This is a genomic window from Rhodopirellula sp. UBA1907 (assembly GCF_002337565.1).
Classification (GTDB): domain Bacteria; phylum Planctomycetota; class Planctomycetia; order Pirellulales; family Pirellulaceae; genus Rhodopirellula; species Rhodopirellula europaea.
Genome location: NZ_DDGH01000085.1, coordinates 1 through 40,788, shown reverse-complemented (window position 1 = coordinate 40,788; position 40,788 = coordinate 1). Strand labels below are relative to the sequence as shown.

Sequence of the window (40,788 nt, the reverse complement as noted above, 5' to 3'; positions counted from 1 at the left end):
CATCAAAAAACTGCACGACCTCTTTGCCGGGAGTGGTGAGCCCTCTTTAGCGACCAATCGATCGATCCTTGACTCAACTAAACATGTGCACGTCGTACCTTTTCGGTGATCTAACAATCACAGATGCTTCACGAGGTCTTGGAGAATTCGCCCATACGTTCGGTGGGCCACCGGATCGCGACGACGCCTAGCCCTCATGTGCACTGGCGTACGAACGCCGGCCGGTTTTAACAGTACAAACTTTCGCTTCGAATCAGTGACACACGGCGTTCGCCGCATACGTTCTTGAATGGAGTCAATTCTCTTGGAAGTCGCAATACTGGGTGCTGGCGTCGCGGGTTTGGCATCGGCGATTGCGTTGAAGCAAGTCGGCATCGCGGTCCGTGTGTTTGAACGCAGAGAATCGGTGCACAATCTTGGTGCTGGCGTCGTGTGCTGGCCCAACGCAACCTTTGTGCTCTCGGAGCTCGGAATCCTAGATGAGCTGATGGCTGTCGCTGGACGAATCACCGCGATGAGACGCTTCACGCGAAACGATGTCGAGCTTGGGATTCTGGATGTTGGACAACTTGATGATGAGATGGGATTTCCCAGTCTCGCGGTGCTGCGTGAAGATCTGATGCGAGTGCTGCTGAAACGAGCTGAAGAGTGCGAAATTCCAATTGCCTTCAACGCACACGCTACCTCAATTGAGCGCACTGGCGACTGTTGCCAAGTCATGTTCGATGATGGCAATTCCATTTCGCCAACGCTCATCATTGGTGCGGACGGAAGAATGGACTCCAAGGCACGTCAATTCATCACGAATGACAATCGACCTGTCTATCAAGGATTCGTCAATTGGATTGGTATCCACCGATGGGAACAACCCGAATTCGACCGTTTGGAAGTCCATGACTACTGGGGTGTTGGAGCACGTTTTGGAGTTGTCCCCGTATCTGCGCACACCGCCTACTGGGCGGGCGGCCTGGCTGTGTCGGATGTGTCGCTCGCCCAAGATCACCCTAGCATCGATCAGCTGAAGCAAGCGTTCGACGACTGGCCCGATCCCGTTGGCGAGATCGTACGATCCGCATCGGACAGCAACACAAAATGCGTGCCACTTTTCGATCACAACCCCGTGCCGAACTGGCATCGAGACAATGTGCTGATGATAGGAGACGCGGCGCATGCGGCGCTTCCAACATCGGGCCAGGGAGCTGCTCAAGCGTTGGAGGATGCTTGGTTCCTTGCTCGCGAAATTTCTGCGTCAGCAGGTGATATGGAAACCGCGATGGCTGAGTTCACTCGAAAACGATTCAACAAGACAACTCGAGTCATCATGGGCGGGCGAGCTTTCGCGTCCAGCTTGTTTGAATCCGACGCCAAAGCTTGTGCGTTACGTGATCAGAAAGCCGTCGAAACAGACTACACCGCAATGGCTTCGGGAATGGCCTCTGCTTGGAGCGATGGACTGCCAATCGGCGGACAGCACTAGCTTGGGCTGATAAAGCTTGATGGTTGACGCGAAAGTTGCGGAGTTGGTTTTGTTTCTGTCCCACGCCCCAAAGGGGCAGCTCTAAGATTGCCCCAGGCATCGCCTGGGGTTCGTTTTGAGCCCCAACGGAGCGGCCCTAAGGAAGACTCCCCAAGAACCTGCTAGGACCGCCCCGATGGGGCTTTGCAAACTTGGTCCCGCCACAAACCAGGGCGTTGCCCTGGGCTGGCATAGGGCTGCCCCGTTGGGGCGAAGTCGTGGGACAATACAGACGCGGTCCAAAGCAATGCCAATCCCAAGAATCTGGCAGCCCAGCACTAGCCAGAACGCCAAGCCGCCGGCCTTCAGTTTTCAAGTGAAACATCGATCGCATACATTACGACTGAAGTAGTAATTCACCGGAATTCTGTTGGTCAGGCATCTTGGCAAATGACAAACCGCGATCGCGACACTCTGATCTCTGATCGCAACCATTCGGATTCAAAATCAGATCGGTTCATGCTGTCGACTGCAGACATCAACGCCTTGTCGAAGAAACGCATGTGGATACTTATCCCCGCTGCAACCGTTGGTGTTGCGGTCATGCTTGCATATTTCGCGGTGGTTGCCGCGTGGCGTGACTCCTTGGTGGCCTCTGCGAAGCAAAGCTTTGGTGAATCGACCGCGGATGCACTGCCCATCGTGTTGATTCTTCCTTCGATTGGATTCTTTCTCACTGCGTTGATCTGGGGCGAACACAAATCCAAACACCACGCATTGATCTGCCCCAACTGCAACGTAGACCTATCCCGGTCCACGAAGCGCGTGGCGGCAACAAGGTGCTGCAACTCTTGCGGTAAGCAGATCGTGGAGGGACCGCGAACTCATGGTCCCGAAGCATTTGAGCGACGTTCCCGAATTGAGCAACGAAAGTTTCTTATCTACTGGTTCTGGGCGTGGCCGATCTTGGGTTCGTTGATAATTGGCTACCACTGGCTTTCGCCAACAGGATTCGAGGACTGTCCACACATGCTATTCATGCCAGGACTCATCGGCACGACCGCTTCCGGCTGGGCATTCGCTCGAACGCTGGACAAACGTTATCTTCCACAGCTTGCAGGGTCTGCGATGGTCCTCTGCATTGGTTTCAGCGTTTTCTGGTGACACCAAGGTTCAGACGAATGAGGCGATGATACGAAGTCGCAGGACTGTCGTTTCTGACAATCAAAACCAACTTCCGCAGCTCAGTCGTCGCGGCCACTATTGATCAAAAAATGGACGCTCCACGTTTCTGCATCGAACGCCCCGCAAACAACCTACGTTTCTACGTCGGTTTGGCGGTCTCTGCATGCGTCACAATTGTTTGCTTTCTGTTGGCAGCAACAGAAGCAGACCGCTGGATGGCATACCCTCTCGCAACGTTTCATTTGGTCGGTCTGATCGTCATTGCTTTTCGCCGACCGAGTACAAAAATCGTCATTGAACCTGACACGATCTCTTGGTTCGGGGACGGACTATTTTGGCCCACCTCCAATCTGGTGTCGTTTATCGAAATCGAGTCCGTCGAATTGCAGGTGTCCGGCGATCACCAGTCAATTCTACTTCACAATCGGTTTTCCGATCCTTGGGTGATACGAGACAATTTCTTCACCGATGCGAGGGTTGTTCTGGCGGCCATCCGCGAAATCCGACCGTCTCTGCCAATATCTGACCAGGGAATGTCATGACAGCGAAGGGCGGTGGCTTTCAGTCACAGGACAAACGCCTGAAATGCAAGCAGAGACTCTATTTCTCGCTTGCATGACGAATGTCAGCTTGCGGCGCCCTAGCATATGCACACTGATGCTTGATGCGGCCCGTTCCAGTGGACTTGGCAAGAAGAACTCTCGAGTTGCGTGTCTAGCGGGCTGTTGATTTAATGAGCCGTACCGCGTTAGCGGCGGTTAGTCAGACGCCAACCGGGGCTAACGCCCATCGGCTAATTGTTGTCATTTGGTATACGACTAAATCAACAGACTGCTAGCGGAACCACTGAGCCAGCGCGGTTGCGTGCAGTTGCTCGTAGGCGTTGACGGTCGTCGATTCATTCACGTCAGGCCGCAGAAACTCCGCGATCATTTGATCGGTTTGGTCGACCTTGCTTTCGATGCGGTGCATCCACAACGACTTCAGCGTCCCGATGCTGTCGAACAGATCCGCTCGCATCATCATCATGACGCTATCAGCGACGCCTTGATTCGCCGCCGGCAATGACGCTTGCTTGGCGACGTGCTTCTGAAAACCTTCCGTCATTGCGGCGCGAGTTAGCCAGGCAACTGTTTCGTGCGATGGCGTCGTGCTGCATTCTCTCGCGGCGGTGGCGTGAGATCGAGTCCGGGTGAGATCCATTCCAAACCGGGTCAACTCGGCATCGTAGGCGGAGATGCTGCCAACCAAAACGTCGATCCAACGCTCGGTCACACGTCGCAATCGATTCAGCCGAACCGCGTCACTCACACTGCAACCGCGACGATCCAAGATCGCCCATTGGACTCGGTTGCGTGCTTCCAGATGAGACAAATGGATGGCTTGCGTGATCGGCGAACACTCATCGGTTCCGTTTCGCCGGTCGATGCCATCCCCGATCGCGGCCACGACACGTGTCAGCACTTCGCTGGCCAGAATCTCTTCCAGCACACCCATGTGGTCGGTCCACCAACATCGCATGCGGTAGAAGTCACCCGTTGCTTTGACGCGATTGAACCTGGCCATGACCTGATGCCAAAGGTCCAATCGATTTCGCGATGCGGACCAATATTGCGCAATGGCCTCGGGCGAGATCGGTCGGCGCTGCAACAGCATCGCTGGCCCATGATAGGCCAGGACGGAAGCAAGTTCGGTTAGCTGAACAACGTGCATGCAGAAACACTGGTACAAGTCGGAAGACCTCCGCGGTCGAACCGATACCTATTTGCAGACGCCGCGCCGTCGGCACCTTTCCACCAGCGTTTTCATCGCAAGTCACTGCGAATGGGTGACTTACGGAAAGAGGGCCCTGTCGGCCGCGTCCGCACATGCCGTCAAACGTTGTAAAAACGCCACACGAAGTGGAATCCTTGCAACGCGAAACGTTGTCGATACGAGGACGTTTTCGGGGGGCAAAGTTCCCTGCCTGTGTAAGGTTGCAGACGCTCCCCGCATAAATTCCCGGCAGCATCGCTACTCAGAAACAGCCCGCACGAACGGATCGCTCCATTTTTCGTCCGTCAGAATCGTGCGGTCGGTCAGCGTTTTCAGGAACGCGACCAGAGCCACCTTGGGCACTTCGGGCAGCCCCATCCCGTTGGCAGAGAAGTTCTCCAGCCTTCCGTCCAGGTTCGGATGCGGTTTGATGCTCCAGTTGTAATGCTCGACGACTTGGTCAAGCGTGTGGAATCGTCCGTCATGCATGAACGGTCCGGTCAGTTCGACGTTTCGGAGCGACGGGGACTTGAACCGGCCGCGATCCATTTCAGCATTGCTGACCGCCCCCACACCCAAGTCAACGTCGTCCGTGTCCGCATCGACGCCGTTGACGGCAGGAGTCGTCATGGTGAAAAAGGCTGTTTGACGAGGCGGTCGCTTGGACGAATCGTATGGCTCGTCGGGCCGATGGGGATTGAACGGCAACGCGTTGCTCATGTGGCACGACGCACAATTGGCTCGCCGAAGAAAGACGTCCTTCCCCAGGTTCTCTTGTTCGGTGAAGTTTGGAAACGGCCTGCGATACGAACCGGCTTTTGCCAAACCAATGTCGTACTTCGATTGATAGGAAACGATCGAGCGAACAAATTGAGCCAACGCTTTCGCGACTCGATCGACCGTGACATCCGAAGACCCGAACGCTTTGATGAACAGAGGCGGATAAATCGGGTCCGCCGCCAATTGCGGAATCAACTTGTCCAGCTCATGGCCCATTTCGATTGGGTTTTCGATAGGCATCAAGACTTGTTGTTCCAACGTGCGAGCACGCTCGTCCCAGAAGAAGCGACCTCGTTGATAGAAACGAGCGTTCACAAGACTCATCGAATTGCGAGCGACCTTCTTTCCGTCAAAACCAACGCTCAATGGTTCGTCATCGGTGAACGACAACTCTTGTTTGTGGCACGACGCACACGAAACCGTTCCGTTGGCCGATAGCGATTCGTCGTAGAACAACACGCGTCCAAGCGTCGCACCGTGATCGGTCAGCGGGTTGTCCGGCGGAGTGTTGTCGAAACGTTCGACTGCGGATCGAAAGTGATCCGGCCAATCAATGTCGCTGTAGTTGAAAGGCGTCTCCGGCAGATTCAACACTCGCGTCTCAAACGCCCCGCCCTGCTCCGCCGCGTTCGACGACTTTGGAACGGGTTCCGCCGCCACGCAAATTTCACGTCCGATAGAAAGCCAGCCCATCCAGCACACAGCGACAAGGACGCTCACCGCCCTGCCCCGACCCATTCGTGAAGCAGTCCCTACGAAATGCGGATTCGTCATGATTGGCATCGTGGCGTTTTCTTTGGAAAGCGATATTTGACCCCGCGAGTTTAGCATTTTCACCGGACCTTTTCGCGGGCCGTTCTAAATCGAATGACCGCTGCACCGCCCTGCTCCGCCGCCACACCGCGTGTATCGCTGGCGGGTGGTGTGAATCAGCTCATTTGCGAAAACCGCGACAATCGGCGGCCAAAACGCCGGCAAACAGGGCAGAAATTTGCAAACACCAAACGCGAGTTTCTCTCGGCTGGCTCAGCGGGTACAAACGTTGGCTGACGCGCACCCTCGAAAAGGATTTTGCTGAATGTCGGATACGATCATCGCTCCCGAAATGAACATTGAAGCGGCGACGGAAATTCCCGAAACCAAACCGTTTGTTCACCTCCACTGCCACAGCCACTACAGCCTGCTCGATGGAGCCGGCGACATTGGAAAATTGGTCAAGCGAGCCGTTGATCATGGGATGAATGCGCTGGCACTGACCGACCACGGCAACCTTCACGGCGCGCTCGAGTTCTATCGCAAGGCAAAAGACGCCGGCATCAATCCGATCATCGGATACGAAGCCTACATCGCACCGGGAAGTCGATTCGACAAAGGTGGAGCAAGTAGCAGCAAAGCGGCGAGTTATCACCTGACGCTATTGGCTCAGAACCGAACCGGGTTCAAGAACCTGATCAAGCTGGCGTCGGCCGCGTCGCTCGAAGGTTTCTACTTCAAGCCGCGAATCGATAAGGAGATTCTGGAGAAGTACAACGAAGGGATCGTGTGCTTGTCTGGATGCGTCAGCAGCGAATTCAGCCGCGCGATTCTGAAGGGAATTCAAACCAAAGAACACGAGGAAGAAGCCAAGAAGATTGCGGGTTGGTTCCACAAGGTCTTCGGCGATCGTTACTTCATCGAGATCATGAACAACGACGTCGACATCCAACGCACCCAGCTCGAAGGCGCCGTCGACATTGCCAATAAGATGGGCCTGCCTTTGGTCGCGACCAGTGATTGCCACTACGTCAATCAAGAGGACGCGGAAGCACAAGACATCATGTTGTGCATCAACACCGGTCGATTCCGAACCGACAACACGCGGATGAAGATGGAGAACGATCAGTTCTTTCTTCGCAGCCCTCAGCAGATGTACGAGAAGTTCCCGGGACTGGAAGACGCCGTCGGTCGCAGCCAAGAGATCGCTGACACCGTCGACATTCAGCTGGAGTTCAACAAGTACTTCTTCCCGAGCTTCCCCTGCCCGGACGAGCTGACGCCGCTGGATTACCTGCGAAAGCTTTGCGAGCAGGGATTGATGGAACGCTACGAAGGCGATGACGAGCGGATCATCGATGGAAAGCTATCCGATGAAGTGATGGCTCGTCTGGATCGCGAATTGGACGTGATCGAGAAGCTGGGCTACCCGACCTACTTCCTCATCGTTTGGGACTTCGTCAACCACGCTCGTGACATCGGCATCAGCGCCACGGCCCGGGGTTCCGGGGTGGGTGCGATCGTGTGTTACGCGCTTTACATGTCGCACGTTTGTCCGCTGCGATACGACTTGCTGTTCGAACGATTCCTCGATGAATCGCGAACCGAGCCACCCGATATCGATATCGACTTCGAAAAGGAACGTCGGATCGAGGTCATCGACTATGTGAAAGAACGCTACGGCAGCGAGATGGTCTGCCAGATCGGAACGTTCGGAACGCTGGCAGCAAAGGCCGCGATCAAGGACACCGGTCGCGCGCTGGGCATTCCGCTTTCTCGCGTCAACCAAATCACGGAGTTGGTGCCCGATGAGCTGAAGATCACCATCGCAAAGTCGCTTGAGAAGAGCGCCGACCTGAAGATGATCTACGACGGCGACCCGGAAATTCGCGAGTTGCTCGATCTGGCAATGAAGATCGAAGGTCTGGCTCGCAACGTCGGCACACACGCCGCCGCCGTTGTGATCGCCGACAAACCGTTGACCGAATACGTGCCGCTTGGCCGCGTCCCCGGAAAGCAGGATGTGATCACGCAGTGGGCGATGGTCGACGTGGAAGCATCCGGTTTGCTGAAGATGGACTTCCTCGGTCTTCGCAACCTGACGATCCTTTCGCGAACGGTGAAGTTGGTCGAACAAACGACCGGCACCACCATCGATCCGCTGAAGTTTCCGCTGGATGACAAACCGTCCTACGCCTTGCTGCAACGCGGCGAAACGAAGGGTGTTTTTCAACTCGAGTCCGGCGGGATTCGCGATTTGCTTCAACGGATGAAGCCCGACACGTTCAACGACATCATCGCGACGGCGGCTTTGTATCGTCCCGGTCCGCTCGAGGGCGGGATGGTCGATGATTACGTCAACATCAAGCACGGGCGGCAGCAACCGGAGTACAAGCACCCGGTGTTGAAAGAGATCTTGGAAGAGACCAACTCGATCATGGTCTACCAAGAACAGGTGATGCGGATTCTCAACCGCCTCGGTGACGTGCCGCTGGCCAAAGCGTACACGTGTATTAAGGCGATTAGTAAAAAGAAGCAGGCACTGATCGATGCCAACCACGATGTCTTCATCGCCGGTTCGATCAAGAACGGTTTGGCGGAAAAGGACGCCGAGGACATTTGGAACCTGATCGTCAAGTTCGCCGGTTACGGTTTCAACAAGTCGCACTCCACGGCGTACGCCTTGGTCGCGTATCAAACGGCATACTTGAAAGCCCACTACCCCGTCGAGTTCATGGCAGCGTTGCTGTCCAGCGACATCTCGGGGCGGAACTTCAAACGCAAGGACGCGCTCGTTGAGCACATGGAAGATTGCGATCGGATGGACATCGAGGTTCTGCCTCCCAATGTCAATCAATCCGACGCTGACTTCGGAGTGCTGGACGGCAAAATCCCGTTTGCGTTGTCTGCCATCAAAGCCTGCGGCGGATCCACCGCGATCAGCATTGAAGAAGAACGCAAGAAGAACGGACCGTTCAAAGACATCTTTGACTTCTGCGAACGAGTCGACCCGCACGACTGTAACCGCAGCTCGATCGAAACGTTGATCAAAGCCGGTGCGTTTGATTGTTTTGGTGCGAAACGCAGCCAACTGGCCGCGGTGCTGGAACGGGCGATGCAAGCCGGAGCGAAGGTTCAAGCTGACAAAAAAACCGGCCAAGCAAGCTTCTTCGACGCGTTTGAAGAGGAAGACGATGCCGATTCAAACGGCGAGTCCAGTGCCGCGGTGCCGTTGCCCGAAATCGAAGAATGGCCGGATCGCGAAAAGTTGTTGGCTGAAAAAGAAGTCTTGGGTTTCTACCTCGACAGTCACCCGCTGGCTGAGTTTGAAAACAAGCTGGCGACGTTCCGGACGCACACCACCGAATCCATGGCGGATTGCAAAGACCGCGACGAAGTCATCGTTGGTGGGATGATCAGCAGCATCAAAATCGCTCACACCAAAAACCCCAAACCGGGTGCGCCCAGCAAGTACGCCAACTTTGATCTCGAAGACATGGCTGGCAGCGTTCGCTGCATTTGTTGGCCGAAGGGATTCGCCGTTTGTGGTGAACGAATTCAGCCCGATGCCGTGGTGCTAGCCAAAGCCAAGATCGACCGACGCGGTGGTGGGGATGAAATCAACCTGATCATCGACGAATTGACTCCGCTGGACGAACTGGATTCACGCTACACGCACGGCATTCGGATTCGTTTGGACGAAGCCGAGCACGACGAAAAGACGGTGTCCAACGTGCGTGAAATCGTTCGCGGCTACCCGGGCAACAAGGATTTGTTGTTGGCGATGCAGTTGTGCGAAGGAGAGACGGTGCACTTCAAAGCCGACAAATTCCGAGTCGACATCACGCCACAGCTTCGCGAACGCCTGGACGATCTTCTCGGAACCGGTCACTACAAACTGCTCATGAGCAAACCCAAACGCTGACGCTGCGATGTCTCCGGAATATGGATGGGCACTCGGAAGCCGCACCTATATCCATCGGCAAGGTCGCTGTCCAGAATTCGTTTTTGGAGTCGGTTCGCCACCCAAATACGAGCCCAACCCGGCACAATGAATCAAGTTCTCTCGTCAACCGATTCAATCGTCAAATTGAACGATGAGGGGTCAGGCCTCTTTGTTGCAAATCGCTCAACATAGAGTCTTGCTCCCTTTGTTGTTCGGTTCTTCGGGGATTTTAGTGGCTGATCGCGTGAAACGTGTTGATTCGGTACTCTCCTGGGATGAACGATCTGAACCAGCACTACCGACTACTTCTTGGGCTCAGCGACGAATGGAATGTCGTTGACGTTGACCTCGATCTCAACGCCAGCCGAGTCATCATCGACCTGGAGCACTCCGGTGGCAAGCTCTGCTGCCCTGAGTGCTCTGGCTCTTGTTCACGAAGCGATACCGCTCCGAAGCGAACATGGCGTCATCTTGACACGATGCAATTCGCGACCGAGATTCGAGCAGCGGTTCCGCGAAGCAAGTGTCCCACATGCGGAGTCAAAACCATCTCAGTTCCTTGGGCCGGCAAGCACTCTCGGTTCACACTGATGTTTGAATCTTTTGCCATCCGTGTTCTGCAAGCAGCGGCCAATGTCTCCCGCGCCGCTGAGCTTCTCAGGTTGAGTTGGGATAGTGTTCATTGCCTGATCGAACGTGCGGTGCAAAGAGGGCTGGATCGTCGTTCGCTGGACTCGGTCCACCATGTCGGCATGGACGAAAAGAGTTTGGGAAAAGGCCACGACTATGTCTCCGTGATGACAGACATTGATCATCGTCGGGTTCTGGATGTTTCGAAAGACCGTACCATCGCCGCGGCGGACGAACTTTGGCAAACACTCAGCGAAAACCAACGAGAGGAAGTGGAATCCGTGTCGATGGACATGTGGCAGGCGTTCATGACCAGCGGCGAAAAGAACGCTCCCAACGCAGAGATCGTTCATGACAAATTTCACGTCAGCAAGTATCTCGGCGATGCGGTCGATAAAGTGCGTCGTCAAGAACAGCGAGAACTCAAAGCCGAGGGCGACGAGCGTCTAACAGGGCTTCGCCAGATGCTTCTTTACAATGAAGAGAACCTGAGTGAGGACCAGCAAATCGATCTTCAGATCTTGCAAAAGAGCGACCTTCGCACGGGGCGAGCCTGGGCCCTGAAAGAGAACTTTCGCCACTTCTGGGACTGTGGCGACGCGACTGCTGGGCAGCGATTCTTTGATGGCTGGTACGGCTGGGCAATACGCAGTCGCTTGGAACCGATGAAGAAGGTTGCGAGGATGCTCAAGGGGCACCTTCCGGGCCTGATGAGCTACTTCAATCACGGCGTCACAAATGCTCTTTCAGAAGGATTCAATAGCAAGATCCAATCGATCAAATCGGCCGCCCGGGGGTTTCGTTCATTCAAAAACTACCGCTTGAGAATCCTCTTCTATTGCGGCAAGCTCGATCTGAATCCCTTCATTCCTGGCCACTAAAATCCCCGAAGAACCTTGTTGTTCAGGACGCTTAGGCTGACTACTAAACAACTCGACCTTCATGTTGGTCAGCGCAGCAAAGCATCCGGTTGGCAACGCCGACCGGATGCCCTGCTTGTGAACCTAGCGGATGCTCGTCAAATCACCGCTTCTCAGACTCGCGTTCTTCCGTGCTGGTTTCGCTTTTTGCTGCCGAATCCCTCGACTTCTCATCGTCCGACGTTTTGTCTTTTGACTTCTCCCAAATCACGTCACCTTTGACTGGTTGGCGAGGTGGAAATTTGTCGAAAACGGCCTTCTCGATTTTGGATACGGAGTTGCCGGTCACGCCGGAATCGTTCATTAGGAAAGCAAATGCCGCCGATTCCATCGCGATGTCGATGTTCCAAATCACGCTGGACATTCCATTGGACGCATCGATCGGAAAATCAAGCTCGGGGCTGGCGTAGATTTCCAATATGAATTCAGCCGTGGCCTCAGCGTTGATCAATCGCTCGACGAGCGTATCCCATAATCCGTTGGCGTCGAGCTCCAACGCATCGCCGGCGACATCCAAAGCACCGCTGAGCTGCGACTGCAATATTTCCAGCCACACCAGTTCGGTTTCCAAACGCTGAAGTTCGCCGATCATGACAATCGCTTCGTCGGGCTCGGCGTCGAACAGACCCAGGCTCAACTCATCCACACGATCTGAAATGTAGTTGAGCCGGCTGGTGACCGGTGCGTACGCGGAATATGTGTAGGCGTAGGCGGCGAACTCGTGATAGTTGTCCGCGTGATCGGTCGGCGACGCTTTCGCTGGCGTGGTCGCAAACGACGAAGCGACCACGATGAGGCCAGCAGCCAAGACCATTCGAACCAATTTTGAAATCTTCATCTGGCTTCTCCCGTGAAATGGCGGGAAAGTTCGATGACCGGCCGACGGGGCTGGTCCAAGGCACTCGACTTCCTCCGCTACAGGACTCAGCGGGAAGACACCTGCGATGTAACCGAATGATTCAAAAGTTCTCTATGAATTGCATTTCACCTTCGCTTGAGGCGAATGTGAAAGCATCACGCGAATCGCCGCTTCGGCTTTGTAGATGGCGTGCCCCTCATTTTGGGTTCACGCTTATGAAGGAACGGGTTGGGGTAATTGATTCAGGTCTTGTATTTCGCTTCGACGAAGCGAACGCAGTGACCGAAGTCGAAGCGGAACACCGAAATCCGAAGGCGGTGGGCGAAAGGCCTCAGCGATCGTGACCAGCCCATCGAAGCGTCGAAATTCAACATGCTGCTACGACATCAGACAACTTTCAGGAAAGACGCAGGGGCCAAAGCTGAAGAGAGTTGCGGAGGATCGAACCAAGGGGGCAGGCCTCTCTGTTGCAAATTGCTTCTCAAGGAGAACTGACACCTTGGTTTAGCCCGAGTCGACATCACGCCGCAGCTTCGCGAACGCCTGGATGATCTTTTCGGAACCGGTCACTACAAACTGCTCATGAGCAAACCCAAACGCTGACCTGTGGTCCTGAGTCCCTGTTGCACTTTCCACTTCCCAAACAAAAAACCACGCGGGCCGACAGCAGCCCGCGTGGTCAGAATTGATCGTCTGGTCAGCCGGACTCAGGCGTCTTTCTTCTTGTCTTTGCCCTTTCCGCGTCCCTTGCCTTTGCCCTCGCCGCGTTCTTTCGTGGCGGTCATTTGCTTCTTAGCTTGCTCAGGCAACGATTCGATCTGTTCGGGGGTCAGCATGCCCGCCACCGATCCGCGGAGTGAACGAACCGCTTTTTGTTGCTTGCTGAACAAGGCCTGTTCTTCTTCGCTGAAGCCTTCGTTCACCTTCGCAGCCAACTCCTTGCCCTTCAGCCCAGCTTCACGAGCTTCCTTCTGAGCATCGTTTCGCTTCTTCATCAGTTCGGGGGTCAGGCCTTCCTCCCGCAGATCTTTGACTTGTGCGGTGAAGCTCTTCTTGGCTTCGTTCCATTTCTCTTTCTGCTCGTCGGTCAATTCGACCTTCTCGAGCGTCTTGCCGAGGTTCCCGGCCATCCATGCACCGGCGTTTCGATTACCGCCCCGCTTTTTCTTTCCTTCGGGTTTGTCATCCGCGGACGCAGAAGCAGCCAAACAAGCAATCAATGCCAACGCGATCAAGTGTTTCATCCAAGTTTCTCCAAGAGAGGAAGGGGCGATGGGGAGGAAGGTACCGTCATCAAACCCGAGCGGGGGATTAAGTTCCGCAAAACCGTCATAACGCGGCACGAAGTTGTGATCTCGGGTGCTGGAATCGGCCGCGGATTCGACTCGGGAACTTTCTGGTCTCATTTTGCATCCAACCGCCGGTGAAAGTCATCTGAACCGGATGACCGTCATGACCGTCACGCAGCGACATAAACCCTGTCAGAACAGCGTTTTTCGTTGCTTTGCGAGGCACCCCAAGTACACTCGACCCCCGCGGCCAAGCCCCAATTGCGCAGCCGTTGCAACTTATCCAAACTGCCAAAAACGAGCTTTTTCTCTGACTTTGGCATCCATTTTCGCTACTTCCCCCGCATCCTGCTCCGCCGCGAACCAGCCCCAAATTGGTTTGTTAAGAGCGGCACGACGAGGCCAACACTGATGACGATCGGTACCCCGGGCAACTCTTCCAACATGCACAATGCCAACGAATCTGCCGCTAAGCGGCGTGATGATCGTCGCCGCCGCAGCGGATCCTCCTTGTTAGGAGGTCAATCGCGACGCGGGAAAACGCAACGAGCCAAACTGGAACGACGCCTTCAGTCGCAATCGCTCGAAGCCCGCCAATTGCTGGCTGGCCCTGAGCTGGTTGCTATCCAGCCCAACGCATCGGAGCTGATCGACAACAGCAGCACGATTCGTCCGGTCAACGGTTTGGAACTGCTGAACGTTTCGCCCAACGAGTTGACGTTCCGTTTCGACGACGATTCATCCATCGATCCAAGCACGCTGGGCACGGCGGACAATCCGCTGGCCATCAGCGTGACGCGTGCCGGTGAAGATGGTGGGTTCGAAGCGGCGACGGCCGTGACAGACTTCAACACCAATGGGAATGTGTTGCTGGAATTCCGCGCCTCCGCGGCTGGCGTCAGTGGCAATGGAACGACGGTCACGTTGACGGGCACATCGCGTCCGCTGACGACCGCTCCTGTGATCATCACGCAGGATCCTGAGAACAAAACACTCAGCCTGAATCTGAACTCCAACCCAAGTCGTCCGGCGACGGTCCGCGATTTGACTTTGGCACTTCAGGACTACAACGCAACCCAGCGGAACCTGAACCGCGACACGGTCGCCGATGGTTTCCAAGTCAGCGGTCCTTCCTCGACCCCCATCGGTCAATCGGTTGCCAGCAACCCCATCTCGCTGACATTGTCGGGTGCAAACGCCGCCCAGACGTTCACGGACTTGGGTTTGGGCAACGCGTTCAGCACCAAGATCGTCGCCAACCAATCCGGCGTCGGCGGACAAGGCATCTCGGTCATCGTTCAGTCGCGTGACTTCGGTGGCCCAACGGCTCCATTGGTTTCCGTCAGCGGCAAGACCATCACGGTTCAAGTCAACCGCAACGCAGCCAGCCCAACGACCATCGCTGAGTTCATCAACGCGATCAACACGACTCCGACCGCAGCCGAATTGGTCACCGCGACACAAGAACGCGGAAGCACCAGCCAAACGATCGGCACCTTCGCGGGCACATTGCCACTGACCGGCGCGACGGACACTCCCGTCAACGCGGGCTACATCGGTTTGGGCAGCAACCCCAACGAAGTCGTCTTCCGTTTCGCGGAACCACTTCCCGATGACGCCTACCAAATCGAGATCTTTGGTGCCGGCGATCGCGCTCTGCGAAACCTCGCGGGCGAAGCGTTCAACGATGGCGTCGACTTCGCCGTTCCATTCATCCTGAACAAACCACCGCAAGTCCTGGCAGTGGTTCCTGAACCAATCGATGTCGACAACCAAGGCCAACGGACGCCACGGTTGAACATGATCGATGTGTACTTCACCGAAGACGTCGATGTCGCCAACTTGGCCAACCAAACCGAGTTGTTCCAACTGATCTTCACCCGCGACACGGTCACGGGTGCGGATGACGATGTCTTCACTCCAACGGACATCTCGCCCATCGCTGGCAAACCCAATGCGGTTCGCTTGACGTTCGACGACTTCCTGAATGACGGCAACAGTAACTTCAGCTTCTCCGAAGTTCCTGACCTGACTCAGCAAACCAACCCACCGATGCCAATCGACCAGCTGCCCAAGATCCCGGGCGCTATTCGATTGAAAGTCGGCAACGACAGCGCGTTGCCCATGACTCCGGGCAATGTTTCGGTGGCGGCCGACGCTGGCGACAGCTTTGACACCGCAGCGGTCATCAACAATCTGGCCGGAATTGGCCAAGGTCAAACCGCCAGCGTTCGCTTGACCGGCGGCGAGATCGACAATCCCAATCCAAACGATCCGCTCTACACGCTCGACTTCCCTGGTGGAACGGACTACCAAGGCGTTCGCAACATTCGCGAAGACGATCCGAGTCGATTGGAACGCACCGTTCCGTTGGACGTGTGGCGTCGTGGTGCGGACACGTTCGATGGCGTGACCACCGCTTACTACAACTTCCCGACCAGTTGGTTGGGCGACGATCCAAGCAGCAGCGGTTTGGATCTCGACAAGACTTACATCAACCAGATCACCGCGGAACAAAAACAACGCGTTCGCGAAGTCATGTCGCTGTTCAGCGAATACTTGGGCGTTCAGTTTGTTGAAATCGGTGACACCGCATCGGGTGCCGTCACCAGCATCCCATCGGGCAGCCCTTTGTTGAGCATCACCTTGGGTGAGCTTTACGGCAGCGTCGATGACAACCTGACCGTCAACAGTGCCGTTGGCGGAGTGACGTTGGACACGCGTCCGCTCGACATCAATGGCCAGACCTTCTTGGGCGTCGATCCAAACGCTGCATCGATCGGTGATCGTCAGCTCTTGGTGATGGACGCGCAAGACTTTGACGCCAGCGTCGATGATCAAACCGGCGGCGAGTTCTTCCGCGGTGCGTTCTTGGGCATCGGCCAACTGCTCGGATACGGCTACTCCGATCACCTGCCACAACCTGTCACCCAGTCGACCGGTTCGGTGCTCGAAGGCGTGAACCCCGAGTCACCCGACGTGGTCGACTTGTCGTCACAATTGGGCGATGACAACGAAGCGTTGTTCCCCAGCCCATCGGACATCGTCAACGGACAATACTTGTTCCGTCCGGAAGCCAACGACATTGACTTGTACCGATTCGAATTGACCGAACCGGGCAAGCTCTCGATCTCGACGGTTGCTCAGCGTTTGAGTCTCTCCAGCACGCTGGACACGGCCCTTCGCCTCTACAAACAAGTCGGTGCTGACGAATACATCGAAATCGCCGCCAACGACGATTACTTCAGCGACGATTCGCTGATCGAAATCGACATTTTGGAAGCTGGCGACTACGTCGTCGGTGTCAGTGCGTCTGGCAACAACTCGTACAACCCTGTGATCACCGGAACCGGAATCGGCGGTGTGACCGAGGGGACTTACGAATTGGTCATGTCCTACGAAACGGCAGCTGCCAGCAACCTGTTGGACACACCGGTCAATGGAACCGCGGCTCAACCGCTCGACGGCGATGCGGACGGACAACCCGGTGGCGAATTCAACTTCTGGTTCAACCCAACCAACCCCGACGCGGTCATTTACGTCGACAGTGTCACGGGCACCAACCTTCCCGACCGCAATTTCACCACGTCGGACGTCAACCAGTTTGACTTGTTCGTCACGATGGGAACGCCAACCAAACCCGTCGCCGAAATTGACGATGCGATCCGTTTGGCTGAGTTCCGTTTGAACAACGGCGGAACCCCAGTCACCAAAATTCGCGTGATCGGCGGCGGTAGCTACGAAATTGGACGCTCGGCGTTCGGAAATGCTTTGAAGGATGGTACCAGCCTCGATGTTCCACAAGACATCGCGTTGGTCATCGACGGTGGTTCGGAATTCAAGATGTCACGCAGCCGAATTGGCGTTGGCAGCACCTCCGAATCGGTCGATCGCAGCAACTCTTCGTTGCAAATCTTGGGCACGCCTTTCGATGCGGTTAGCTTTGCCGGCCTGAACGGACAAGTCGGCTCATGGGGCGGTATCGATCTGCGTGGCGACATCGACTACGCCGACGACAGCAAGACCAACATGGAAGACAACGCCGTCTTCCTCAACCACATCCAATACGCCGACATCCAGCACGGTGGTGGTCAGGTTTCGGTCGATGGCCAAACCCTGACGATCTCGCCAATTGAGCTCGCCGATGTCCGCGCAACGATTCTGAACAACCAGATCCGAAACTCGGCCCAAGCCGCGATCGCAGCCACGCCGAACACATTCGCCGAAACAGGATTCGACGAATCGCAGTATCAAAACCAGGTTGCTCCTGGTGCGTCGACTCCTTCGTACTTCACCAGCGATGTCACTCGCGTTGGACCACACATCCGTGGCAACGTCCTGACGAACAACTCGATCAACGGGTTGCAAATTCGTCTGCTGACGCCCACCGGCGGCGACCTCCAATCGCTCGACGTCAACGCTCGCTTCGATGACACCGACATCGTTCACGTCCTGACCGAGAACCTGTTGATCGAGGGCAACCCTGGTGGCGTCAACGCTGCCAACGAAGCCCCGAGCGTTTTGCTAGTTCGCACCGCAGCAACGGCCACTCCGGCGACCGCTGATGGATTGGACGCGGGCAACTATGTCTACCGGATGACATTCGTCGACCAAAACGGTTTTGAATCGACACCGAGCGACAACACCACCGCGGTCACCGTTCCAGCGAATGGTTCGGTTCAGTTGTCTGGCCTGCCAACCGTTCCGGCTTCCAGCGAATTCTCCGGTCGTCGTCTGTATCGAGCCACCGTTGACGCCAACGGAAACCCTGGCGAATTCCGCTTGGTCGCTCGCTTGAACACCAGCGATACTTCGTTCAGCGATTCGACCGCCGAAGGCAGCAACCTGCTGAACCCAAGCATCATCGCGGGCACGTTGTTGGCGGGAGCCAGCAGCACAATTCAAACCAGCTCGATCCCGAATCCTGCCGCTGGCGGAACGGGAATGGTTGAGCCGGGCCGATACGTTTACCGGTTCACATTCGCAACCGCGGATGGCACGGAAGTGGGACCAAGTAGCGAATCGCAAATCATCGAAACGATCGACGAAGGTTCGATCAGCGTTTCCGGAATCCCAGCCGCTCCAGCCGGCAGCGGATTTGCATCGCGAATCGTTTACCGTGCGGAAGTTTCCAGCAACGGAACCGTTGGCGAATACCGCCAAGTCAGCGTTCTCAACGCGACGCAAACGTCCTTCACCGATGCCGCTTCGATCGGTACCGATCGTTTGGATCTGCTCACTGTCACGGCTCCTTTGCAAGCCCGTGCTGGTCGTCTCGATCCGAGCTTGGTGATCGATCCAGGCATGATTGTCAAACTCGACGGTGCACGCATCGACGTGACATTCGGATCGCACCTGTACGCCGAAGGTACAGCGAAAGAGCCGATCATCCTGACCAGCCTGAACGACGCTCGGTATGGAACCGGCGGAGCGTTCAACACCAACAACATCGCTCAGGGCACCAACGACGGCCAGAACGAACTGTCGCCTGGCGATTGGTCTGGCGTCTACCTGGCCTTCGGTGCGGACGCATCGTTTGACCACGCTGTGTTGGCCGGTGGCGGTGGAACCTCGCGAATCGAAGGTGGCTTTGCCAGCTTCAACGTTTTGGAAGTTCACCAAAGCGGTCTGCGAGTCGCCAATTCGCGATTCGAAAGCAACGCCGATGGCCGTGGCTTCTTGAACGACAGCGGCAACAACACCAACAACCCAGAAGACCCACGCGAACAACGTGTCGGTCGAGTCAACAACGCCAGCGGCACGGTCTTCGTCCGCGGTGCTCAACCAGTGGTGGTGGACAACGAATTCGTCGATGGCAGTGGCCCAGCGATGAGCTTCGACGTGAACAGCTTCTCATGGCAAGAAGTCACCGACCTCGGTCGCTCAACCGCGTCGCGTGACTTTGGAATCGGTTCTCCGGTTGAAGACAGCCTCAATCGCTATGAGATTTCCGGCAACAGCGGCCCATTGATCGCTGGCAACGCGATCGATTCCGCAACCGTTTCGGATGACGACGTCGCTGCGGGAATCATCACCGCCGGACTGAACGGCTTGGAAGTTCGCGGCGGCACCGTGGCAACCGAAGTCGTTTGGGACGATACCGATATCGTTCACATCGTTCGCGATATGATCGAAATCCCGAACCAACACATCTACGGTGGGTTGCGTTTGGAAAGCGACGCTCGTGGATCGTTGGTTGTCAAATTCCAAAACCAAGACCTCGATGTCGAAGACGTCTTGCTGCGTCGCCAAGCTGGTATCGTCGCCGGTGGCACGCTGCTGACGGCAGAGAACGAAATGCTGGACATCGCCGATCGCATCGGTGGCAGTCTGCAAATTGTCGGACAGCCTGACTTCCCCGTCGTGTTGACCAGCTTGCTCGATGACACCGTTGGTGCCGGCTTCACTCCAGACGGCCGTGCCAACATTGACACCGACAACAACGGCGTCCGAGTCGATGCCGATGGCAACCCGATCTCGATTCTGACCAGCGACACCGGTGGAGGCCAAGAAACGCCTGCGTTGTTGCCACTGGGACAAGAATACGATCGCACCGATCGAACCGAAGTCGACAATGGCACAACGATCGACAACGACATCGATCCCAACTCGCCTGGTTACCTGAACACAACCGTCTTGGGCGGTGGTGAATTGCAAAACGTCGTCGTCACTGGCATCGACCAGAACAACGGCGGTGCATTGCTGGCTCAGCAAAACTACGCGTTCCTGTACACGACCTTCATCGAAGTCACCAGCGACTTCGGAACACGCACACGCATTCCATTGATCAATGCGTTCGGACCAAACGACAACCCGAACCCAATTCTGGTTGGCCCCGACCGCGTTCGCAGCAGCGGCGTCTTCACCGCATTTGGCCGTGAAATTCGTTTCACCGCGGAAACGTTCATCGTCAACAATCGCGCGGTTGCTTACACCAAGCTCGATTTCGAAACCGTTGACGGTGCGAACTTCACCGCCGGAAACATCGGCGCGATCCGAGTCATCAGTTACCTCGACCAAGGTGTCACCGCCGACGATGCGGATGTTCTGTATCAAATCGGAACGCCCGGCCAAGCCGACTTCCGCTTGATGACGTTGAACGAAACCGCTCGCGTTGGATTCACTCACGGTGGTGTCTACGAGAACGATTCGATCAACCAGTTCAACGCTTCTTACAGCGGCTGGGTCACCGACGACGCAGGCGATCTGCTCAACCGTCTGAACACCGTTCAGAACGGATTGAACTTCGACATCGCAGCCAACATCAACGGCGACATCCCAGGTGCTTTCGGTCCCGTTGCCGGTTCCGCCAACTTCGATGGCGTTTCCAGCGGCACAACGGCGATCAGCCAAAACGGTCAACCTGCCGACATCGAAACCGCTCACGTTTGGCAACTCAGCGGCGGCACCGACGCTGCTCGACTGACCTCGTTTGTCGAATGGATCCCATTCGATCCTGCCAACCCAGCCAGCATCACGTTGCCACAAAGCATCGACGGTGCGGGATCGTGGGACGGAATCACAATTCGCGAAGCAGCGTCTGATGCGAACGTGTCGATCACCAGCGAAAACGAACCTGGCAACGTTGGCAACAGCGACACCAACGCGACTCCATCGACATCGCAATACCTCGGCGAACTCGCCCCATCGATCGCAGCCGGCGACGAATCACGTCGTATTGGTTTGATCGTCGAAGGCGAAATCAGCAGTCGTGGTGACGAAGACGTCTACGCCTTTGTCGCAGAAGCTGGCACGCAAGTTTGGCTGGACATCGACCGAACGAATTCCAATCTCGACACGGTCATCGAACTGATCGATGCCAACGGCAACACGCTGATCCTGTCGGACGATTCGCTCGAAGAAGCCCGCCAGATTGAAGAACTGCTTTCCGTCGACCCGACCGATCCAAACGCCGCCGCACGTCGTGCCGCTCTGCGTGAAGAAATCGCTCGCCGCAGCGGTGGTGGCCTGAACGGCTACGACATCGACCAAGTCTTGGGTCTCGGAACCACGTTGGTGGACGCAACCGCCGACGACTCGATGTTCCAAGACAACTACTCAACCAACGCCCGTGACGCCGGCATGCGGATCATTCTGCCGGGTACGGCGGGACAGCGTTTGCTGTATCACGTTCGTGTTCGCAGCGGACTGACCGACACCGCTGAATCGGTGACTTTGCCCGATGGCGGCGGATTCCTGACCAGTGGCGATTCGCTGGGCAAAGGTCGCACGACCGGTAGCTACCAATTGCAAATTCGCTTGGGTGAAGACGATGTGTTCGCAGGAACACAGGTTCGCTACAGCGACGTCCGTTTCGCGACCAACGGCGTTCAAGTCATCGGCGGTCCGATGCACAGCCCACTCGCCGGCGATGATTTCGAAACCGAATCCCCCAACGGCACGTTTGCCGACGCACAACGTTTGGGGCTGTACGACGGTCAGTACACGTCCGATGGAACCATCACGACCTTGGCCGATGGCAGCATCGTGCTGAACCGTGATTCGGGTGGCATCGACCGAGTCGACATTGACTTGGAAAACGCCGCGGGTCCATTGTCCAGCGACAGCCTGTCGAAGAACATCTCGGGATCGTTGACCGACGGCGGCGACGTCGACTGGTACGAATTCGAAATCGACTACAAGCAACTCACGCGAGATGACGCGGCGTTGTACTTGGCAACCGTGTTCGACCTCGACTACTCCGACGGTTTGGCTCGTGCCGACACGGCACTTTATGTCTTCAACGCCCTCGGTGAGCTGGTTCTCATCGGTGGTGACAGCAATGTTGCCGATGACCAGTCATCCGCTGGTGCTGGCTTCGATCCATCGGATCTGTCACGCGGTTCGTTCGGAACGGCTGACCCATACATCGGTTCGGCTGAACTTCCCGAAGGCACCTACTACGTCGCGATTTCGAACCAATCGCGTCAACCCGCTGTGTTGGATCAGTTCACCAACCGTGACACCGCCAACCCGTTGTTGCGATTGGAACCAGTCGACTCGATCCGACGCATCGCGGAAGAGAACTTCTCGAACTCGAGCTTCTTCTATCCCGGAACGGCAACGACTCCAGTTCAGCCAGTCTTGTTCGATGACAACTCAATCCTCGACTACTCGCTCGACGACGTTGTCCTGTACGTCAACACCGGAACGACGTTGTTCGTGGTCAACCCATTCACGGGCGAGAACTACGGCACGATCGGTAACTTCGGTGACGAAATTCGCGACATCGCGTTCACCGCCAACGGCGAACTGTTCGCTTACACCGGGTACGACGACCGTCCCGCTGGCGACACCACGTGGACCTACAACCGAATCGACACCGCCACCGGTCAGCTCAGTGCTCCGCTCAGCGTTGGTGCAGGCATCGAAACGTTCCACGACCTGGACGTCGAAGCCCCACCGGCTCAACAGATTCTGGATCAAGCCAGTGATGACGGAATCGAAGTCGAAGGCATCACGATCCGAGCACGTTTCGGAACCGAAACTGGCTTCTTCATCGGTAACCGTCCGACCGCACAACAAGGTCTGACCTACACCGAGAACATCCTGTATGCCTTCAACGAGGAAACAGGTGAAGCGACCGGTCCGGTCTTCGATCTCACGCTGTTCAACTCAGGTGCCGGTACAGATCGCCGCGAAATCGGTGCGATCGACACGTCGATTCCAATCGGCAACCAAGACACCCAGTTGGGTATCGCAAATGCAACGGCCAACAACGCCAATGGCTTGCCCGTCGCTCGTTTGTTCGACGGTGACACGTTTAGCTTGACCAACGGTACCGAAACCGAAACGTTCGAACTGAACCAAGGCTTCACGATCTTGGCTGCTTCGCCAGCCGACGCCTTGACCGGAGCCACGTTGCCAAACGCCGCGATTCCAATCGCGACCGACACGACGCTGGATCCTGCCAGCATCCTCAACAACACGTTGTTGACGGTTGAAACGCCCGGCAATGCTCCCGTGACGTTCCAAATCACGGACTCCACCGCCGCGATTCCACCGGGCAACATCCGAGTCCAACTGGATCGCACCTCCGACGCCGTTGTCTTCATCGACAACTTGGCATCGGTGATCCGTCAACAAGGCATTCCGGTTTCCGCCAAGGGAACTCAATTGGCATTGCCGACCGCAACCAACGTTCAGTTGACCGGTCCTGGTGCCACTGCCGCTGACGGTATCGCATTGGTCGGAAACAACAACGTCACCGCCGGCAACATCGCCGTCACCTTGCTGCCAACCGACACCGCCGAAACGATCGCTTTCCGCATCTCGCAAGCGGTTCAAGCGGCCAACACGGGAGGTGCCTTGCCAACCGTCACCGCGACACCACAAGGCAACTCGCTGGCCATCACCGGTGCGATTGCCAATGTCAGCAGTGTGACCGGAGCCATTCGTGCTGGTGGTTCGCCAAACGGCGGAACGATCACCGGTGTCGAACTCGTCGGCAACTCTCTGTACGGCGTCAGCGACAACGGCGGTTTGTACTTCGTCCCGAGTGCACAGCTCAACGGAACGGGCAGCCGCTTCGTCGGAAACTACGTTTCGACCGCGACCGACCTGATCGGGTTGAACTTCACAGGTCTACGTGCCGGACCCAACAGCGTCGAAGATGGTGCCTACAGCGATATCTTGTTCGGAACGACCAGCAACGGCCGCATCTATGCGTTCAACACGCTGGGTGAACTGCAACCGATCTTCGCTGGCGGACGCAGCTTCATCGACACGGGCATCTTCGGTGCCTTGGGTCTGGACTTCAGCACCCTCGATTACAACCTCTGGCACGTCGCCGGTGCTCGTGCCGATGATGCCGGACACGGTTACAACCAAACCTTCAGCGATACTCGCGTCGGTTACACCGGCGGCAACTCGCTGCAGTTCAACTACACCGCGGGTGCCTTCAACGGCAACTACAACTTCGGTGAAGCTCCTGTTCAGAACCTGAACACGGCCAACGAAAACGTTCGCCAAGACGGCCAAAACGTCCAAAGCACCTACAACCTGCCTGGTGGTGCCAAGGGGATCGTTCAGTCCAACACGTTCAGCTTGGAAGGGTACGCGTCGGCTGACTTGCCAACGATGTACTTCAACTACTTCTTGGAAACGGACGGGGTTGACGACGACTCGCAAACCGACAACGACAACGATTTGTTCGCCGAAGACCGAGACACGTTGCGTGTTTACGTCATCGACCAGTTCGGTGTTGAGCACTTGGTCGCGACCAACAACGAATCCCGCGGCGACTTCAGCTTCGATGATGAGTTCGATGATCCGGCCCAAGTCGGCATCTATGACGACGACATCGACGTCGACGTTCAACAGTTGTTCGACAACACCGGCACATGGCGTCAAGCTCGCGTGCCGCTGAACGAGTTCGCCGGTCAAAGTGACCTCGCCTTGCGAATCGAATTCGCAACCGCTGGTACCACCGCGACGAACACCGCAGAAATCCGAACCGTTGCCGCCAGCGGATTGACCGATGGCGAAACGTTCACGATCGGCGGACAACTGTTCTCGATCGACTTGTCGCCAACGATTGCGTTCCCATCGGGAGCACAACTGTCGCAACTGTTCAACAGCGGACCAACCGCCGAAGCAACCTTCACCGTCGACGGCCAAGAGTACATCTTGACCGACGGAACTCGCACCGTTTCGGCCGACCAAATCGAAATCGATGTGACCGACGGTCAACCGACCGCCCTGGCCACGTTGACCGCTGCCGATGTTGCGGCGGCTGTCAGCACGACGTTCGACACCAGCGTCAACGTCCAGCGTTTGGTTCCATCCGGTGCTGAACTGGCCGTCTTCTACCAGAACAACCCTGACGAATTCCGCACCGTCTTCATCAACGGCACTGAATTCCTGTTGGACGATGGTTTCCGCGACACAGCGGATGCTACGGCTCAGATCGCCGGAACGGCTCTGGTACCCGTCGACATCCTGGCGGTTTACCAAACCTTCGATGACGCCGATCCAGATGTCGATCAAGTCGTCGACTTGTCTCAAGAAGATGTGGCTCGTGTCCTGTCCGCTGTCATCGGCGAAACCGACGGAACGGTCGACTACGATCAATTGGTCCCAACCGGAAACCAACTTTCCGCTCTGTACAGCGACGCATCCGAAACCTTCGTCGTCGAAATCGACGGCGTCGAGTACGTGCTCAACGATGGAACGCGATCGATCCAAACCGGTCAAGTTTCCGTCGCGATTGCCGACTTCGCTCGATCGGACATCGGAGCTGAACTGCAAGCCGTCGTCGAACAGAACACCGGCGTTCAATCGCCTCAGTTCACCACCGTCGACAACTTCGACTTCAGTGACGCTTCGGATCCAGTCGATCCTTTTGGGAACCCGAACCCAGCCGGTGCCGTGGGTCGCAACGACCTGCTCTTCCAAGCAACACCGCTTCCATATGTCGACGGCAACACCCAAGTCTCCGGTCGCGGAACGCTTGGTACCGTCACGCCAACCGGTGTCACCAACCTCGGCGACGTGGATTTGTCCAGCGTCGAAGTTTCCACTGGAACGACGATCACTGTCAGCACGCTCGCCGACAACCCAGGCATCGACCTGAACGTTCGCTTCTTCGATTCAACCGGAGTCGAATTGCGAAGCCCAACCGGTGGTTTGCTAGCCGTTGAAAACGCTGCCAACGGAACCGTTTCCGTCACCGCACCTTCGGATGGCGTGATCTACATCGGCATCAGCGGACCTGAAAACGGCGATTACGATCCTCGCGTTTCGGGAACGACCAGTGCGGCTCAAGTGGGCGGCTACGACGTCACCGTTTCGATCAACCCACAACTGGACGTTCGTGCGAACTCCTCCGTGGTTGAATTCAACGGCGTTGGTTCGGTCTCCGTCTCGACCGGCAGCGGACTGCGTGTTGGATCGCAAAACGCATTGCCAGGCATTCCGATTCGAATCAGTCAATCGGCCACTTCGCAAGAAGTCGCTGCGGCACTTCGCCAAGCATTGGCAAACCGATTCACCGATGGCAACGAAACGTTGATCCCGTTGGTTGGATCCGCCGTTCGACTGCCAAACCTCACGATCAACGACTCTGGACCGTTTGCTTCCACCGAGCAGCGATACGGGGATCGCTTCGGAGCCAACGGCAGTGGTGCTGCCGCCGACAACGAATCCAACGGAGCCTTCATCGACGACATCATCATCGGATTCGCCGAACGCGGCGAAATGGTCAGTGCGGCCAACCCGATCGGTGCCAACGAAGACTTCGTCTTGGATCAGTCGATCAACTTGACCAGTCCAGCCCAACCGACTCAGCCGACCGTTTCGGGTTCCTATCAACTAGAAATTCGCGACGCATCGGAATACGTCAGCAGCGGCGAAGTTCCTGCCTTCACACCGCAAGTCCAACGCAACGCCAATGGCACCGCGGTTCAAGTCGCGGTTGCTCCGGATGGAACACAAGTCCAAGCCAATGCGAACGGCCAGTTCTTGGACGGCAACGGTGCGGCACTGGATCTGACCGGATTCACCGGACCGTTCGGTATCAACATCGATGACGGATCGCTGGTTGCCCTGGATACTTCCGGCGAACCAGTCCAACTTCGCGGTGTCGCCTTCGACGCTCGCTTCCGCACCTTCGACACCAACGAACGGCTCAGCAGCGGCATTACGTTGACCGCCCTGCCCGCCTCGGAAATCGAAGACGGAGCAACGTTCACGTTGGCCGACGCCAACACGCGTTTGACATTCGAATTCGATATCCTGAACGACTTCGGTGCCAGCGATGGATTCGTCAACGATGACAACCGAGTCGTTGTGCGATTGCCTCGAACCGCATCGGCTGCCGAAGTTGCCAACGAAATCATTCGCTTGATCAACTCCAATCAAGTCCAAGCGGTGATCGATGGCAGTGCGGCTCGTTCCAACGGAACCGTGCCACCAGCCAGTGCCAGCTCGCCAAACGCTTTGGTCAATGCTGACACACGCATCAACCTGTACGGCGACCTCAGCCTGCGACCTGACACAGCCGGACGCCCAACTTTCGCGAACATTGAGATCGCCGAATTGCGTGGTGACACGAATCGTGTCGACGAATCGCAAGGCGTGATCATGATCGAGAACAACCGGTTCTTGTTCAGCTCCAACGCCGGTGTCGACATCAACCGTGACGCCTCCGCCCGAGTCACCTCGGACGACCTGCGTGACGCGACGCCTTCGATCCTTACCTACGCTCGCAACCTGATCGAACTCAACACTGAGAACTTGATCCCAGGTGTGGTCGTTCAGAACAACGTCATCGCCTTCAACGCGGACGCTGGAATTCGCATCACCGGTTTGGACGGCAACGGAGCTTCGGCACAAGACCCGGTCGGCTTCGATCGCATTGTTAACAACACGTTGGTGGGTGGACCGATCGAAAGCGGTGCGGAACTCGGACCTCAAGTCTTCGAATCGATCTTGTTCGACCAAGGTGGCATCTCGTTCGCCGACGCGGTGGTACAAGACACGTTGTCGCTCGGCCCAGACGTCAGCTCCGAATTCACGGATTCCGAAGCCGCGTTGGGATCGCCTGACTGCCACGGCATCGGCCCAGAACCGACCTCGGGACAATTCACGTTCTCGTTGGGATCGGGCGGACAAGCGACGTTCTTGTTCCAAGACAACCTGTTGGTCGGTGACGGAACCTCCGCCCCTGACTTGGTCATCTTCGAATCGGGAACACCCGAACGCGTTGCGGTTGAAATCAGCCGCGATGGCGTGACGTTCTTCTCGGTTGGCCAAATCTTCGGCTCGGACAACACGATCGACCTCGATTCATTCGGCTTCGGCCCGAACGATCAATTCGGCTTCGTTCGCCTGACCGACTTGTCCACCTCGGGCACGTTCGACTTCGGTGCCGCTGGTGCTGACATCGACGGCATCGGTGCGATCTCCACGATTGCTCGTGAGATCTACACGCCGGGCAGCCAAGGCATCGTTGTTCAGCAGAACTCAGCTCCGACGATCCTGAATAACATCGTTGCCAACTTCCAAACCGGCATCGCCGTTGCATCGCCTCAGAACAACGTTCCTGGCGACGTCGATGTCTCGGGTGACTTGACCGTCATCGGTGGCAACACGTTCTTCCGCAACGCCAACAACGCGACCGCTGGCAGCACTGGATTGTTCGCTCAATTCATCAGCCCGTTCCAACAAATCTTTGTTGACCCGGTCAATCTGGTCTTCACTCCGCAAGCCGGCACGGCAACGATCGATAGCGGCATCAGCTCGCTGGAAGATCGCTCGTCGCTCGAAACCGTTCGCGGTGCGATCGGCTTGCCACCAAGCCCAATCGTTGCTCCGGTCTACGACCTCAACGGTCAGCTTCGTACTGACGATCCAAACGTTGCCTCGCCAAACGGTCTCGGCTTCAACGTGTTCGTCGATCGCGGAGCCGAAGAACGCGGCGACAACGACGGACCTCGCTTCGTCGTCACATCGCCACGCGGAGACGACCTGTTCAACTTGGCCGGTCAAGCCTTCAGCGTTGGAACGATCCACGATGCGTTTGAAATTCAACTCATCGACGGAATCGCTCCCGCCGACGCCGCACCTGGGGTTGGCATCGACGACTCGACCGTTCGTTCCGAACTGGTTCGCGTCACTCGATTCTTCTCCGACAGCAACGAAGTTGAATTGCTGTCAGAAGGCGTTGATTATCGATTCAGCTACGAGCCCGGCGACAACAAAATCCGCCTGACTCCGATCGGTGGTGTGTGGCCAAACAACGCCACCTACACCGTCGAATTGCTCGGCAGCACACAGTCCGGCGATTCGGTCGGTGTCCTGAAAGCCGAACAAGGCCGCGTGTACGCCGATGGTGCCACCACGCAAGTCGGTGACAAGATCTTCGAAGCTGACACCGGCATCGGACTCTCGATCTTGCCGAGCGAGTTGACTCGGGTCAATCCGCTCACCAACCTGATCGAGTCCAACATTGACGGACAACTCGTGACGATCTTCGACGGTGTCAACGAAGTCACGTTCGAATTCGACACCGAAGCGATCGCCAACGTCGCCGAAGGAAACGTTCCCGTTCGTCTGCCTGCCGCCGCAACCGCGGAACAGATCAGCGACATCTTCGCTCGTGCCATCAATGGCACCGAATTGCAACTCGTTGCGATTCACATGCAAGTCGCTGATGACGCCGCGATCGAAACCGGTCGTCTGCAACTGCTCGGCACCACCGCCGCCAGCGAAAACAGTTACGTCTCGTTCGAAGCGGACAGCTTCCTGCGTCACACCAACCATGTGTTGGACGTCACGCTGCTGATCACCACGACGAATGGCGTCAACGACTTCGACGGTCAACAAGTTTCGATCTTCGACGGACAACAAGAACTCACGTTCGAATTTGACTCCAACGGTGTCGCCGCGGCGAACGCTGACGTGGTCGTCGCAATCCGAACGGATTCAACCGCCCGTCAAATCACCGCTGAGTTGCTGGCCGCGATCAGCACCGCGGGACTGAATGTCGAAACCTCCGGAGCCACCGGCAACTTCCGGATCTCGGGAACCAACGGACCGATTTCTGTCACCTCGCTGACCGACTCGATCATTGTCGAAGGCAACAGCGAAATTGGCACCTCGTTCGGCTTTGGTCTCATCGTGCCAACCGAAGAAGGCCAGGTTTCACCTCAGGTTTCCGACGGTCAAACCTTCACGATCTCGCGTGGCACGGCACAGGCTGTCACCTTCGAACTCGACTTCGACGGATTCCTCAACGATTCCAGTGCGGTTGCGGTTTCGATCCCAGGTGGCGGATTCGGTGGATCAACACCGGATCAAGTCGCCAATGCCTTGGTGGCTGCTATCTCGGCCAACTTCGTGGGTCTGTCCCCTGTCAACATCGGCGGCGGACGTGTGACACTCGGTGGCGACGATCAATACAGCTTGAACCTAGCCAACACATCGTTGTCACAATCCGGATTCGCCGGCCAACCCGCGTCGATTCCTGTGATCGTGCCACTGGATGATGTTCGCAGTGCAGTCGTCACCGGACTGGAACAATCCAGTGCGACCAAGTTGGCTGCGATCCAGCCAATCATCGACATCCTGTCGATGTCGCAAACCGGCGTCAAACGTATCGCTGCTCTCTACGGCGAAGCCATCTCGGACGCTTTCGCGAGCGAAATTGCTGCTGAAACAGTCGTGGTTCAACAACCTGACTCGCGCATCCTGATCGAAGGAGCCTCCTTGGTTCGCGGTCAGTCCGTGATCAGCGAACGAATCACCGATGAAGTCGGCAACCAATTGCTCGCCGGTGAAGCGATCATCTTCGTGGGTAACCCGCTCGACTTCGGTGACGCAGCCGATCCTCGCACTCCAGTCAGTGTCGATGACAACGGTCCTCGCCACGTCATCACCGAAGGCTTCCAACTGGGTGATCGAATCACTGCCGATGCCGGTGGCGTCGACAATGGCAGCGGTACAGCGGACTCGAACGCCGATGGCGATGACGGAGTCGCGATTCTGGGTGCGATGCGACCTGGCTTCTCGACTCAGTTCGTCATCGATGTTCAATCGCCAACAGTGGGCGGAGTCACACCTGCCTTCTACTTGGACGCTTGGTTCGATTGGAACGGCGATGGAACGTTTGATGAAACCGAAGTCGAACGATTCGGCAGCATTGGCTCCGGTGTCGCTCGCGTCATCGGAACCGGTGGAACGACCGTCAACATCAACGTGCCATCCACGGCTGTAACGGGTGAGATCCAAACTCGATTCCGTTTGTCCAACGAATCGGGACTCGGGTCCGGCGGCTTGGCTCAATCGGGTGAGGTCGAGGACTACACGTTCACGATCAACAACAACCCGTACCAGAACCCATCGCTGATCCACGACGTCAATGCCAGCGGAGCGATCACACCACTCGATGCTCTGTTGATCATCAACGCGATCAATGCAGCTGACGGCGACATCAACTTGGCAAACATTCCTGCGGGAATCACATTGCCTCAGTACCCCGATGTCAACGGCAACGGCACCGTCTCCGCGTTGGACGCTTTGATCGTCATCAACCGACTGAACGAGATCACCGGACCGGGCCAAGACCCAACCGGTGCGGGCGAACCACTGCTCGCCTCGTCCTCGAGCACCTCGGTCTACTCGGCGGTCTCCGATGGAGTCCTGGCGTCCAGTGCAACGATCGCGTTCGATCCGACTTCTCGCAGCGACGATGACTCCCTGTCGTCCGAACCTGCAGGCGAACCAATCGTTGAATCGGAAACCAAAACCGTTGCGGATGCCTCCAGCGTCTTCGATTCGGCGGCGGTGATCAGCCTCGACGACGTGGTGGAAACCCTGGCAAGTGATCGGGATCAGGCGGATCAATCCGAGGAATCGGAAATTTCCGCATTGGACTCAATCTTCGCGTCGATGAACTAATCGTCGCGAAGAAAACCACCGGCTAGAAATCAATTTTCGCGAGCGTGACGTAAAGTTCGATTGGACGGTTCCACCGTATTCAATTGAACTTTGCGTCACGCTTGTTTCGTTTCTGCAATGAATTTGGGAACCAATTGCACGTTCGTCGGCTCCAAGGACTAGGAAACGGCGGCCAAACACGATTCAAAACGCTTTCCCTGCAATCGGCCGACATGCGAAAACGGGCTTCCAGCAACAAAACCAGCCAACGAATCGCCAAACGTCGCCGCAAAGCGACCCGGCGGCCGCTGACGCTCCAGCCGTTGGAAACACGGCGAGTCATGGCGGCTGGCATCCCCGTCGGTGCAACGACCAGCGACACAGCCGAGTTTTTCTTGGGCCGAGTCGCCGTCACACCGATTTTCTTGGATTCAAACGGTCAAACCGACACCAAGACCCAAAACTGGACCGCCGGTGAGATCGATGCGGTGATGGAAGAGATCACAGTCGGGCTGAACTGGTGGACGGAGGCCCTCGATCGACTGGACACCGTCCACTCGCTGGAATTTGTGATCGACGACACGTTCGCAAACGACCCGTTTGAAATACCCATCGAACCGATCGACCGAACCAGCAACAACTACAGCACCTACGTGGGACAGTTCCTGGACGAAATGGGTGTACCGTCATCGCTGTCGTTGGACGAAGGCATGTTCGCCTTCAACAATTCTCAACGCGAAACCCATGACACCGACTGGGCGTTCTCACTCTTCATCAGTGACTCTTCAGATGATCCCGATGGATTCTTTGCCTCCGGCGGATCCTTCTCCGGCGCATTCGCATTCCCCGGTGGCCTGTACGTGATCGCGCCTTCAACTCGGCCGGCTCGCACGTTTGCCCACGAGATCTCGCACATCTTTTGGGGACTCGATGAATACAGCGGAGGTGGCTCGTACAATCAAAGCCGCGGCTATTACAACACGCCCAACGACAATGCCTTTGACAATCCGACACCCGGATTCACGCAACAACCCAGCATCATGGCTGGCGGAAACAACTTGGTGAATGGTTACCAAAACTTCGTTTCCCCCGAGTCCACTTTCGCGATGATCGGCTGGCAAGATTCCGACGGCGACGGAATCTTTGATGTGCTCGACGTACCATTGAACTTCCAAGGCACCGGCCACTACGACTCCGAAACCAACCAACTGCATTTTCGCGGCGAAGCCTCTTCGGGAACGCTGATCAACGAAAACCCCTCGGGCCCGCAAAGCGACATCACTCTGAATGTTGTGTCCGAACTGCAAGTCTGCATTGATGGTGGTGATTGGACGACGCTGCAGACGCCCGACAGTCCCACGGCGACGTTCGATTTCTCGCTCGACGTCCCACCGACGATGACAAGCGTGTCGTTGCGAGTCATCGATGCCGCAACGGGCATCACCAGCCAGACGCTTACCGCTTCTCGCACAACGCCACTCGTCGCCGAAGCACCGGTCGCTGGGTTTGTCTACCTCGACGAAAACGACGACTCCAACCGCAACGAATTTGAACCCCTGCTGTCGGGAGTCCAGTTCGACGTCTTGGCCGCCAACGGAACCGAACTGGCCAGCGGCTCGTTCCATGTCGACGACGTTTCGTTGGACACGGACATTCCCGCCGCCAACGGAATGACGTTCACTGCCATCGGTGACAACGTTCGCAATGAAGTGCAAGTCAAACAGAATTCGCTCTTCGACAATCAGTCGTTGATCCACGTCATGGATCAGAATCTGAATCGATGGTGGCCGGCACTGACTTCCCGACTCGGATTGGACGTCGCATTCGATGAACCAGTCGGATACGTCGAGGTCGACATTGTCGGACTGCAAGATGACAGCTACGGACGTGTCCAAGCCTTCGACGCTTCGGGCAATTTGCTCACCCGAGTCACGACAGACATTCGCAACACCGCCGGCGGAAGTCTCGCGGACGGGGAAGCCTCGACGTTGACCTTGGTTGATCCCGAAGGCCGAATCGCACGCATCGAAGTCGCTGGCCACGCTGACACACCGATCGGAGTCACCGCGGTGCGTCATGGTGTCGAACCGCAAGTCGTCACCGATGCGTCGGGGGCCTTCACGCAAACCAATTTGCCGGATGGCCAGTACCAATTGCGTTGGCAACCCACACAAGTCATCCACGCGATTGCCGACGCGACCATCACCGTGTCTGGTGGCGAAATCACATCGGGAGTCACCACAACCGCGGGACTGGTTTCAGTAGCCGCCACGCGAGTCGACAGCCCACGATACAACACCGACCTTGGCGAAGACGTCAACGGCGACGGAGTGGTCACGGCCTTGGATGCACTGCAAGTCATCAACGACTTGAATGCCAACGGGGATCGCACGCTGACGTTTGCCGAAACCGCCGGTTTCAAAATCGATGTCACCAACGACGGCAATATTTCTGCGTTGGACGCTCTGCGAGTCATCAACAAACTGAACGAACTCGATGGTGGATCCGAACCCGCCGGAGAATACATCGCGTCTTCGGAATCAAACGGCCCTACCGATTCCAATTCGTCTGACTCCGGGGATTCCACAGCGTCCAACGGAGCAATGCTCTCCTCATTCGCGTCTCCGAACGTGCCGCAACCGAGCTTCTTGAATTCCGGCACCAACGACGCCATCTTCCGCGACGACGAAACGCTCGGCGAAATCCTCGCCGTCGAATCCAAAATCGTCGCCGCCTCGGTGACCTGATAAGCCTCCTCGGGTCCGATCGCTGCTGAGCCCAACAACGCCAAACGAATTGAGCCGTTTGGACGTTAGTCCCGGTTTTCGCGGAAACGCATTCTGGTGAACGCCAACCTGACTCATGCGATTGATAGTCGCGTCAATCGCGGGTGCCCCGTTCCAAAGTGTCACTATCCGGTTGGTAACCAGCATCTCGCTGCTGTCACCCGCTCCGCGCATCAGCGACTCCCCAAACCACGCTTTAGCGTAGGAAATTGCCCCAACGTCCTTCGGCGGTTAATCTATGGGCCTGAATTACCCTCCAGTCCCAACCCCGGAAAACTCCGCCATGTGCGACCGACGCGAATTCCTCAAAACTTCCGCCGCTGCCGCGACCATTTCAGCTGCGACCCTCACCGCAGCAACCACGACCAGCCAACCTGCCTCCGCCGCACCCGCGGGCAGCAACGAACGCATGCGAATCGGTTTCATCGGCCCCGGTGGCCGCGGTTTCGGCGCTCACGTCAAATCGCTCTGCAAACATCACGAAGCGGGTCGCAAGATTGACCTTGTTGCCGTCGCCGAAGTCTTTGAATCTCAACGCGACAAAGTCGCCGACTACATCGAAAAGGCCACCAAGACGAAACCGGCCAAGTACGTCGACTACCGCGACATGATCGAGAAAGAAAATCTCGACGCCGTCTGCATCGGAACTCCCGACCACTGGCACCATCGCCAAACCATCGACGCTCTCGAAGCCGGACTGAACGTCTACTGCGAAAAGCCAATGACGAAGACGGTCCAAGAAGCCTTCGACGTCGAAGACAAATGGCGTGCCAGCGGCAAAGTCATGCAGGTCGGTGTGCAATCCACCAGCCTCCCGGTTTGGAACGAAGTCAACGCGTTGCTGCGCGAAGGCAAGCTCGGCAAAGTCTTGGGTTTTCAAACCGAGTACTTCCGCAACTCCGATGTCGGACAATGGCGTTACTACAAACTCACGCCTGACATGACTCCCAAAACCATCGACTGGAAACGTTGGCTTGGCACCGAACACGACCTCGCCGAAGACGTTCCCTTCGACCGCGAAGTCTACAAGCAATGGCGTCGTTTCTGGCCCTTCGGCAGCGGCATGTTCACGGATTTGTTCGTTCACCGCACCACTTCCATGTTGAAAGCCACCGGCCTTCGCGTGCCTGGTCGTGTCGTCGGTGCCGGCGGAGTCTACCTAGAGTATGACGGCCGCGATGTGCCAGACGTGGCAACCGTGGTCGCCGACTTCAACGAAGGTGTTCAAGGCTTGATCACCGCGACGATGTGCAACCAAGAATCGCGCGTCAATCAGCTGATCCGTGGCCACTACGGCACGTTCGCATTCGGCAACGGCGAATCCTTCGATGGGTTTGACTTCATTCCTGAACGCGGTCCAGTCACCCACGTTCGACAAGAAGCCGAGCGGATCACCACCAACCCGATCGACAACACCACCATGGCTCACTTCGCCAACTGGTTGGATGCTTGCGAAGCCGGTGATCCATCGCTTTGCAACAACCAACCTGACCTTGGTGCTGCAGCCATGTCGGTCGTCAACCTCGGTGCCCAAAGCTACCGTCAAGGCAAAGTGTTCTTCGTGGATGAAGATCACAAGATTTCCGACCAAGACCCCGGTTGGGCAGCCAAGTGGGAAGAGCGTTCCGCCAACGGCGGCCCCGTCGCCCACATCCCAGGCTGGAACGCTGGTGAATATGGCAGCAAGCAACGCGACCCCGACTACATGCAATACGGCGGTCCATGGCTCAACGGCAAAGACCCAGCCGAAGGCTAATCGTCTAGCCTGCAACGGCAGTCAATGAGATCCCCCAACACGTGAGCGAGAAACGCGAACAGTTCTCTCGCTCACGAGCTGGGCAACTCAATCAATCCTGACGGGAAAACCGAAGTGTATGGTCTTGTCGATTTTGTTGTAGGTTGGCCACTCTTGGCCGATTCCGACGGGCAAGAGTCCTCATCCTACATGCGTTGAAACGTCATTGACGACTCAATCGACAAGCCATGACGCGTCGAGATTCCTGATTTCGCCCCGGAGGGGCCGTCGTGAGTAGCTCGGGGCAGAAGCCCCGAGATCAGTGGCGGGAACAAACAAGGTCGCCCCGGATGGGGCCGGCGTAGGGATGCAGTGCGGTGCCACGATGACTCGTTGGCTTCCCGTGGCGGCTCTGCTTGCAATCACCATCGCGGCAGGGTTCAGTGCATACCGCTCGCGTTTTCCCCACCTGCTCCTCTACCTGGCCGCAGCATCCTTCCTTTTCCTTTCCTTCCTCGGCGAGCAATGGATGCTCGGCATCTATGAAGACCGCACTGATTTCCCGGACGGTTCCGTTCGATTCACCATCAACCAAACCAGTGCTGCAATTTCCTTGATGCTACAAACCTTGGGATGGCTGCTCGCGATCGCAGGCGCGTTCATGCAGATCCGGCACACAGCGAAGACAACCAAGAAACCCGACACTGGATCCACCAAACACTGAGCCAACGCCCGGTTATTGCTGATCCTCCCGTCAACGATTCTCGTCTCGCTTTGGCTCGCGATACCCCTTCGCCCCACATGTCCATGCGAGGTTCGCTAATATCAGATGCATCGATTGACGCTCTTTGTTCGACGCATTGTCTTCAGCGGATCCAAGTCAAAAAGACTCCCGTCGCATCATTCGGCCAGAATCGTCAGAGAGAAGATCACTGCCAAATTGCTGGACCGATCGCCCGGACAGATCAAACAAGGGTTGACGGATTGTCCTGTCGAATGAGATGCCTCCTACCCTTCAACATCGGAAGCTCAAATGAAATCCTTTTCGATCTTGCTTGCTTCGCTTTTCATTCTCAATGGAATCCTACACGGCGACGAGGTTGCTGCCATCGCGGAAGCAACTAACGAACCTCAATCGGATTCAACTCAGTATTGCGTCGAGCTTTCCGAGTTTGAGCTCCAAGAACCCATCGCGATCGGTCTGAACGAAGCCGAAGTGATGCAGACCATCCTTCAGTCCGGCGCCAAGCCAATCGAAACGATCCGACTGATCGCGATGCCTAACACGCCGAGTAACGTTCGAAAAGGAAAACAGGTCGCAGTGGTGACCTCCACGATGACGCGTGGTGATGTCACCACTCGCCAAACCAAGGATATCGAAATTGGAACCACCCTTCGGATTCAAATGGGAGAGGACCCTCGAGGCGCATTGGTCAACATCGACTATATAACGGCACGTGTCGAAGACGACACGAGGGGCGACTCGAAACCTGACATTCTGAACAGCACCATCCAAACGACGCTTGTCTGTGTTCCTGGCAAGATGCGACTCGTGTCAACCATTGGATCGAAGCAACTCACCGCAGTGGTCGTCACCATTCACGAATGCAATCGCACGGAAACCAATCCATCCAAATGACCTTGAACTGCCAGCGTGTCAACGTGAATGATTCAAACCAAAAAGAGAGTTCGCCGCATGGAAGAATCGATCAAACTGATCCCTCAGTTCGGTGAATTGGCGTTGTGGGCCATTGTGGTATGCGTCAGCTTCATGCTGGCATTCTCCTTGGTTGACCGTCACCCACCACCGTGAACATTCGCAGCAAAAAGCGATTCCCTCTGTCAACGAGCGTCAGCTTTCTGGCTGGCGGTACACCTACCGTGAGGAGAACGCTTGGACTGTGGAACGTTTGCTTTTGGCGTTCTGAAAACGCATGCAACTTTGCTTCCCGAACAGCACCGGCGACACAACCTGTATCCCCCTCCCAAAACGAGGTTTGGGTGGAAGTCGAGTGACGACGTTCAGGCGTACGCGAGCGTTCGAACATGGGAGACGTCAAGCCCTGCCTTCCTCGGCAAATCTCGTGTTCCGCCCTTCCCGTTTCGGCTTGTTCATTGAGTCGGCAAAGACATATCAACGCATGTAGGATGGGCACCCTTGCCCGTCCGACTGGCAGATGTCGGCCAAGAGTGGCCAACCGACAACAAAATCGAAAAGCCAGTTTGCAACGGACGGTGCTCAGACGGCACTACAAAACTGCACTGACTCCCAACGGGCGAAGGGAGCCAGTACATTTCCGATCAAAACTTGCGTCAACGAATGCACTCCACAACATCAAACCATTCGCATACCAGCGTTAGTCCAGTTGAGTGCGGGAAACGTGGCGAACGCCAAGCGGCTAACATATCCAATGATACCTGCGTACCTGTTCAGACAATCTCAGGCCCTGAAGGATTTCACTTCATGCAATACGAAGCTCGCCGAGTATTCACGTCGATCTTCATTGAAGTCGATCAGGAAACCGTCCATTGGCGTTATCAAAACCGTCTGGAAGAATGGAGATTCAGCATTCCTTTGGCAAGTGTCTACCCATCGCCGGTGAAGTCCATCTCGAAAGCCAAGTTCCTGCGTGCCATCCTGCTCGTTTGCTTGGCGCCTCTTGTCGCCGGCTGCCTGCTACACTTCTTTGGCGTCTATCCCTCGGTGGTCGTTGCCGCGTCAGCGCTCGCATTGTGTTATGCGCTCTACCAGTTCGCACCTCAATATGTCGGACCGATCGAATGGGCCGCATTCGATACTGAAATTCCTGGACGACAGGTCTATCTGTTCTGTGGATCCAACGCCGCTGAATTCGAGCGATTTGTTTCAAAACTTGACGAGTTGGTGACGCAGGCTCGCCAGCAAGCCAAATTGGCCGAGACTGAACCGACGCAGAGCAACACAGGTGAATAACGAACGCCCTCAACCGTTCCTGCCCTGGGTTCGATTCACGTTCCTTGAGACTTCCCGATGACCACCAAGCCAACAGTCTTCGTTCTGATGCTTCTCTTGGCCGGTTGCGGCGTTGAAACAAAGAAGCCTTCCGTCGCGACGCCAATCGATCCGCTCAACGCACTCATCGTCTCTGACATGAGGTTGCATTCCCCCCCGGGGTTTTGATAACGGGAAAGCAATTCACTCCTCATTCATGCAACCAACCGTGGTTTCGATGAATCAACCGATCCGAACGACCACATTTTTGGTGGGCATACTTGTGCTTGTGGGCTGCAAATCAGCTCCCAAGGAAACGTCCGACATGGACGCTATTCTCAAAACGGTGGTCTACGACACGTCGGTTCCGATCATCCCAGCGTCGTTCCCCGTCGCGCAATCGCCCTCGGCTCCAATGACATCGGAACCTGTGGCAACGACACCCAAACCGAAGGTCACCATCGCTGAACGAGCAGGAGCGGCCGGACGATTTGTTGGCGATGGCTTGAAAGCAACCGCAGGACTCGTGTTACTGGGCGGTTTCAAGATTGTTGAAGCATCCCTCGGTTTGGGCGACAATGATTCCACGAGCTATGGAAGTGCGGATAGGAATTTCAACCAATGGCTCGGCGATCGACGTCGTTGGCGGGAAAATGACTGAGGAGCGAACGCAGCACGATCTTTTGACCATTCCTCGGCAAGCTCCTCCAAAGAGTCGATAGCATCTCGGTTTTGCACGGACCGAATTAGCGAAGCCTAGCGAAGATTCAATGAAAGATCCGATGACATCTTCCAGTCAAAACAAGCGTGCACCGAAGAAGCGAAGTCCGCCTTCACCAGATTTGCGACCGTCTCTCAATCCATACGAACCACCATCGTCCGCCCCTTGGACTACGCTCCTTTGGGATCGCTCAGTACTGACGCAGATTGGTTTTGGCATCCATCTTTTAATCCTGCTCGCCTACAGCTTCTTCACAGTGGATAGCGAATTAACGCCTTCCGAGATACTGGGTGGGATTGATCCTCGCATTCATCTGGCGATGGCCGGATGCTCGGCGTTCAGCTTCATGGTCGTGTTCACCGCAACAATCACTCAAAGGAGTTGGCCGTTGCATCAGCGTTCCTGTTTGATTGGCATCGATCTCCTGATGATCGGAATCTCAGCCTATATCTCGCAAGGCTTTGGTGCGCTGTCCCAATAAACGATTAGAAAGAGCGCATCAACACCGGACATCGAGATGCAGTGTGGCCCACCGATTGCTTCCCCTTTGATTGTCGAGGTCGTGCAGTTTATCGATGCCGCGTTTTAGCGGGATTCAGCATTTGAGAACCTCTCCCGAAACGA

17 protein-coding genes are annotated in these 40,788 nt (G+C 56.4%); 13 read left to right on the top strand and 4 right to left on the bottom strand.

From position 1 onward, the window contains the following. The first annotated feature begins 304 nt into the window (after positions 1-304). Positions 305-1,477 (top strand): FAD-dependent oxidoreductase, encoded by a 1,173-nt coding sequence (locus B2R17_RS19055; protein WP_286765214.1) that lies wholly within the window; start codon positions 305-307, stop codon positions 1,475-1,477. Positions 1,478-1,906: 429 nt separating this feature from the next. Further along, positions 1,907-2,620 carry a hypothetical protein gene (locus B2R17_RS19050; RefSeq protein WP_286765213.1) on the top strand — a complete coding sequence of 238 codons (714 nt, stop codon included), beginning with the start codon at positions 1,907-1,909 and terminating at the stop codon, positions 2,618-2,620. Between the two features lie 855 nt (positions 2,621-3,475). Here the strand turns inward: B2R17_RS19050 and B2R17_RS19045 are convergent. Further along, positions 3,476-4,354 (bottom strand): hypothetical protein, encoded by an 879-nt coding sequence (locus B2R17_RS19045; protein WP_008666131.1) that lies wholly within the window; start codon positions 4,352-4,354, stop codon positions 3,476-3,478. A 300-nt stretch (positions 4,355-4,654) separates the two neighbouring features. Next, positions 4,655-5,896 carry a cytochrome-c peroxidase gene (locus tag B2R17_RS19040; RefSeq protein WP_339888754.1) on the bottom strand — a complete coding sequence of 414 codons (1,242 nt, stop codon included), beginning with the start codon at positions 5,894-5,896 and terminating at the stop codon, positions 4,655-4,657. 358 nt (positions 5,897-6,254) lie between these two features. Between B2R17_RS19040 and dnaE the strand changes: the two genes are divergently transcribed. Both dnaE and B2R17_RS19030 read left to right on the top strand, forming a co-directional pair. Then, positions 6,255-9,854, top strand: a complete 3,600-nt coding sequence (gene dnaE / locus B2R17_RS19035) for a DNA polymerase III subunit alpha (RefSeq protein ID WP_286765211.1) — start codon at positions 6,255-6,257, stop codon at positions 9,852-9,854. A 296-nt stretch (positions 9,855-10,150) separates the two neighbouring features. Then, entirely contained in the window at positions 10,151-11,386 is a 1,236-nt protein-coding gene (locus B2R17_RS19030) for an ISL3 family transposase (protein ID WP_286765210.1), read from the top strand. Positions 11,387-11,528: 142 nt separating this feature from the next. Here B2R17_RS19030 and B2R17_RS19025 read toward each other — a convergent pair whose 3' ends face one another. Continuing rightward, positions 11,529-12,263: a hypothetical protein gene (locus B2R17_RS19025; RefSeq protein WP_286765209.1), complete on the bottom strand. Its 735-nt coding sequence runs from the start codon at positions 12,261-12,263 to the stop codon at positions 11,529-11,531. 728 nt (positions 12,264-12,991) lie between these two features. Next, positions 12,992-13,528 carry a Spy/CpxP family protein refolding chaperone gene (locus B2R17_RS19020; RefSeq protein WP_286765208.1) on the bottom strand — a complete coding sequence of 179 codons (537 nt, stop codon included), beginning with the start codon at positions 13,526-13,528 and terminating at the stop codon, positions 12,992-12,994. 456 nt (positions 13,529-13,984) lie between these two features. On the opposite strand from B2R17_RS19020, the gene B2R17_RS19015 reads away from it, so the two are divergent. From B2R17_RS19015 to B2R17_RS18975, 9 genes are all read left to right on the top strand, one after another. Next, positions 13,985-31,972, top strand: coding sequence for a GEVED domain-containing protein (locus tag B2R17_RS19015; protein WP_286765207.1), 17,988 nt, complete (start codon positions 13,985-13,987; stop codon positions 31,970-31,972). Positions 31,973-32,184: 212 nt separating this feature from the next. Continuing rightward, positions 32,185-34,698 (top strand): dockerin type I domain-containing protein, encoded by a 2,514-nt coding sequence (locus tag B2R17_RS19010; protein WP_286765206.1) that lies wholly within the window; start codon positions 32,185-32,187, stop codon positions 34,696-34,698. Between the two features lie 322 nt (positions 34,699-35,020). Continuing rightward, positions 35,021-36,493: a Gfo/Idh/MocA family protein gene (locus B2R17_RS19005; protein WP_286765205.1), complete on the top strand. Its 1,473-nt coding sequence runs from the start codon at positions 35,021-35,023 to the stop codon at positions 36,491-36,493. A 364-nt stretch (positions 36,494-36,857) separates the two neighbouring features. Beyond that, the gene (locus tag B2R17_RS19000; protein ID WP_286765204.1) at positions 36,858-37,196 is read left to right on the top strand and encodes a hypothetical protein; all 339 of its coding nucleotides are present in this window, start codon (positions 36,858-36,860) and stop codon (positions 37,194-37,196) included. A gap of 309 nt (positions 37,197-37,505) precedes the next feature. Continuing rightward, complete coding sequence (locus B2R17_RS18995) at positions 37,506-38,111, top strand: hypothetical protein (protein WP_286765203.1); 606 nt, start codon at positions 37,506-37,508, stop codon at positions 38,109-38,111. A gap of 27 nt (positions 38,112-38,138) precedes the next feature. Then, positions 38,139-38,285 carry a hypothetical protein gene (locus B2R17_RS18990; protein ID WP_286765202.1) on the top strand — a complete coding sequence of 49 codons (147 nt, stop codon included), beginning with the start codon at positions 38,139-38,141 and terminating at the stop codon, positions 38,283-38,285. Positions 38,286-38,936: 651 nt separating this feature from the next. Continuing rightward, a complete protein-coding gene (locus B2R17_RS18985; RefSeq protein WP_286765201.1) occupies positions 38,937-39,425 on the top strand; it encodes a hypothetical protein in 489 nt (162 codons plus the stop codon). Between the two features lie 343 nt (positions 39,426-39,768). Beyond that, entirely contained in the window at positions 39,769-40,104 is a 336-nt protein-coding gene (locus B2R17_RS18980) for a hypothetical protein (protein ID WP_286765200.1), read from the top strand. Between the two features lie 121 nt (positions 40,105-40,225). Beyond that, positions 40,226-40,645 carry a hypothetical protein gene (locus B2R17_RS18975; RefSeq protein WP_236615651.1) on the top strand — a complete coding sequence of 140 codons (420 nt, stop codon included), beginning with the start codon at positions 40,226-40,228 and terminating at the stop codon, positions 40,643-40,645. Positions 40,646-40,788: the final 143 nt, after the last annotated feature.

Excerpts from the sequence above, each read along its gene's own strand:
- B2R17_RS19015 (WP_286765207.1), top strand. The coding sequence starts at position 13,985 with ATGACGATCGGTACCCCGGGCAACTCTTCCAACATGCACAATGCCAAC.
- B2R17_RS19025 (WP_286765209.1), bottom strand. The coding sequence starts at position 12,263 with ATGAAGATTTCAAAATTGGTTCGAATGGTCTTGGCTGCTGGCCTCATC.
- B2R17_RS19030 (WP_286765210.1), top strand. The coding sequence starts at position 10,151 with ATGAACGATCTGAACCAGCACTACCGACTACTTCTTGGGCTCAGCGAC.
- B2R17_RS18980 (WP_286765200.1), top strand. The coding sequence starts at position 39,769 with ATGGACGCTATTCTCAAAACGGTGGTCTACGACACGTCGGTTCCGATC.
- B2R17_RS18985 (WP_286765201.1), top strand. The coding sequence starts at position 38,937 with ATGCAATACGAAGCTCGCCGAGTATTCACGTCGATCTTCATTGAAGTC.
- B2R17_RS18995 (WP_286765203.1), top strand. The coding sequence starts at position 37,506 with ATGAAATCCTTTTCGATCTTGCTTGCTTCGCTTTTCATTCTCAATGGA.
- dnaE (WP_286765211.1), top strand. The coding sequence starts at position 6,255 with ATGTCGGATACGATCATCGCTCCCGAAATGAACATTGAAGCGGCGACG.
- B2R17_RS18975 (WP_236615651.1), top strand. The coding sequence starts at position 40,226 with ATGACATCTTCCAGTCAAAACAAGCGTGCACCGAAGAAGCGAAGTCCG.
- B2R17_RS19020 (WP_286765208.1), bottom strand. The coding sequence starts at position 13,528 with ATGAAACACTTGATCGCGTTGGCATTGATTGCTTGTTTGGCTGCTTCT.
- B2R17_RS18990 (WP_286765202.1), top strand. The coding sequence starts at position 38,139 with ATGATTCAAACCAAAAAGAGAGTTCGCCGCATGGAAGAATCGATCAAA.
- B2R17_RS19005 (WP_286765205.1), top strand. The coding sequence starts at position 35,021 with ATGTGCGACCGACGCGAATTCCTCAAAACTTCCGCCGCTGCCGCGACC.
- B2R17_RS19000 (WP_286765204.1), top strand. The coding sequence starts at position 36,858 with ATGACTCGTTGGCTTCCCGTGGCGGCTCTGCTTGCAATCACCATCGCG.
- B2R17_RS19050 (WP_286765213.1), top strand. The coding sequence starts at position 1,907 with ATGACAAACCGCGATCGCGACACTCTGATCTCTGATCGCAACCATTCG.
- B2R17_RS19045 (WP_008666131.1), bottom strand. The coding sequence starts at position 4,354 with ATGCACGTTGTTCAGCTAACCGAACTTGCTTCCGTCCTGGCCTATCAT.
- B2R17_RS19010 (WP_286765206.1), top strand. The coding sequence starts at position 32,185 with ATGCGAAAACGGGCTTCCAGCAACAAAACCAGCCAACGAATCGCCAAA.